Genomic DNA, 56,536 nt, shown 5'->3' with positions numbered 1-56,536 from the left:
GAGGGGCAGGGCCGTGGCGGGGCTCATGACGGGCATCTCCTCGTGCGGCGCGGGTGCGAGACCGTGGCTTCTCGCACTCCGAGTGTCGGAAGGGTGGCGGTCCTCCCTCCCTACCCGCGTTGCCGCAGCTCAGACGCGGCAGATTCATTCCGCTCGGCCGATGGTCGCGTCGGCCACGCGTACGCGCCGCGGAACGCCGCGCCCGCCCGCGGCCAGGGGGTTCGACGTGGGCGAGGAGGCCGGGGACCGCGAGCGGGTCGGTCATCACCGGCGTCCGCGGCCCTTTCCTGGCCGGTCGTGTGCTCACCGCGAGCGTCGGGCACCACGACGGTGCGCGGCACCCACTGCCGTGGATGAGTCCCGACCACCGGGGAGTGCGGAAGATCCGGACGCACCAGGGCTTCACCGGGCGCCTCGTCGACCGGACGACACGGATCCCCACCGCGACCACGAGCGGCGGCCCGCACGCTCCGGGACCATGACCTGTCGGGCGGTGATCGACGTCATGTCCGTCGACCCACCCGTCGCCGACCGGCGTCCCGACCGCTCCCGCGTGTCGATCGGCGAGGTCCGGGACGCGGTCTCATGCCGTCGGAGAGCGCCGTTCGGACCTCGGGCCCGTTCCGTCCACCGGCCCGTCCCGCGCGACCGGGCCGCCCGGACGAACCTCACGCGCCGCGTGGAGAGGTGCTCTGCCGGGTGCGGCCCCTACGCCGTTCCGGCTCGGACGCGAGTGCCAAAGGTGAATCCGCAGGGTACGCCGTCCGCGCGGGGCCGGGCGCTGCCAACCTGTCGTCAGTGAGCGTCGTACGGCGGCGGCCCCGTGGGGCGGATCCTCCTCCGCCGTGGGGGAGCGTCCGTCCCGGATGCTGAAAGGGCGGGCGTGACAGCAGAACGGTCCATGAACGAGGAGCCCTTCTCCCTCCCTGCTCCGCGGGGCGCCGGCCCGTCCGGGGAGCCGGGTGGGATGCCGCGGCACGTCGCGTGCGTGATGGACGGGAACGGCCGGTGGGCGGCGCAACGCTCCCTGCCTCGCACGGCGGGTCATCGTGCCGCGGAGACGACGGTCATCGACGTCATCGAGGCGGCGCGTGCGGCCGGGGTGGGCTGGCTGAGCCTGTTCGCGTTCTCCACCGAGAACTGGCGTCGTCCGGACACCGAGATCGAATTCCTGATGCACCTGGTGCGCCGGGTGGTGCGCAAGCACGCCCCGCTGCTGCACGCCCGGGGCATCCGCTGCCGCTTCCTCGGCATGACCGATCCCCGCATCCCTCCCGGCCTGGCAGGGGACATCGCCGACTTGACGACGCTCACCGACCGGAACCGGCGGATGACGCTGACCGTCGCCTTCGACCACGGCGGCCGCAGGGACGTCGTCGAGGCCGCACGGTCACTGATCCGCAGCGGAGCGCCGGCCGAGTCCGTGACCGAGGAGAGCTTCGCCGCGCACCTGCCCTTTCCCGACACCCCGGACGTGGACCTGGTCATCCGCACCTCCGGCGAACAACGCATCTCCAACTTCATGCTCTGGCAGGTCGCCTACGCCGAATGGGTCTTTCCACAGGCCCTGTGGCCCGACTTCCGCGCACCGGACTTCCTTCGGTGCCTGCACGCCTACAGGCAGCGTGAGCGCCGCTTCGGCGCCACATCACCATCCCGGAACGGAGAAATCTGAATCATGACCATCCCGGAGGACCACCGCTCCACTACGGCCACCGGCACCGACGCCGGTGCTCGTCGTGGCGGAGGAGGCAGCGCCGAAGAAGAATCCCCGTTCGGTCCCGACTCGCAGTTCCGCGGGTTCCTCAACGACCCGCGCTGGGCCCTGGCCGTGATCCGGGCCACCGTACTGGAGGCCGCGCACCCGCAGGTCGGCGCGGCCCTGATCGACAGCTCCACCTTCGTCGCCCACCCCTGGCGGCGGCTGCGCAACACCCTCACGAGCCTGCAGCGCATGTTCGGGGCCGACGACCACGTCCGGCAAAGGGAAGCGGCACGCCTCAACCGGCTGCACACCCGACTGCACGGCACCGACCCGCACGACCGGCCCTACGACGCCATGGACCCCGGCGTCCGTGCCTGGGTGGTGGCGACCCTCTTCGAAAGCACCGTCACCATGTGCCGGCTCAGCGGACAACCGCTCGAGCAGAAGGTCATGGAACAGCTGTACCGCGAGTTCCAGGCCTTCCTGGCCGCCATCGAAGGCCATGCCGACCAGCTGCCCCGCACCCTCGACGAGTTCTGGCCCTACTACGACCGGGTGGTCGCCGGGGAACTGGAGAACACCGAGGCGATGCGGATCATCCTCTACAAGCTCTTCGACCACCTCCCCGCCCCACCGCTGCTGAACGGTTTTCCCGCTCTGTGGGCGACCGGCCGCGCCGTCGCCGGCCCGGTCGTCGGAGCGATCACCGTGGCGTCCCTGCCGGAACCGTTCCGCCGCCGGGCCGGCCTGCCCGAGATCGCAGGGGTGCAGACCCTGATGCAGAGCGCCTACCTGGCCGCAGGCCTGGCCCGGTTCCTGCCCGAAGGCTGGATCAAGGCCGAGAACATCCTCGACATGCTGACGCTCTCTCCCGACAGCGACGACCCCCGCGCGCGGACGATCACCGCCCTGCGCGACCGGATGAAGCGGGCCGGCGCCCTCGTCCGGCTCATCACCCCGCTTCCCCCGGAGCCAGAACCCACCTCCGGAGGCGAGGCGCAGCGCAGCGCGCAGGAGTTCTTCGCCGAGGTCCTCGACCAGACCGGGGACGGCTACCTGGACTGGCCCGACCTCGCCGCCATGGCACGTGAGCTTTCCAGCCGCCTCGATCTGGACGAGCCCGAGGAGACCAGGCTCTACGCCGCCTGCGCCGACTGGTGGCGGGAACTGCAGAGCGCCCTCGACGCCGACGGCGACGGGCGGGTCAGCGCCCACGAGTACGCCACCGCCGTCCCCTCCCTGGCGGGGCCCGCACTGATCAGGGTCGCCGAAGTCCTCTTCGACGTCACCGACAAGAACGGCGATCAGACCATCGACGCGGACGAGTACCGGGCCCTGTTCCGGACCGCCTTCCACCGCGACACCACCGACGCGGGCGGGACCTACAGCCGCGGCGCCTTCGTCAACGACTTCCTGTCCTTCATGTCCGGCCGCAGGCGCACCACGCCCTACGACCCCCTCCTCGCCGACGCGTGACCATCTGGAGCCGATGGAAGACCGACGGCATCCTCCTGTCCGGGCTGCCGGCCGGACGAGCGAGCGGAACGACGGCGGCGTCGCCCCGGTCGCCGGGTCCAGCTCCTTCGGGCCGGGTGGGCATGCCGTGTACGATCCGCGCCCCGATGCCCCCGACCGCGTGGGGCCGGGACGGCGACCCGCCTTCACCGGCCCCGGAAATTCAGGGGGTGTGAGCGGCAGATTAGGGGGCAGGCGGGGGTGGAGCGCATGGGACCGCTTCGAAAAGGACGGGGCCTGCCGGTCTTTCCCCCCTCCGGCAGGCCCTTGGGCGAACGAACGGCTCGCACCACCAGGTGGCGGTGCGAGCCGTTCGGCACGTTCCGACCCGCGGAGCGCGTACCGTGGTCCCGACCCGTCCTCCGACCGGCAGTCCCGGCCGTTCGCCAAGTGATCTCGACCGATGTCGGGTTCCCACCACCAGATCTCGAGCTGTGGCTCGTCGCCACCCGGTCCGTCTTGGGTCCGTGGCGGGGATTCTCGCCTGCGGCAGCAGTCACGGCGGGGCTAACGTGACGGTTCTGCGGAGTGCGGGAGGGATACGCGGTGCTGGTCATGCCCGGGCGGTGGACGTCGACGATGGAACTGCTGGCCGTCGAGGCCATGGGCCGGGGGATGCCGGTCAGAGCGGCGGAGGAGCCCGGCCTGGAAGGTCCCGCGTACTGGTACGGCGGACCGGTCGCGGGTGCGCGGCTGGCCGGTCGGCTTGGATGCGCGTTGCTGGAGCCGGCGGACGGCTGGCTCGCCGAACTGCCGGAAGAGTTCACCGGTCGCCGGATACGGGCGGGGACCATTGCGGACGCACGGGCGATCGACCGGCCGACGTTCGTCAAGCCGCCCCGTGACAAGTCCTTCCCGGCCGACGTCTACACCGACGGCTCCCGGCTGTCCTCTGCCCTGGACCCGGCAACACCGGTGCTGTTGTCCGATGTAGTGACCTTCGCGGCCGAGTACCGGCTGTTTCTGCTGGACGGCCGGATCGCCACGGCGAGCCGGTACGCGGTGTTCGGCCGGCTCGACCCCCGCCCGCTCGGTGCGGACCGCGCGGACCGGGCCACCGCCGCGCAGATCACGGAGTTCGCCGACCGGCTGGCCGTCGCGACCGGGCGCACACTGCCGAGCGCCGTCGTCGTGGACGTCGGGCAACTGCTGGACCCGTACCGCCCGGGCCACCGCTGGGCCGTGGTGGAGGCGAACATGGCGTGGTTCTCGCATTCCTACGCGGCCGACCCGGCGCGGGTGCTGGACGTGGTCCTGCGGTCGGCGGGGCCACGGGAGCACATGCGGCCGAGAGATCTGGCGTTCGAACGGCACTGACCCTCACCGCGCGAACGCGGCTTCCCGGCGGTCGGCCCGGCCGCACTCCAGGAACTGACGCCTTCGGTTCGGTCGAGGTCACCTGTTTCTTGGTCGGGAGCGCGGGGGCGGAGGACACGGCCGGGGTGGTCGGGGGCCGCCCGACAGCGGGTCGACCTCCGATCCTCACGGTGAAGCCCGTGTCCCTTGCGGGCGATGCGGACGCCGAGGCCGAGGGGCAGGCCGTGCGCGTCCGGCAGGACGCGCGTCCTGGAATCCGGTCCGTCCCGCTTCGCGGTCGCCCGCAACCCGTACGGAACAATCCGTCCCCATCCGTCGCGTCCCCGTGACGACCTCGACGACCGCCCCGCCCCGCCCCGCGGGGCGCGGCCTGAACCGACGACAGGCCCCATGCGCGTCCCGGGGCGGCGCCTGACGAACTCGTGCGTGGCAGGAGGTGAGGCGCCGACCCCCGGATGGTCGACCATGGTCGGGCGGTCGGGAGCGCGTCTCGTGCAGTGATCGTCGGAGACCGTCGCGTCACGGGCTCGTCGGTTGACGCGATCGCCGGACTCGCCTGCGGAGCAGATCCGTTGCGGTATCGGCCTCATCGGTGCGGACCCCGGTCGAGGCCGTCGCCCCCTCTGCATCGACGGTCTAATGATCTTCAGAGTGGTCACCGATCGGGTGACGCCCGTCCACGGATGGCAGGCGAGGCCTTCGGGCAGTGGTTCGAGATGGCTGACGTCTCAACCGCTGTGACCGGAGGCCTCGTTGGTCCCCTATCCTGCCGCACTCGATCTGCCGCACGCGCTCGTGGAGTGGGTGACGATGCTGATCGTCACCCGTGAAGGTGACCGCCGGTGCAAGCTGCCGCCCTCGCAACACGCCATCATCCCCCTGATCCATCTGTGCGAACACACGACCTACGCGAAACTCGCCGCGGGCTTTTGGATCAGCGAGGGCACCGCCCACGCCTATGTACAGAGTGTGATCAGACTTCTCGCCTCGAGGACACCGTCTCTGACGCAGGCCCTGCGCCGGGTACGTCCCGAGTACGTCCTGGTGGACGGCACCACTGCCGAGCGCGACCGAGTCGGTGACCGTGAACGGGACTACTCCGGCAAGGCCCGACGGCACGGAGTGAACATCCAGGCTGTCACCGGACCTGCCGGCGAACTGATCTGGTACTCGCCGGCACTACCCGGCCGCACGGTCGACATCACCGCCGCCCGCACCCACCGCATCATCACCGTCTGTGAACGACTGCGGATTCCCGTCCTCACCGACAAGGCCCACGTCGGAGCCGGCGGAACGTTCCGGGTTCCGTTCAAACGCCACCTCGGACGCCCCCTCACCACCAGACAGGCAGCCGTCAACCGCGCACACGCACGACTCCGCTTCCCCGTCGAGCGGGCCTTCGCCCGGCTCAAGACCTGGCGGATCTTCCGCAAAGCACGGATCAGCCCCAACCGACTCACGTCAATCACCAAGGCCGACCTCACCCTCGAGAGGCGACGCTGAAGATCCTTACTGATCGTCATCGGCTACGACGAACCAGTTCAAGCGGCTCAGGCCTACCGGCGGATTCAAGGGCTGCAGGGCGATCTCGGCGTCGACCTCGTGGGTCTCGCCGTCGTCCACGTCGACGACAAGGGCGAGGTGCACGCCGACACGGCCTCCCGCCCCGTCGGGCTCTCCGTCGGCTGGGGTGTGCTGTGGGGCGCCGTACTCGGACTGCTCTTCCTCGTACCGGAACTGGGCCCGCTCCTGGGCGGGACGATGGGCGGACTGATCGGCAAGCTCAACAGGAGCGGTCTCGACGCCCGCTTCCGAAGCCAGATCAGGAGCCTGCTCGCCCCGGGAAGGTCCGTCGTCGTGATCATGGCGTCGAAGACCACGGAGAACGGGCTCGCCGCCGCCGTGCAGCCCCGCGGAGGGACCCTCTTCAAGACCTCGCTCGACGACGAGGACGAGCGCGTACTCGCCCACCACCTCTGCCACAGCGACTGAACCACGCGAAGGGAACCACCTCCCGGCTCCTCCTCCGCCGGAGTGTCGGAGCCGAAGAGGCTCGGATTCGAACACCGCTGTCGGCCGTTCCCCCGGAACCGTAGGCGGAGGAGGCGATCGAGGGCCGCGGGGGCACGGCGCCCTGCCCGGCGCGCCGGATCCGGTGCGTGCCGAGAAGGGGTCTGCCCACCGCCCTCGAAGATCACGTCCGGGTCCCTCCCGGAGTCCACGCGCGTCGCGACCCGCGGTGTCCGTCCCGGCACCCTCGTCCTCGCGCCGGGGAGCCCAGAGGCACGACCGGGCCGGGAGGCCGACGCTCTCCGGGCGTCGCGCGGCGCCCCGAGGGCTCCGGAGCCGTCTCCCCGGACATCCACCAAAAGGAAGTAAAGATTTCAAGCGCCCCGTGAAACCGATCGGCCCACGATGAAGGAACCCCTTTCACACGAGGTTCGGAACCTTCTCGAATCTTTCGGAGGAGAGAATCGTCATGATCACTCGCACCGTAGGAACCACCCTGGCGGCCGGTGTCGCCGTCGCGCTCTCCGTCACCGCGGGCGCCCCCGCGTTCGCCCAGCAGCAGGCCGACGCCGAGGGACAGGCCACGGTGTCCGTCCTGCACGCCGTGCCGGGTCTGACCGTGGACGTGTTCGCGGGGGAGAAGGAACTGCTGCCGGACTTCAAGCCGGGCACCCTCACCGACCCGCTGAAACTGGACGCGGGTTCCTACGACATCAAGGTCTTCAAGGACGGGGAGGGCCCCGGGGGCGCCCCGGCGATCGAGAAGACCGTCGAGGTGCCGGCCGGAGCGAACGCGACGCTGGTCGCGCACCTGACGGCCGACGGGAAGCCGGCGCTCGACGCGTTCGTCAACGACACCTCCAAGGTGCCGGCGGGCAAGGCGCGACTCACCGTCCGGCACGTGGCGGCCGCTCCGGCGGTCGACGTCCGCGCGGGCGGCACCCCGGTGTTCAAGGGCCTGGAGAACCCCAAGGAGGCCACGGCCGAGGTGGCGGCCGGCACCGTGAACGCCGACGTCGTCCTGGCGGGCACCGACACGGTGGCGATCGGTCCCGCCGAGCTGGATCTGGCCGAGGGCAGCAACACGATCGTCTACGCGTGGGGCAGCGCGGCGGACAAGAACCTCGCGCTGAAGACCCAGACGATCACCGGTATGCACTCCGCGCCCGGTGGCGTCCCCGCCGGCGGAAGCGGCCAGGCCGCGGCCGGGAACGACGAAGCCGCCCTGGGCGCCCTGGCCGCGGGCGCGGTCCTCGCCCTCGGTGCCGGCGGATACCTCCTGCGCCGTCGCGACGACGCCGCCTGACAGCACGTACGACACCCAGACGGATCTCCGGGTGTGCCCGCCCCCTCTGCTCGGGCTGGGCGCACCCGGGGAATCCCCGTGCCGGAAGGGCCGACCGCGATGAGCCCGCAGGAGGCAGGCACCGCAGGATCCTCGGAGTCGCCGCAGTGCTCGTCGCGGCCCTCCTGTGCGGCGGATTCGCCGTCCTCGCTCCGCGTGGGCAACCCACGCGAGCCGTCGACTTCGGAACGGCGCCGACGGCAACGACATCGCCGTCCTTTCCCGCTACTCCGGCGACGGCGCAGGACGCACCGCCGTCCCGGCAGACCGACGCACGGACCGACTCCTCCTCCGGCGGCTCCGGTCCGGCAGACGCCCGGCCACCGCGGGAACTGTCCATCCCCCGGCTGGGCCTGCGAGCTCCCGTCGATCCGGTGGGAGTGACCGACGACGGACAGACGGAGGTCCCACCGAACCCCGACCGGGTCGGTTGGTACCGCTTCTCGCCGGCTCCCGGCTCCTCCGCGGGCTCTTCCGCCGTCGTCGGCCACGTCGACGCCGAAGGGCGCGGCCTGGGCGTCCTGAACGGCCTGACCGGAGTGCGCCGGGGCGATCGCGTCCTGGTCCGGCGCGAAGGCGGGAGCACCATCCCCTACGAGATCGTGGCCCGTCGGACCGTGAGCAAGGCGGATCTGGCCGAATCGGGCGCCTTCCGCCGTGACGGCCCCCGGTGCTGACGCTGATCACCTGCGCCGGTCCTTACCTACCCGAAAAAGGTGGATACCAGAACAATCTGGTCGTCACGGCAGTGGAGACATCCAAGTGACAGCTGTTCGGGGAGGCACGAGAGGCCCGGCGGCCGGTGTGGCCGCCGCGGTGCCCGACGGAGACCTGGGCGAGGGATTCACGAAGGGGGACGATGCCTGCCTGAACGAGGCCTGCCGTCGTGGGGGCACACTCGTCCACTCCGTCGCCGCCCGCAGACCCGGCGACCCCGAAGAGGCGAAGGACGTCACCCAGCAGGTCTTCGTGGGCGTCTGGAAGAACCGCGGCACCTTCGACCCCCGCCGCGGCTCCCCGAAGACCTGGCTCGTGGGGATCACCCACAAGAAAGTCGCCGACGCCTTCGACAGGCGCTCCCGCCGTCTGCGCGACGTCGACGCCGTCACGACGGCCGCGGACAGATCGGCCCGGCCCACACCCGTGACCGATGCGCTGCTGGACCACATGGTGCTGACGAGGGAGAGGGAAGGCCTGCCCGATCAGCAGCGACTCGTACTCGAACTCGCCTTCTCCGAAGACCTGTCCCGGACGCAGATCGCCGAACGCACCGGACTGCCGCTCGGAACGGTCAAGAGTCGCGCCCGACGTGGCCTCACGCGGCTGAAGAAGCGGTTGGAGGCGGACGGTGAAGCACACCGATGAAGAGACCCTGGCGATGATGGCCCTCGGCGAGGAGATCGACCCTGCGGCCTCCCTCCACCTGCATGAATGCGACCACTGCCGCAGGGAGTACGACAGCCTGCGCCGCATCGTCACCGTCATGAGGGTGCCCGGCCCGGTGGAACACGAGCCGCTCCTGCCACCGGACGACGTCTGGAACTCGATCGCCGCAGAACTGCGGGTCCCCGATCGCGCCGTTCCCCTCCCGGCACACGACGGCACCACCGGTTCGACACGTCGGCCCGGTCCGAGCGCCCTGCGGCGCACGAAACGCTTCGCCCCGGTTCTCGCCGCCTGCGCGGCACTGCTCGGAGCAACCTCCGGCAGGGCCCTCATCTGGTGGCTCACACGACGCGCCCTGGCAGGACTTCCTGAAGGGCGATCGCAAGACCGCCGCGGCGGACGCCCGGATCCTCGGGGTGGTCAAGACCATCGACACGAGGGGAGAGGCTGAACGTCCTTCTCCGCGGCAAGGACCCCTCCGACTCGATCAGGCCGGTCGCGTTCATGCCCGACGAGTCCGAGATGTACTTCCAGGTCTCGTTCTCCAACGGCTTCTTCGCGCACGATGTCGCCGCCGACAAGGTCACCCGCATGAAGACCCCGCCGCCGGCGACGACCGCACCACCTTCCAGGAAGGTCCGCTGACGCCCGCCGCCACGTCCTGATGGGCCACCGTCGGCGGCGACGGCGAAGTCCGCGCCGTCTCCGAGAGCGGCGCCGGCCGGATGACCGCCATCAGCTTCACCACCGGTCGGAAGATCGTGCCCGTGCCCGCCGTCGACCATCCGCAACGGGTACGTCTCGCCCGCATCCCCGCCGACCGGACGGGCCCGACCGGCTGGTCCGTGAACACACCCGGGGCGGGGCGCCACGAGCCCGGTCCTTCCTCCGGGGCCTCTTCCGGAGCCGGCGACCTCGTGCTCGGGATCACCGGTCTCCGGTGGACGTCGGCCTCGGAGACCGGACCCACCGCGGACGTGCCACGGCCCGGTCGCCGACGAGGGTCGGGGCCGGGCCGAGAGACGTGCGGGGTCAGAAGGGCATGTGGCCCCGAACGCGTCGGCCGGCGGAGCCGCTCTTGCCGACCGCCTTCGAGCTGCTGCGGAACGGCTTGCTGAAGAGACGGCCCAGCGGTCCGGGGGCTTTGCCGCCTGCGCGGGAACCCATGCCGAGGGTCTTCTGGGTGCCGCGCTCGGGGTGCTTGGAGAGGCGAGGCAGGAAGAACGCCAGAACGGCGAGTACCACGCAGACGGCGATGATTCCAGCGATCATCATGTTGGACCTCACTTCCTCGGTGCTGAGGTGACGCTTCGTCGTGTACGACCGCGCGTACCCGACGAGCCTCCGTTCACGCCCTGGCCGTCGAGTGCTCCACGGCGCGGGTGGCGTCTCCGGACGCGCCGGTTCACGGACGGTTTCGGAACTCCTTCGGCGCCCGCACCGCCCGGGAGCGGAGGACCACGGCAGGCGGTGAGCCCGCCGTCGACATGGCGGCGAAGGCCGCGAAGCCTGTGGCGACGGTGTCGAGTGCGGCCGCGGCTCCGGAGGCGGGAAGGAAGGCCGGGCCCACGGAGAGGGCCGCGGCCGGAACGAGGAAGCAACGATCGGCAAGCCGGCGGGCGATCATGGCGGAGACCGTGGCTGCGGCGCCCCGACCGAGGAGGGCGGCCCGCGGGCGGCCGGGGCTGTCGGCGATCGCGTACGACGCGGAGGCTGCGGACAAGGCGGTCGGGTCTCGCAGGAGAACGGGCTTGCCGCCGATTCGGTCGGCGGACGGGCCGAGACGGGCTTCAGGAAGGCCTCGGTGCCGTCGTGGAGGACGGGCGGGGCCGCCCGGGACGAGCAGCGGGGCGACGGCGCCCTCGGAGAACCCGCCGTGGACATGGTGACGGCCGAAAGCCCCCTGATCTCGAACAGGACATGCGGCTTGCTGTCCCTCCTGCCGCGACCGGCCGAATTCGGCCGGTCGGCGTGTCCCCTTCCGCACGCGTCGAAACGGCATCGGCGATCGTCCGCGTCCAGTCCGGCTCGCCCCGGACACGCGATCGTCCAGGACTGCGTGATGCGACCGCCCCCGCGGCACGCCTCCGCGCCCCGCCGGGAAACGAGCCGCCCGCGACGGTGCTCACCAGTTGACGCGGGAAGACCCGATACGCCGGCCGAGGCTTCGACGCAACCCGATCGCTGCCGATCGGGTGGTCACGCGCCGGCCCGGCATCCGTCGACCCGGACCCTCGCGTATACGGCTCGACAGGATGTTCCCGGCCCCCCACGTCGGAGGCTTTCCATGCACATCGTGATCGGACTCGTCGTCGTCGCCGTCCTGCTCGGCGCTTTCGTCCTGGGAGCGCGTCTCCGTGAGACGGAGGGCCCCTGCCCGCTGCCGCAGGACCATCCCCGGCGGCCCGCCACCGGCCGACCGCCGGGGGAGTGGTCGGAACGCCTCCGCCCCGCAGCCGTCCCCCGGCGCGACCACGCGCACCGGCTGCGGCCCCACCAGATGCGCGGCCGTACGGAGCCGGTCCTCCCGAGCGACGACTGAACACGCCTTCACCACGGCCCCGCCGGCCCCGCACCGGCAGCGCGCACGCCACGGTGCTCCCCGCGCCAACGACGAGGGGGCACGGCTTCCGTGCCGTGCCGGCGGGCCGCGTGACCGATCGTTTCGGGACGAGGCTCGCAGGTCCTGCCGGCAGATGACGGGGGCGGGCACGGCCGGACACCGGTTTCCGTACGATCCCGAAGACGCCGCCGAGCCGTCACCCCGCCACGATCGCACGGCGACTCGCAAAAGGAACCCCGGACCGGGTGACGGCGGGTGAGCGGCCGTGTCTCCCGGCACCGGTGATCCGTTCACCACCCGTCAGCCTCCTCCTTCCCCCGGAGTCACATCCGTGCGCATCCACCCCGTCCCGGCAGCCACGGATCCGGACCCCCGGTCCGGAACAGAGGGCCTTCGAAGCGGGAGGCCGAGGTGAGCCGGGGCGTTCTGGTGGGACGCCCCTTGGCGGCGGGCCCCGTGGCGGACGCGTACGACGCGGTCGTGATCGGATCCGGGGCGGGCGGACTGACGACCGCGGTCTGCCTGGCACGGCAGGGACGGCGGGTGGCTGTGTTCGAACAGCACTACACCGCGGGCGGTTACACCCACGCCTACCGGCGACGCGGTTGGGAGTGGGACGTTGGCATCCACTACGTCGGCCAGCTCGGACGGCGCGAGCCGGTCAGGGTGGTGTCGGACTACCTCACCGGCGGTGCCCTGCGCTGGACCCCGGTGGGCGACCCTTACGACGAGTACCGGTTGGCGGACGAGGTGCACCGGGCTCCCGTCGGCTTCTCCGCCCGCCGGGCCGCTCTGATCGCGCGCTTCCCGGCCGAGCGGGCGGGGATCGAAGCGCTGTTCCGACTGATCGGACGGTGCCGTGCGGTGCTGCCCGCGCTCGCCCTGGGACGTCTTTCGGGCCCGGTGGTGCGCAGGCTGGCCCGTCTGCTGCGGGCGGCGGCCGTCCCGCCCGAAGCTCTGCGGCCGGCCCGCGACGTGGTGGCGGAACTGGTCCGCGACGAGCGGCTGAGACAGGCGGTGCTCACACAGAGCGCGCTGCTGCTGGCCGACTCCACGTCCCGACTGCCGTTCTTCCTCCTCGCGGTGCTGTTCGAGCACTTCCGGACCGGTGCCTGGTACCCGGTGGGCGGCAGCGCCGCCATCGCCCGCGCGATGCTCGACCCGATTCGTGCCGCGGGCGGCGAGGTCTTCGTACGGGCGCCGGTCGCCCGGATCACGCTGGACGGCACAAGGGCAACGGGCGTCGTGCTGGCGGACGGGACCCGTGTCCGCGCCCCCGTGGTGGTCAGCGCGGCAGGGGCCCACCACACCCATCGCACCCTGCTGCCCGACCCGTCCGGCGCCGGTGCGGACCGGCTGGAGGACATGCGGCGAGGATCCCCCTTCGTGGTGCTCTTCATCGGCCTGGACGGCGACCCGGAGGAACTGGGCCTGCCCCGGCACAACCTGATGGTCACCGACGGCGACTGCGACACCTTCTTCGACGGTGGCGACGCACGCACCAGCGGCCACTTCCTCTCCTTCTCCTGCGCCAAGGACCCGACCTGGACCACGCGGCACCCAGGTCGCTCGACCGGCGAGATCCTCACGTACGTGCGCCCGGAACTTTTCGCGCCCTTCCACGGCTCCGGCCCGCGCGACCGGGACCCGGCCTACCTCGCGCTGAAGGCCGAACTCACCGCGGAACTCCTCGAACAGCTTCACCGCCGGCTGCCGCGCACCAGGGGCAGGGTGGCGTACCACGAGCTCGGCACCCCCCTCACGGCCGAACACTTCACCCGCTGGCCGGGCGGCAGTCTCTACGGACTCGCTAAGGACGTCGTCGCCTTCGGCGACGGCCACCGGCCCGGTATCGCGGACTGGCTGCGCCCGCGCACCGAGATCGACGGCCTGTACCTCTCGGGCCAGGACTGTCTCGCCGGCGGCTTCCTCGGCGCGGTCACCGGCGGCCTGCTCGCCGCCCACGAAGCACTCGACCGTACCGGCCGGGCCCGCCTGTGGACAGGACTCCTGAAACAGGCCGTCCGGCCTGCCTCGTCCTGGTGACGCCCCCCCCGCCACGCCGGTCCAGCACCTCGGCCCCGGCCCGGTCGGCGATGGATCTCCCGAAGGCGAACCGTCCGCCGCCGGTTGGCGCACGGTCGTCCTCCAGGACACGCGGCGGGGCGGTGTCCCCGTCGTGTCGCCGTCGAATCCCGCACGCGGGTGCGGCCGCCCGACACGCACCCGGGGGCGCGGGGTGAAGACGGTACACGACAACGGCAGGCGGCTCGCCCGGCCGGATGACGACCGAAGAGGTGCTCGCAGGGCAAGCACTCCCGACGTGCGCGAAGGTGCGGTGCGGACTCGGGTTTCCGAGCGGCGCACTTTGCGCGCCCGGCCGGTTCCTCGGGCCACCGGGACGACCGGAGGAAGACCGTCGTGTCCCGGAACCCGGCGAGACGGAGTGCGTGGTCTCCTCGCAGCGAGTCACGATGCCGCGTCCTCTGCCGGGACGGCCGGCGCACCGTCCAACGGCGTTGTGCCGCCTGTGGACCCCGCGGCCGAAGGAGAGCCGGAGCCGCCCTCGCACAGAGACCGGTCGCCGCCCCGTCGCCGCACGGCGACCGGTGCCCGCGACCGCCGCGGAGACCTCGAATCCCGTCGGCGGCGCAGCGACACCACCCCGACCGGTCCGGCTGGGGAATCACCGAGGCGGACCGGAGGATCTGCTGTCGGCACGGTGTCCCCGTCCCGGCAGGCCGGTCGCGCGTCCGACGGAGGAAGCCGTGCTCCTCCGTGGATCGAGGCGCCGCCGTCATCCGGGGTCGCGCGCGGCACACCGTCCGGCCCGGCCGCCCGTTTCACGCGCGCGTGGTGAGCCGCGCGACCGCCGCGTCGTACCGCGCCCGGAGTTCCGCGTCCTCCGAGACCTTCAGCAGCGCGCCGAGTGCTCGTACCGCGCCGTCCTCGTACCCGGAGGACTCCGCCTCCCGGGCGGCGAGGTCGAGCTGCTCGATGCCCTCGGCCTCGTGTCCGAGGCCCAGCAGCGCCTCTCCCCTCACCACGAGCAGCAGGACCCGGGGGATGTCGGCCGTGCCGGACCGATCGTCGAAGGCCAGTGCCGCAGCCGCCGTGTCGAGGGCCTCACGCCACCTCCCCGCGTCGGCCCGATGACGGGCCAGGTGCTGCAGCGCCAGTCTTTCGATGGTCCGGTCACCGGCCTCGCGGGCCAGGTCCACCGCCCGCTCGCACCCGTGCGCGGCCTCGTCCGGACCGCCGAGCGCCGCCTGTGCCATGGCCAGGACGAGCAGGGCGTTCGCCTCGGCCACCGGGTCGCCCGCCCGGGAGGCGAGCGCGGAGGCCTCCTCCAGGTGGGTCAGCGCCTCCCCGACGCGCCCTTCCTCGATCAGCACCCAGCCGAGCACGTTCAGCACGCGTGACTCGCCGTGCTGATCGGCATCGATCCGTGCCGACTCGAGCCCGGTCTCCAGGAGCGGGACCCAGCCGTCCCGTACGCGCCACACGATCAACGGCCACAGCGTCATGACGATCCGCCAGGCCCTGTCGTGCAGTCCGGCGGCGTGCGCCGCGGCGACCGCCAGCGTGAGGTCGTCCCTCTCCGCCGCGTACCAGGCCACGGCGGCGGACCGGTCGCCGAACTCCCGCACGACGGCGGGCGGCAGGTGATCCGACGGCAGGGGGAAGCACTCCTCGTTGCCCGGCTCGGCCGCCGCCACGGCGGCGAGGCCCGTGGCGATGTAGCAGTCGAGCAGGCCGGTGAGCGTTTCGGGCGCGGCCTTCAGACTCCGCGCGTAGAGCCGTACCAGATCGTGCACGACCCACCGACCGGGCGCCGTCTCCGTGACGAGGTGCGCGGCGGCCAGCTTCTCCAGGGCGGCTTCGGCGGCCGGAGGAGCCGTGCCCGTCAGGGCCGCCGCCGTGTACCGGTCGATGTGCGTCCCGGGGTGGCGGCCGAGACGGGCGAACTGACGGGAGACGTCCCGCGGGAGCTGCTGCAGCGTCACGCGCAGTGCCGCCCGCACGCCGGTGTCCTCCACGTCCAGCAAGCTCAGCCTGCGCGTCTCGTCGGACAGCTCGGCGGCCATCGCCTCCAGGGACGAGCCGGGCCGTTGCGTCAGCCGGGCGGCCACCACCCGCAGCGCGAGGGGCAGTCCGTCGCACAGCTCGGCCAGTCGCAGCGCTGCCGCCGGCTCCGCGGCGACCCGTTCCGCGCCCAGCACCGCGGCGAGGAGCATCGTGCCGTCCTGCGGACCCAACACGTCCACCGTGACGGGCCGAGCGGTGTCGGTGACGATCAGTCCCGGCAGCCGGTGCCTGCTGGTGACGACGGTCACGCAGCGGCTGCCGCCCGGAAGGAGCGGCCTGACCTGCTCGGAGTTCCGCGCGTTGTCGAGCACGACGAGGAGTCGGCGGTCGGCGGCGAGCGACCGGAACAGCGCGGCCGCGCCGTTCAGCGACTCCGGTACCCGGTCGAGCGGCACACCGAGCGCCGGTAGGAACTCCCGCAGCACCTCCATCAGCGAGGGCTCGGCCGTGTCGCCGAAGCCGCGCAGGTCGGCATAGAGCCGCCCGTCGGGGAATCCGGCGGGGCCGCGACGGGCCCAGTGCAGTACGAGGGTCGTCTTCCCGACCCCGGCGGGTCCGACGACCAGACATACGGGCGCCTCGCCTTCGGCGGCCCGGGACAAGGCGTCGAGTTCCGCCTCCCGCCCGTGGAAGCCACGCGGTGCGCGCGGCAGCAGGTCGGGCGCGGCGGTCTGACCGGCGGCGTCCGGCGCGAACGCGGACGACGGCACCTCCGCGGTGCGGGCCTTCCGGGGACGGCCCAGGCTCGCGAGGCGTTCCAACTTCCGCGCACCGGCCCCGTCCAGGCCGAGGGCTCCGATCAGTGCCTGCACGGTGCGGCGTTGCGGCCCCCGCGAGTGCCCGCGCTCCATGTACGACAGCGCCCGCACGCTCACCCCCGCGGCGTGTGCCAACTCCTCCTGGCTCAGCCCGGCCTCCGTCCGCAGACGGCGCAGAAGCGTACCGAAGCCACCGTCGACCGGTGTACCGCTGTCCATACCCGCATATCCCCTGGTCAGTACGGCCGGGCCGACATGCCGTACCCCGCCCGCAAAAGTATGCGCGAACTACTTTTGCGGGCGGAGCACGCCGTCCCCTCCCCGGCCCGGGAGCCGCCCGCGCGGCGCGGCGGGGCACCCCGCTTCTGCCCGGGGTTTCCACGGGCGGAACGACGAGGACCGGTGCCCGCGACGAGATCCGTGCGGCACGGCCACGACCGGGAGGGGCGAAGCACGGAAGTCCTGACCGCATCGCGAAACGCCGATCACCGGCTGACCCGGCACACGGCTGCCCGGGATTCGGTCCGGGCCCGCCGACTGCCGTCGCCGGTGGAGGAAACGGCCGAGCACACCAAGCTGTGGTGGGTGGCAGCCGCGGTGACAGTGGCCGCCGGAGGCCTGTGGGGCCGCGTCACACGGCCGTGCCCGCCGCGGTCGTCACCCCGTCCCCTCTTCGTGACGCGCCGTTGATCAGTCGCGCAGGGCGTCTTCGAGGGTGGGACGGCAGTCGATGACGGTGTCGACGCCGACCAGGGTCAGGACACGCCGCACGGCTTGCCGGGCGGCGGCGATGCGCAGTCGGCCTCCTGCCTCGCCGACCTGCCGGTTGACGGAGATGAGGACGTTGAGACCGCTGGAGTCGAGGAAGGTCACGCCTTCCAGGTCCGCCACGACCCGCAGCGGTTCCGCGGTGCCGTTCCGCTCCAGCAGGGCGTGTTCCAGGACGTCCCTGGTGGTGTGGTCGATCTCGCCCCGCAGGGTCACGACACGCACACCGCCGACCGTACGGGGCGTCGCGGAGAGACGGTCGGACCGGGCGGATTCTTCGTTGCTGGTCATGGTCTCCTCGACTGCGCCTAGGCTTGTCCCGGGGCCGGGGCGAGCGTGGACGACTCCGCCCACCCCTCCGGAGTGGACCGCACCCTGACGGCGGCACGGTCAGCTTCTGCCGGGTAAGGATCATACGGGCGGGTAGTCGCGCCGCGTGAACGGAACGAGGACGGAACCGATGGGCTCCCATGCCGATTCTGACGGCGATACCCGGTTTCCGCCGGACGGATACCTGGTGCGCGTCGGCTACGCGCTCGACGGCGACGGCGGACGCATCGCCGCCGCTCGCCACCACACCACCGCCTTCCTGGACAGGGCGCGCGCCGAACACCGTCTGCCGGTGTCACGGCGAGCACGGGACCTGGCCGAACTGGTGGTCAGCGAGCTGGTCACCAACGCCCACAAGTACGCTCCGGGCCCCGTCCTGATGGAGTTGCGCATCAGCGCCGTCTGCGTGGACATCGTGGTGTGGGACAGCGACCCGGTCGTTCCGGCAGCCCGCGCCGCCGATCCGGGGCGGGTCGGGCAGCACGGCCTGGAGATCATCGAGGCGGTCGCCGAGGAGCTGTTCGTGGAGCAGCAACCGGTCGGCAAGCGCATCACCGTCCGCCTCGCCCTGGCCGACGCCGACGCCCCGGCCTAGGAGGTGTCTCGCCGGTCACGCCGGGCCCGCGGTGTCCGGTGCCGCGCCTGGCCGTGTTGTCGTCACCCGCCAGGGTCCCCCGTAGCCCTTCGGGGACGGGAGGTGCCCCCACCGCCCTGTCTCCCTCCTCCGCCACGCGCCGCACGGCGCCGGACACCGTTCCCCGGTCCGGCCCGACCGGCAAGACACTCCCGGGGACCTGCCCGGCGGATCGCGGCCGAGGCCGAGGCGTCCGGCACGGCACCCCGCCGCGTTGCCGAGTGAGAGTGGTCCACGCAGGCCGCCGGGGACCGGTCCTCGTCGTTCTCGTCCTCCTTACGAGTCGGGTGGTTCACGCGGCCCGGCACCGCGCGCCCCTCGACGCGGGGCGGTGTCCGCTCGTCGGAATCGACCGGGCTCTCCGGCAGGCCCGCGGTCGGACGGCCCGCTGCGCCGCCGTGACGTCTTCGTGCGCACACGGGTCGCCACAGGCGTCGTACGCGGGGGTCCGCACAGAAGGCCCGTCGAGATGCGGTGGGAGTCGGTGTCCCGGGCTTCCTCACGGCAGGAACGTAGCTCTGACCGCGCGCTCGGGGCACGAACGCCGAGAAGGCACCCGGGACGGCGGCGAGCGGGGCGGGCATCAGAACGGCCGGGTCGCCGTGACGACGAAGTAGTCGAGGATCCTCTCCTCGTACGCCCGCAGGAAGTTGCGCGGCCAGGTGCCCGGAGCCCACCAGCGGGAGAGCCAGGCGTCCCAACCCGGCCAGACCTCCGGACCGATGGACACGGTCCGCACCTCGGCCAGGCCCGCGGCCGTGAGGGCTCTCGCGAGGGCGGTCACGGGCCGGGCGATGTCCAGACCGCTCGCGTACGTGTCCAGGAGCCCCGCGAGCTGTCCGGGGCGGCCGGGGGCCTCGTCCGCGCTGAAGAAGCTGGTGACGGCCACGGCTCCGCCGGGCCGCAGCACCCGTGCCGTCTCGGTCGCGAAACCGTCGAGGTCGGGGAAGTGCTGCGCGGCCTCGACGCTGACCACGACGTCGAACGCCCCCTCCTGCCAGGGCATCCGTTCCGCGGCCCCCTCGGCGAACCGCAGCCGGCCCGGCGACTCGCCCAGCAGTACGGCCTGCTTCTCGCGCGCCCGGGCCAGTTGGTCGGGATGGACGTCCATGCCGGTGACGGTGTCCGGCCCGTACTCCGTGAGCGCGAGCGCGCAGCCCGTGCCCAGCCCGCACCCCACGTCCAGCACGTGTCGCCGCCGCAGCGGTCCGGCGGCTTCCAGAACGTACCGGTACAGGGCCTGCTGGCTGCGGGCCCGCTCGTCCTCGCCGAGCGGGCCGGCCAGGTCGATGTCCCGCCAGTAACCGAAGTTGATGAAGCCACCGCCGAACATCGGCTGGTGCCCGAGGTCCGAGGGCCCGTACGTCTCGCGCACCGCCGGCCGGATGCCGGGGCGCTCCTGCTCGGCGTCCGCGTCTTCGCTCATCACCGTCTGCGATCCTCCCCGGCACGACCCGACCGCTGTCACCGCCGCACATGTACGAATCCCACGGATACTGCCCGGGCACCGCACGATCATGCCGGACGGCCACCGGAGGCCGGCGAGGAAGACCGCGCGCGGCTGCACGCGGCCGGGGGTCAGACCGGCCGGCCCGGGAGAGACCGGGCCGCCGTCACCCGGTGCGGCGAACTCGCCGTCCCCCGGAGCGGGTCCCGGCGGTCACCTCCGGCACGCCCCGGGCCTTCGGTGCCGTCGTTCCGGCGGACCTCTTCCCGGCCGACCACGTACCCCTTCGTCTTTGTGCCGACCCGAGGGCGTGCCTTCGTTCGCAGGTCCCGCGCTTTCAGCGCGCGTCCAGCAGTTTCAGGCCGGCGTCGAGGTCGTGTGCCACGGTCAGGCCGTCGAAGCCCACGCCGAGCCGGACCATCGTCTGCGCGACGGCCGGGCGTACTCCTACCAGCACGGTGCGGGCACCGAGCATCCCGGCGACCGATCCGATCAGGGAGAGCCGACGCCCGACGAACGTGTCGACCACGTCGACGGCGGAGAGGTCGACGACGACACCGCGAGCCGCCTCGTCGACGACGCGGAGGGACAGGTCCTCCTGGAGGGAGACCATCGCCGCGTCGTCCAGAACCGCCGGGGCGACCACCACGAGCGCGTCTCCGATGCTCAGAACCGCTTTTCTCCGCCCGCTCATCGTCCCACACCCTCCACAGCGGTGACCCGCAGAACCGAACCCGTCGTCCATCAGGAGAGCCGCAGCCGTGTCCGGCACCCCTCACCGGGAACGGCCCGCCTCACCTCTGCTCCTTACGGTCCGACCGCGGCCCTCGGATGCACCGGCGGGAGGACGAGCCGGAGTTCGGATCCCGTACCCGGCCGCCCGGCCGCGTACGGCGGCGTTCCGCCGGGGTGACGGCGGCACGCGCGGTCCCCCCTCGCCCCCGGTCGGCCTCCTGGTGCTCACCACGGCTGCGCGCCCCGGGCCGACGGCCCCGTCGCGAGCGCCGGCAGAAGTACGGGAAGCGGTACTTCTGCCTGGGGAACTGCGTGGTCCGGTTCCCGTCGACCGTGTTGGCTTGCGGTGCCGGGAGCGGGTCGGGACCGCTCCGCCGCCCCGGCGACCGAATCGTCCTTCCGGTCCGGCGCGCACCCTCCCGCGTCGGGGACCGCCTCACCTCTGGAATCGACATTGCACATAACCGATCACTTCAGAATGAGGTGCTTGACCAGAGAGTTGCGCGCTGCGAAGACGCGAACCCGACCCGGGGACGGGGAACGGGGACACCGGACGGCGCGGTGGCGGCTCCTGCGGGGGGACGTCCTGATCGGCGAGCTCAGCGAGTACGACCGTGACCAGCCGTACTTCCTGGCCCGCTTCACCCCCGGGCCGGGCTGGGAGGCCGTGAAGCCGTTGTTCGAGGCACGGGCGGCCCGCAAAGGCCCTGACCCGGACGGGCTCGGGTTCGCCGGCCCGGACGGACCACTGCGGGATCTGGGCCTCACGCTCGCTCCGGACGACGGCCGTCGGCCTCCGTTGCGACTCTTCGCGGACTGCACGGTGCGCATCGACGGGCACGAGGCCCGCCTCCGTTACGGGCACGGCGGGTGAACGCCGTCCGGAATCGTGGACGGTGCCGTGTCGGGCGGCCACGGGTTCGGCCCCGCGCTTTCACGACGGCGGGCGGCCGGGTGCGGGAGCCTTCCGCCGGTGACGGGCGGGTGGGTGATGTCACCGGACCGGGCCCGCGTTCGTCACCGACGGTGCGCGGGAGCCCGTCCGCCCGCCCGTGACGGGGGCGCACGCGTGGTCGCACACGCCCGGGACGGCGCGTGGCGCGGCCACCGTGCTCCCGGGCCGTCCCGGTGCCGGTCGCGACTGCGGGGCGGCTACGTGGCCCGCGTCCGGCCCGCCGGTTCGCCGGGCGCGTCCGGGCGCCGGCTCGCGGCCTCCGCCGCGATCCGCGCCGCGAGCCCGTCCAGGAGGGTCTCCAGCGCGGCGAGGAACACCGTGGTCCCGTCCAGCCGTGCCATGTGGGCCACGCTTCGCGCGATGGCGGGGAAGGCGATCGGGTCGGCCGCGGGGTAGTCGCGGGTCCACGCCTGCTCGTCGCCCGTACGGGCCGCCCCGTCGAGCGTCTCGAACGCCGCGTCCATCCCGGCCCAGGCCAGGGAGAAGTCGCCGTAGACCCGGTGCAGTACAGCGGCCAGCGCGGGGGAGCAGCCGGCCCGGCCGAAGGCGGCCAGGATGTGCTCCACGATCCGCATCTCGGCGGGGCGCCGGGTGGTGCGGTAGGTGGCCACGACCGCCGCGCCGGGGTGGCGCAGCGCCGTGTCGCGCGTGCGCAGCGCGAGGTCGCGCAGCGTGTCGCGCCAGTCCTCCGAGGGTTCGAACCCCGTCAGCGACTCCTCGAACAGGCGGTCGGCCAGGGCCAGATGGAGTTCGTCCTTGTCCCTGACGTGCCGGTACAGCGCGGAAGGATCGACGCCCAGTCTGGCGGCGAGCCGCCGCACGCTGAGCGCCGCCGCGCCCTCGTCGTCGGTCAGCGCGAGCGCGGCGTCCACGATGATCCGCAGGTCCAGCTCGACCTTGCGGGGACGACCTCTGCCTCGTACTGCCACGGGGTGATCAGACCAGGCCGGGCAGCGCCTTCGCAAGCCCTGCCGAGAGGTGTGGAATCTTTTACCCACGCCGTTGACAAAATGGTGCGGCGAGCGGTTGTCTGCGGGGCACCCCGAACCGAGGAGTGCTGCCCATGGACCACGGAAGCCCCGTCTCCGGCGAGGCGTCACCGCCCGCCGCCGCGTTCCGCAAGACCCTCGGCACCCGGCACGGCGTGGTCATCGCGCTGGCCAACATCAGCCCCACCGTCAGCGTCGGCATAGGCCTCGCCTTCCTCGCGGCACTCGCCGGCACCGCGATGCCCGCCGCCTTCCTGCTCGCGGCCCTGCCGATCCTGGCGGTCTCCGGGGGCTACGCCCGGCTCGCCGTCCGTGATCCCAACTGCGGGACGGCGTACGTCTGGGTGCGCCGGGCACTCGGCCCCTGGACCGGCTACCTCACCGGGTGGACCTCGGTCGCCACCAACATCCTGTTCCTGTCGTACGCCGGCCAGCTCACCGGGCAGTTCACCGTCGGGCTGCTCGCGGAGGCGGGCGTCACGGCGCCCTCCCCGGACGACGCCCTCGCGGTCACCGCCACCGGCCTGGTGTGGAGCTGCCTGATCGTCGTGAGCGCGCTGCGGGGGGTGCGGGGCGCCACCGCGGTGCAGAGCGTGCTGCTCGCCGCCTCCGCGGTCGTGGTCACCGTCCTCGTGGCCACCGCCTTCGTCCGGGGAGACGCGGCCCCCGTCTCCGCCTCGTGGTTCTCGCCGTTCGCCTTCCCCGACACGCTCACGCTGCTCGGAGCGACCGTGATGGCGGCGTACATGTTCTGGGGCTGGGAGAGCGCCTTCTCCGTGGTCGAGGAGTCGACCTCGGTCCGCTCGCCGGGCCGGGCCGGAATCATCGCGATCCTCGTCACCACCGGGTTCTTCCTCCTCTCGGCCACCGGTTTCCTGCACGCCCTCACGCCCGAACAGCTCGCGGACCCGCTGTCCGGCGTCACCGAACTGGCCCGCGCCTTCTACGGCACCGCGGGCGCGACCGCCGCCCTCGCCGCGATGCTCTTCGCCACCGTCGCCTGTATGCAGTCGAGCGTCATCGCGGGGGCCCGGCTCACGCTCGCCATGGGCCGCGACGGGGTCCTCGGGCCGAGCTGGACCCGGCTGCATCCCGCCTGGGGCACGCCCGCCACCTCCACCGTGCGCATCGCGGCCCTCGCCGTCGGGGTGTCGCTCGCGGGACTGGCCGCCGGGTCGCTGTCGGAGGTGGTCGTCGCCGTCGTCAACTCCGTCGGCATCCTGGTCTCGCTGATGTACGGGGTCGGCGGCATAGCCTGCGCTGTCACCTTCCGCCGCGAACTGCGGGGCCGGATGCGGGACACGCTCGTCGTGGGCCTGCTGCCGCTGCTCGGCGGGACCGCGCTGCTGCTGCTCGGCGGCCTCGTGGCCCACCAGCAGTGGAACTCGGTGGACCACCTGGCCTTCGACGCCGAGAACGGGCGCTTCCTCACCGTCCTGCCGCTCACCGTCGTCGCCGTCGGCGTACCCGCCGCCCTGTGGACCCGCTACCGGCGCAGGGCCGCCTACTTCACGCAGCCGCCGGCCCCTCTCGAACCCGCCCCGGCCGCCGCGGGGGGCTGACCGCGGCCCGGACCATCTCCTAACCTTCCCGTCCCACCCACCGGAGCCCGCACATGCGTCACGCAGACCACGTCCTCCTCAACGGCACCGTCTGGACGGCGTCCCCCGTACGCCACCGGACATCGGCACTGGCCGTCACCGGCGGCCGGATCGCCGTCCTCGGCACCGACCGGGAGGTCCGCGAGCACATCGGCCCGCGCACCGAGGTGACCGACCTCGGCGGCCGGTTCGTCCAGCCCGGGTTCACCGACGCCCATGTCCACCCGGTGATCGCCGGGATCGGCATGCTCGGATGCGACCTGAGCGCGGGCCGCACCCCCCACGACTACCGAGCCGCGATCGCCGCCCACGCCGCCGCCCACCCGGGGGCCGCCTGGATCCAGGGCAGCGGCTGGTCCTTCGACGCCTTTCCGGGCGGCCTGCCGCACCGCGACCGGCTCGACGACGTCCTCCCCGACCGGCCCGCCTACTTCCCCGTCCGTGACGGACACTCGGCATGGGTGAACTCCCGCGCCCTCGCGCTGGCCGGGATCGACCGGCACACCCCCGATCCCGCGGACGGCCGCATCGAGCGCGACGCCACGGGCGAACCCACCGGCGTACTGCACGAGGGCGCCATGACCCTCGTCGGCGCCCTCGTGCCCCCCGCCTCGGCGGCCGAGGCCCGAGCCGGACTCCTCGCCGCCCAGGAACTGCTGCACTCGCTCGGGATCACCGGCTGGCAGGACGCCCTCGTCGGCACGTACGCGGGCTTCCCCGACCCCTTCGACACCTACCTCGCCTGCGACGCCGACGGTTCACTGACCGCACGGGTGCGGGGAGCGCTCTGGTGGGAACGCGACCAGGACCTCGGCCAGATCGACTCACTGATGGCCCGCCGCGAGAAGGCGTCCGGGGGACGGCGCTTCACCGCCGGCAGCGTCAAGATCATGCAGGACGGGGTGGTGGAGAACTTCTCCGCCGCCATGCTGGAGCCCTACCTGGACTCCTGCGGCTGCCCGGGCGACAACGCCGGGATCTCCATGGTCGACCCGGCCGTGCTCCGCGACGCCGTGATCGCCCTCGACGGCCACGGGTTCCAGATCCACTTCCACGCCTTGGGCGACCGGGCGGTCCGCGAGGCGCTGGACTCGCTCGAAGCGGCCGTGGCCGCGCACGGCCACACCGGCCTGCGCCACCACCTGGCCCACCTCCAGGTGGTGCACCCCGACGACATCCCGCGATTCCGCACCCTGCGCGCCGCCGCGAACATGCAGCCGCTGTGGGCCGCGCACGAACCGGCGATGGACGAGCTGACGCTGCCGTTCCTCGGCGAGGAACGGGGACGGCGCCAGTACCCCTTCGGAGCCCTGCACGCGGCCGGTGCCGTCCTCGCGGCGGGCAGCGACTGGTTCGTCTCCAGCCCCGACCCCTGGCACGGCATCCACGTCGCCGTCAACCGCCAGGTGTGGGCGGAGGAGCTGGGCGAACCGGATCCGCGCCCCCCGTTCCTGCCCGAACAGCGCCTGGCCCTCGGCGACGCCCTCGCCGCCTACACGGCCGGTTCGGCATGGGTCAACCACCAGGACGACGCCGGTGTGATCGAGGTCGGCCGCCTCGCCGACCTCGCGGTCCTGGACCGCGACCCGTTCGCCGTCGCCCCCACCGACCTCCACGAGGTCCGCGCGGTCGAGACCTACGTGGACGGCGTGCGGGTCTACAGCGCGGACGGGCGTGCGACCCCCGGCGCGCACTGAGCGGGCCGCCGGCCCCGGCTTCGGCCGGGGCCCGGAACGACTTTCGGGCGCGCGTTCACCGCGTCGTTCCGACGCCGGCGGATCCGGGCCGGGGCCGGCACGTAGGCGTCCGCGTCGCACGAACCCGAGCCCACGCCGTTCCTCCCCCGTCGCCCGGGCTCGCCGCGCCACCCGGTCCGGGTCGCGTCGGCCACGGCCACCGGCTCCGGTGCCTTCGCCGTCGAGGCGAGCGCGATCCGCCGACCGGCGCGCGGCGCGGTGAGGAGGGGGCCGGGACCGGGAAGGCCCGGCCGCAGTGCCGCACCCGCCGCCCGGGCCCCCGTCCTGCCGCATGACCTCCCCGGCCGCCCCGGCAGATCCCCTCCCTCGTCCGGGTGCCGGTGGACGACGCGCACATGTGGCACCGGGGACGCCTTCCGCGTCCGCACGCAACGGCGCGCTCCTCCCGCGCGCCCACGCGCCCCCGTACAGGCATGGCCCGCCGCCTCGAACGACCTCATCATGAGCCCGGAAACCGGGATGCGGCCGATGCCGCGTCCCGGACGAGGGCCGGCAGCGATGCCGCACGTCACGGGGGGACGCATGGGAAGACGCTGGCTGGTGACCGGGTGCTCGTCGGGTCTGGGCCGGGCGCTGGCGGAGGCGGCGGCCGCCGCCGGACACCGGGTCGCGGTCACCGCCCGGAGCGCCGAGGCGCTGGAGGAGACGGCCGCCCGCCATCCGGGGCGGATCGTGCCGATCCCGCTCGAACTGCGCGACGCCGCCCAGTGCGAGGAGGCCGTCCGTCACGCCACCGCACGGCTGGGCGGCATCGACGTCCTGGTCAACAACGCCGGAGCCGGGCTGTTCGGCGCCGCCGAGGAGGTCTCCGACGGTGAGATCCGCGACCAGATGGAGACCCTGCTGATCGGCCCCTGGCGGCTTGTCCGGCTCGTCCTGCCGGGTATGCGTGCCCAGGGCCACGGCCACGTCGTCAACGTCTCCTCACTCGCCGGCCGGATGGCCTTCCCGGGCCTCGGCGCCTACGTGGCGGGGAAGTTCGCGCTGGAGGGGATGAGTCAGGCGCTTGCCGCCGAAGTCGCCGCCTTCGGCATCCGCGTCACCGTGGTCGAACCGGGCGGCTTCGCCACGGGCTACGGGGCCTCACTGGCCCGCTCCTCGCGGCGGATGCCCGAGTACGCCGCCGCGACCGCCGGGATGTGGGACGGACTGCGCGGCATGGCCGACGACGCGGCGATGGGCCGCCCCGAGGACTTCGCGGCCCGGGTGCTCGCCCTCGTCGCCTCGCCGGGCGCCACGCCGCTGCGGGTCCCGATCGGCGAGGACGCCTTTCTCTACCTCGAGGCCGTGGAGCGGGCGGCCCGTGACGAACTGGCCGCCGCCCGCCTCCTCACGGACATGGCGCCGCCCCCTGCGGTGGAGGGCGTCGCCCACGACCCGGTGTGAGACCCGCGCGGGACCCCGTCGAAGCGTTGTCGTTGTCGCCGAGCGGGGCGCGCGACCGCCGACGCGGGGGCGGTCCCCGTCGTGCCGCGGGGACCGGCCGGGGCGTCGGGAGCCGCTGCCGTCCGGCCGTCGCGCGTGGCCGCCCCGACGATCGGTCGCCTCGTCCGCTTCGACCCGCTCGCTGACCACGGCGGCGATCCGCCGCCCCGGCGGGAAGCCGGCGAGGGCCCCCGTCCACCTCTCGCCCCGCACCTCCTGACTCTCCTCCCCGGCCGGGAACCGGAAGGCGAACGGGAGGCGCGGGTCGTCGTGGAGTCGGCGGCGGAGGGAGGTGGCCCCGACGCCGTGCCGCCGGTGTTCGTGCCCGGGAGTGAGCACCCCGGCAGGCGGAGAGCAGGGGGCGGCCGACGGTCTCCAGCGGTCGGGGGCCGTCTCGGGGGAGGGGAACGCGGCGGCCGCGGCCCCCGGTCACAGCAGGCCGATTCGCCCGTGCGACCGGCGGCGTCCGCCTCCGTGGAGGCGCTGCCGGAGGAGGCGGAAGGCCCGCCGCCCCACCGGCGGGCTCGGGCGCCAGGACGGCCGATCACGTCGGTCGCCGGTTGGGCGAGGGCTGCCGCGGTCGCGGCGCCGAGGCGGACGCGGGCGCGTACGTCGCAGCGGGTGACCATGGGAGGGGGGAGACCTGTTCGACGCGCCGGAAGGCATGTGCGGCAGTCGTACCCGCGCAGCCTCACGTCCGGGACCTCAGGACGTCGACCTCGCAGCCCGGCGCGAAGGGGTCGAAGCCGTGCTCGATCAGCCAGCGCACCGCCAGCAGGCTGCGCAAGGACCACCACGCGCGGATCACGTCGAGGTCGACGCCGGTGCCGTAGCCGGCGAGGACGTCGTCGAGGCGTTCCTCGTGTCCGAGCGTGAAGGTGGCGAGGTCGTACAGGGCGTCGCCCCGGCCCGCCTCGGACCAGTCGATGATGCCCGTCACCTCGTCCCCGTCGAGGAAGACGTGCGCGATCTGCAGGTCGCCGTGCGTGAACGCCGGAGTCCACGGCCGGAACGCGGCCTCGGCGACCCGGCGGTTTCGGGTGACCAGGTCGGCGGGCAGGAGGCCGTTCGTCACGAGCAGCGCGCACTCGGTGTCGAGTTCCGCCGTCAGCGCGTCGGCGCTCCGCCCGGCCCGGCCGGAGCGGGGCGGCAACGGCGCGTCGTGCAGCTTCCGGATGGCGGCGCCCGCCGCGGCCCACGCCGCCGACGACCCGGTCGACGGCCCGCCGAGGCGCCCGAGCGTCGTCCCCGGGAGCGCGGCGATCGCGAGCACGGGCGGCTCGCGCCACAGGACCTCCGGGGTCGGGACCGGGGCGCGGGACATCGCCTCGACCTCGGCGTCGACCCGCGCCCGATCGGCGTCCACCTTCAAGAACACGTCGCCGACGCGCAGGGTCGCACGCTCGGAATGGGCGACGACGACCTCGACCTCATCCATGGGCGACCAGTGTTCCCGAGGCGATCGCCGATGTCTCCTGACCTGTCGTACGCGGTGACCCGGCCGACCGGTCCCACCGCCCGGCTTCTCGACCAGGCCGAGTCCACCACTCCTGCCAGGAGTCCTGAGCCGAACTCCACCGGTGCAGGGTCTGCACGGCACCGGTGCGGGCCGCCCGGTCGGAACGTGGCCGCCGGGACAGCCGCCGGCTTCTCCGGAGACGGGCTGTCGCAGGAGGACCGCGCCCCCGCCGGAACCGACACCGGCGGCGCTCTCCTCGTCCCGCACGCTGTCGACGCCGACCACGACGCCGTACCCCGGCCGATGGCCCGCTTCCGCTTCCTCCGTACCCGTCACGTCGTCCGATGGCTCGACGCGCCGTACGACCTCTCGCCCGACCGACCCCCTTGCTCACGGGTGCCCGGTTCGCCGTCGAGCCGGTCGGGGGGAGTCACGGGGCGCGTGATCCGGTGTCAGCGCACGCGCAGGCCGAGGATGGCGAAGTCGTCGGTGGGCGCTTGGCGGCCGTGCGCGACGATCTCCTGCTCCAGGAGGCGTACGGTCGCGTCGGCCGAGGCTCCCGGGGTGCGCGCGAGAACCGCCCGCACGCCCGCCTCGCCGAGCATGACGTCGTCCGAGCGGTGCTCGGTGACGCCGTCGGTGTAGAAGAGCAGCAGATCGCCGGGTTCCAGATCGTGGCGAACGGTTCGCAGACGGGGCTCGTCCACCACTCCGAGGAGGGTGCCCGGGTGCCCCACGGGAACGACGGTCCCGTCGTTCCGGCGCAGCAGTGGATGCGGGTGACCTCCCAGGGCCAGGGCGAGGCGCATCCCGGAGCCGTCCGCGCGCAGGGTCGCGCAGGCCGTGGTGCAGAAGCGGCGAGTGGGCGAGGGCTCGTCGAGGAGGGCGGCGTTGACGGCGTGCAGGAGGGCGGCGGGGTCGGTGGTGTCCCGTCCCGTCGCGCGGACGGTGTGGCGGACGAGACCGGTGAGTGCCGCGGCCTGCGGACCCTTGCCGGCCACGTCGCCGACGGTGACGGTCCAGATCCGCGGGCCACTGAGGAACACGTCGTAGAAGTCCCCGCCCACCAGGGTGTCCTTCTGGCCGGGACGGTGACGGGCGGACAATTCGAGGCCCGGTACGTCGGGCAGGACGCGGGGCAGCAGGCTCTCCTGGAGCCTGCGCGCCACCTCCGTCTGCTCGGCGTGGTGGTGGGCGTTCTCGATCGCCGGGGTCGCGCGGCGGGAGAGCTCGCGGGCGAGGCGGACGTCCTCCTCGGTGAAGGGAGAGCGCCCGGGGGCGGTCCTCACCAGGACCACGGCCCCGATCGCGGTGCCGGACCGGGCCACGGGGACGGTCAGCCACGAGTCCGCGGATGAGGGGCGGCGCCGGGTACGGCCGTCTTCGCCGATGTGCGGGGAGGGGTTCAGGGCGCGGGCGACGTCCGTGCCCCGTTCGTGGCGTCCGGTGCGGATGACGGCGCCGACTCCGCCCTTGGCGCGCGGGTGCGGGGGAGACGCCTCGGTCAGGTCGCGCAGTTCCCGCCGTCGGCCCGGGTCGCGATGGGCCAGAGCGGCCAGTACGGGATGGCCGGCGTCGTCTGCGAGGTAGAGGAGGCAGCCGTCGGCCAGGCCCGGCACGACGGAGTTCGTGATGGCGTCGAAGGTCGCCTCGCGGTCGAGCGAGGCCCCCAGTAGGGCACCCGCGTCCGCCAGGATCCGCAGCCGCTCCCGGGCGCTCCCGTCGCCGCCCGTGCCCTCGCCGTCGGACCGCGGCCCCGTGCGTTCCGGAGTCCGTGCGCACCGGTCGGTGCGCGACACCAGCATCAGGCGGTCGTTCCCCAGCCGGAAGGCCCGGTACTCGTGGTCCGTCCCGTGGTGGGCGCCCTTCCGGGCCGGCGTGAACACGCCGTGCTCCGGCAGGCCGGTGTTCAGCACGTCCAGGCAGGCGGCGAGCACCCCGTCGCCGACCGTCCGCGTCCGGGACCACAGGGTGCCGCACGGGTCTCCGGCCGACGCCGCTTCGGGCGCGTGGTCGGTCCGGGCGGCCGCGTTCGCGTATTCCAGACACAGGTCGACGGCCCGGCCGTCGGCGTCCCGTACCGCCAGCGAGATGGAGACGGCGTCCGGCAGTAACTCGAACGCCTCGGCCAGGAGCGCGTCCGCGGACCTGCCCCCAGGGGTGTCCGCGTGGCCGTCTTCGGCTCCGGACGCTGCCGTCGTCACGCTTTCGTCCCCAGTTCCCGCCCGCGGACCGCCAGGCAATAGTTGTCGTGCGACAAGTATTTCATGGACGGGGCCGAACGAGGCGGAAAGGAGAGATGTTCGTCCGCTTCCCCGTCTCCGCCCCGACGCGACCGAATCCGGCCGTGCGGAGGGCCGTGGCGGATGCCGGAAACGATCAGGACGCTTCGGGCGGGCATAGAGGGGGTCTTGCGGGGAAAGCGGGAGGGAATCGTCCTCGATCCCGCACCTGCCTATGAACGACGACCCGGACCAGGCCTCCGGCCTCTCGGCCGACGAAGAGGCTGCCGCCGCGATGCTGGAGTTGTGGGAGGAGCTGGAACTGCGGCGGGAGCCCGTGGGTCTCGCCTACCGGACACTGGTCCTGCTGGAACAACTCGGCCGACTGACCCCGGGGAGGCTGGCGCGGCTCCTCTCCGTACCGGCCGCCTCGCTGAGCCGCGTGACCGCCAAGCTCGCACAAGCAGGGCTGGTGGTCAGCGCCCCGGCGCCGGGTGACGGACGGGGCAAGATCGTCACCGCCACGCGTTCCGGCCGGCGGCTGCTCGCCGAGATGCGGGCCGAACGGCTGGCCGAGCCGTCACCCCTCCTGGCGGAGCACGCCGAGGACGAAGCCGTACGGGCCGGACTCGACGGCCTGCTCGCCGCCCTGCGGAGGTCGCTGCGCGACCGCGCCGGGGGCCACTGACCCCCAGGGCCCGGCTTCGCCCTCCGCGCGGACCTCCCACCACGTACCTGCCCGCCCGCCGCCGGTCGCACGGCCGCGATACTTGTCATTTGACAAGTATCTGCCCGAGGAACGAATCTGTCGCAGCATCACGAGGCCCGCGGACGGCCTCCGGCATCTCCTCGGAAGGAAGGAACCGTGTCCCGATCGGCACAGCCGTCGGCTTCAGGCCGACTCCGTGACGTCGGCGCCCCTCTCCTCGCGGGGGGACCCGGCAACGGCAGCGGTCCGGATCCCGGACAGCCCCCGCACCAGAACGGCCTGCTCGGTCGGGGTCATCTTCCCCAGCAATTCGCGCAGGACTTCTTCACGGCGGGAACGGAACGCCCTGAGGTAGCTCGCCCCCCTGCGTGAGAGGCGCAGCTCCAGCTCACGGCGATCGGACGGGTTGTGACCACGGTCGATGAAGCCCACCGCCCGCAGGCGGTCGCACATGCGGCTGACCGACGACGGCATGGAGTCCAGCTTCTCGGCCAGGGTGCGCAGATTCACCACGCCCTCGCGCTCCAGCACGTACAGCACGCGCACCTGAGAAGAGGACAACGGGGCCGTCGACACCGTCTCCCCCTGGGACCACAGCACTTCGAGCAGTTCCAGGACCTCGAGCGCCACGCCGGCGGCAGAACCCTCCGCACCGTTGCGCCGCGACGTTCCCTCCGGTCGCCAAGACACGAGAGATCCCCTTTCGCACCCGTTCTGAGACTAGGCGGTAACCGGACAATGGACAGATTCATCGCGGTCGAACGCGCCCTGCGGACCGCCACGCCCGACGCCCTCCTCCCGTCCCTGGAGGAAGGTCTGGTCACGCAATACGGTGCCGTGGGCGTCACCCTGCTCATGGCCGACTACGCGACGACCATACTGCAACCGGTCACGGCTCTCCCCCATACGAGGGAACCCGTCGCCGTCCACGACAGCGCCCCGGGCCGGGCCTTCAACTGGCAGTCGCCCCACGTCGAGGACGCCGAAGGGAACGGCCCGGTCACCGTGCACCTGCCGGTGAGCGTGCGAGGAGACCGCATCGGAGTCCTGAGCCTGCTCCTTCCCGAATGGCGTGAAGGTTCCGACACCGCCCGTGAGCTGACACAGATCGCCGAGGTGCTCGGACACGAGATCATCGTCGGCGAACGCGACACCGACCTCTACCTCCAGGCCCGGCGGGCCGACCGCCTCACGCTCGCCGCCGAAATGCAGTGGCAGCTCCTCCCCGGCCGTTCGTGCAGCCGTCCGGAATACGACATCGGCGCACAGCTCGAACCCGCCTACGCGATTTACGGCGACAACTTCGACTGGTCGACATCGACCCATGACCTCACCCTGACCGTGACCAACGGAATGGGCGAGGGCATCGACGCGGCCCTGCTGACCAACCTCGCGGTCAACGCCCTGCGCAACGCCCGGCGGGCCGGCCTCTCCCTGACCGACCAGGCCTACCTCGCCGACCAGGCGATCTACGGCCAGCACCGGGGCTCCCAGCACCTGGCGGCCCTGCTGCTGCGCTTCGACCTCGCCACCGGTGCGACGGAGATCGTGGACGCCGGATCGCCGAAGATGTGGCTCGTACGGCGCGGCAAGGTCAGGCAGATCGAGCTGGACGCCCAGCTGCCCCTCGGCATGTTCGAGGACACCGTCTACACGGCTGAGCACTTCCGGACCGAGCCGGGCGACCGCCTCGTCTTCGTCAGTGACGGCGTCTACGACGTCACCTCGCCGTCAGGGGAGCGGTACAGCGAACGAGCCCTGGCCCGGGCCCTGACCGGCACCCGGCTCCTGCCCGCCTCCCAGGTCCCCCGCGCCGTCCTCCAGGAACTCGCCGGCCACCGCGGCATGATCGACGCCGACGATGACGCCATGGTCGTCTGCCTCGACTGGCGCGGAAGACCGTCGGGCTGACTGATCGTTTCAGAATGAGGTTCGTAGGCGTCGCAGGCAGATGATGCTGCGAGCGAGTTGGAGTCGGCCGAGGGAAGGGTGCGTACGCCCGCCTTGATGGGGGCGTTGAGGGAGAAGACGGACTTCCTCGGCTGGTCGGGCAGGCTCTCCGCGTGCTCCCCCGATGTGCGACGAGGGTTCGGGAGGACAGTCCGCGCGAGGCGGGGTACGGTCGATAGGCGCGTATCGGATGCATCGGTAATCGCGTTCTCGAACTGCGCTGTAGAAACCCGTTGGCCGGGCGATATCGCACGGTGGGCGATCTGGTTCCCGGCTGCGGGTGGAACATCTCGTTTGCGCGGGATCTCCATGATCCGTACTTGGTGTGGACGTGGGAAATGCCGGAAGGGCACGTCGGTGAAAAGGCCGCTCCTCCGGTGCGGGAGGAGTGAGCGTGACCTCTCCGTTCGAAGGTGCGCCTCGTTCCGGTCGGGATTCCGGAACGGAGGCAGTCCTCTCTCTTTCCGGTTCCGAACCGGTGGACCGTCCCGTTCGGCCGGCCGCTTCTCGGGCCTGGTTCCTCGCGGGGGCGCTCACCGCATCAGCGTGGGGCGTCGTACCTCCTGTCTGGCCTGAATCGGCTTCCCACGTCCTGGACGCACTGACCGGCCCGTACCTCCCGGCCGCCGGAGGCTTCCGCGTCGTCACAGCCTTCGACCCCCGGGGCGCCGGCGAAACGATCGCCGCGCTCCTCCTCGTCATGGTCGCCGCCTGGCTGGCCCGCGGACCCATCGCCCGGTACGGCGCCCTCGCCGCGGAGGGTCCGCCGCGCCGGGGCCCGGTCGCCGCGGCCGCCGTCCTCGGTGTCATCGCCGGCATCGTGGTGCTCGTTCTCCGCCGACTCCACCCGGGTCCTCACCCGGCTGATCGGCCTCCGGCTCGTCTTCCTGGGCCTGGCCAGGACCGCCCCCGACCCGGCAGGGCGCTCGGGCCCACACGAGAAAACCGACGCCACCCGACCCGGAGGGCCCGGTGATCCGACCCCAGGGCCGTACCCCCACGCGCACGACCGGCCCCGTCAGATGTCCGGGCCCCGCCCGGCGGCCGCCCCGGTTCCGAAACGGAGAGCGAACATGCACCTGGCCTACGACTTTCCGCTGCTCAGCGTCTTCTGGAGCATGTTCTGGTTCTTCCTGTGGATCCTGTGGTTCGTGCTGCTCTTCAGGATCATCACGGACATCTTCCGCGACCACGACATGAACGGATGGGCCAAGGCCGGCTGGCTGGCCTTCGTCGTTCTCCTCCCGTTCCTCGGGATCCTGGTGTACGTGATCGCCCGCGGCAGGGACATGGGCCGCCGCGAGATCGCCCAGGCACGCGCCCAGCAGCAGGAATTCGACTCCTACATCCGCGAGACCGCCTCCGGCTCCGCCCGTTCCGGCAGCGTCGACGAACTGGCCCGGCTGTCCGAGCTGCGATCGAAGGGAGACATCACGGATGAGGAGTTCCGCCGCGCGAAGACCCTGATCCTGGCCAACGGCCCGCCCGCCGCGGCCTCGCAGTCGTCACGGCCCACCGCCGGCCGCTGAACCCACTACAGACCGCTCACCGCGGTGAACGGTCTTCGGAAAGGGACCGTCCCACCGTACCGGCGTTCGCCTCCTTCCCGCAGCCGCAGCGACCACTGCCGGGAAGGAGGCCCGAGGAGGAGCGACGCCCCCGTTCTCACTTCACGAAGCGAGGTATCCCCATGACCACCACGCACTCCACCGGCTCCGCCCGCCAGACGTGGGCGGGAGGACTCACCGTCTTCGCCGCCGTCATGCTCGGCATCACCGGCCTCGTCGGCGTCTTCCGGGGGATCATGGCGATCGCCGAGGACGACGTCTTCCTCACGACGCCGAACTACGTCTTCGAGTTCGACCTGACGTCGTGGGGCTGGATCCACCTCGTCCTCGGCATCGTCGCCCTCCTGGTGAGCTTCGGGCTGTACGCGACGGCCACGTGGGCACGCGTCGCCGGAGTGGGCATCGCGGCACTCGTCATCATCGCGAACTTCCTGTCGATGCCCTACTATCCCGCCTGGTCGATCCTCATGATCGCCATGTCCGCGGTCGTCATCTGGGCCCTGTGCACGGTCAGGCGGGACGGCACCGCCCTGCGCTGACTCCAAGCACCCGCCTTGCCGCCCCGGCCCCGTGGCGGGCTGCGGCCGCTACGGCCGGGGCTCTTCCCGGACGTTCTGCAGGAAGGTCTCCACACCTGAAAATCAGTTCTCGTTCGCGGTGGTCCCGACGTGAGTCGAGTCGCTGGACAAACCAGATGGAGGAGTGCGGGGATGGGTGGCGCCACGGAAAAGATCAAGGGAAAAATCAAGGAGATCACCGGAAAGGCCTTCGGTGATCGAAGACTGGAGACCGAAGGGAAGACCGACCAGGCGAGAGCGAAGGCTCAGGAAACCCTCGAAGAGGCCCGTGAGCGCGCCCGCGGTGTGAGGGATTCATTCAAGCGGAAGCGCTCCCGAGGGGGATCGGAACGGAGGGGATGATGCCGTCCGGCCTGCCGCCGAAGGGCGTGAGCGCGCACTTCGCCTCTGATCCGGTCAAACGGGGTGCCCCCAGCGGGACCGTTCGTGTCGCCTCCCGGGCGACGCGGATCGCCTGGCGGACGCGGAACGGAATCCGGCGGTTCCGGACAGTGCGAAGAGCCGGGCAGCCGTCGATCTCCGGAGCGGCGTGCCCTTCTTCTCCGAAACCCGGTCGCGCAGCGCCCTCGAAGGGGTCGGCACCAGCGAGAAGCTCGCACAAGAGGCACCGGACGCGAACGATTCGGTACGACCCGACGGACCGCGTGCGTCGAGGTCGCCGGACCCGGCAGAGAGGATCCGAGCCGGCCTGTGCGGGGAGACGCGGCTGCGGTCGGCCTCCGCGCGCCTTCGGCCCGTGTACGTGCGCAGGAGGCCGGAACGGCCCGTGAGGCCGAGAGCCTGATCTTCTGGAAGGACTGCCGGACGGGAACGGCGGGTTCACCGGTCCGGCGCCGGCGAAGGTGCTCGTACCGGTGGCGCCGCGCGCGGCGAAGCCGTCGGCACCGATCACCCGGGGCGTCCTCCCCGGTGACGGAACGGCACTCGGCGGGGCTCGCGGAGCCGTGTGACGGCACGGATCCACGGCTGGTGCTGCCTGCGAGGTCCTCCGGTCCGGTCCACCGGCTCCTCCACGCTGCTTCCACCTGGCCGGTCGGACGAGCGGTGCGCCGCCGATCCCCCCCAGCGCCCCTCAGGACCTGCTCGCGGAAGGGCCTGGCGGCACCCGCGCGCGGGACGCGCCGGACCTCGCATCCGCGTGCGGAGCGCCCCCATCGGCCGTGCCTGCTGCGGCACGACCGTTGGCTCTCCGTGCATCAGCGGCCGCGCAGCAGGAGCAGGGCGGTGTCGTCCGTGCGGATGTGCCGGAGGCCCGTGTGGTGAAGGAGGCTCTCGGCCAGGTCGTCCAGCGGCCGGCCGGCGTTCCGGGTGAGGTGGTGGGCGAGGGCGGCGATGGAGTCGGTGATGTCGGTGCCGGGGGTTTCCACGAGGCCGTCGGTGTAGAGGGCGAGGAGGGCTTTCGGCGGCAGCGGGACGGCGGTGACGGGGTAGTCGGCCTCGGTGCACGGGTGGATGCCGAGGAGGGGGCCGGGCTCCGCCTGGAGCGCGACGGTGTGCGGTACGGGGTCGTGGCTGTGGAGGAGCGGGGGCAGGTGTCCCGCGCTGGCCAGGTGGAGGCGCCGTCCGGCCAGGTCGATGTGGAGGTACAGGCAGGAGACGAACAGGTCGGTCTCGAGGTCCATCAAGACGCGGTTGGTACGGGCCAGGACGTCGCCGGGCGCCGCTCCTGCGGTGGCGTGGACGGCGGTGCGGACCTGGCCCATGAGGGCCGCGGCCTTGATGTTGTGGCCCTGTACGTCTCCGATGACGGCGGCGGCCGCGGTGTCGCCGAGACGGATCAGGTCGTAGAAGTCGCCGCCGACGTCGACGCCGTGGGCGGCCGGCAGGTAGCGGGCGGCGACGTCGAGGAGGGGGACGCGGGGCAGGGCGGCCGGCAGGAGGGCCTGTTGCAGCCCGTGGGCGAGGTCGTGCTTGGCGTCGTACAGCAGGGCACGGTCCATGGCCTGGGCGATGAGCCCGGCCAGTGACACCAGGACGGCGCGGTCGCCCGCGCCGAAGAGGCGGGGGCGGTCGTAGGACAGGATGCAGCAGCCGACGCGGCGGTCGGAGACGAGCAGGGGAAGGAACGCCCAGGCCTGTTTGCCGCTGAGCGCGGGCGCCCGCGGATGGGCGCGGGACATCTCGGCGGGGCTGGCGTAGAAGGCCGGGACGCCGCTGCGCAGGACGTGGCCGGCGGGGGTGACTTCGGTGTCCAGGGGCAGGCCGTCCAGGCGGGCGACGGTGCGCGGGTCGTAGCCGCGGTGCCCGGTGATCCTCAGGCGGCCGGCGTCGGCGGCGGAGACGACCATGCCCTGTGCCCCGAAGGCGGGCAGGATCTGGTCGGCCACCGTGTCGACGACGTCGGCCACGGTGACGGTCTGGCTCAGGGCGGCCGCCAGGTGGATCAGCTGGTGGATCCGCCCCGTACCGGCCCTCCCCGGCGGGTTCTCCTGCGCCGCGGTGACGCGGGGCGGCGAAGTGCCGGCCGCCGGCTCGCGGGTCCTGGGGGAGAGGAAGGCGCTGATGCCGCTCTCACCCGGGTAGAGCCGGATGTCGAGCCAGCGGTCGCCCGGGCCCGGCGCGGTGTAGGCGACGGGCTCGCGGCCGAAGACGGCGGCGCGGTAGTGGTCCTCGTGGACCGGGGCGTCGAGCCAGGGCACGGACTGCCACGGCAGGGTGCCGAGAAGATCGTCGGCGTTGCGTCCGAGCAGCCGGGCGGCGGCGTCGTTGAGGTAGGTGATGCGGCCCTGCAGGTCGAAGCCGAGGGCGCCTGCGGGCAACCGCTGCAACAGGTCGTCGGCGGCGAGTCCGGTCTGCGCCGGGTCCGGTTCCGGCCGGAGCGGAAGCACGGCGCGCGGCTCCTCCGGAACGCTCCAGGCGCCCGGCGCCCGGTCCAGCACCCGGGTGATCCGGTTGGCGCTGGACAGGACGTGACCACGTTCGCGACGGGTCAGCGAAGGCGGGTGGTCGTGGGTCCACACCAGCGCCAGGGCTCCCCACCGGCGGGCTCCCCGCAGGGGGGCGAAGCCCAGCGCGAACTGGTACGGCAGCCCGGCCGCCGCGTTCGGGTACAGGCGGGCCATGTCCTCCTGCCGCCCCACCCACACGAGGCGGTCCTCCCGCACCGCCTCGGACAACGGGCCCGCGGCCGAGACCGAGACCCTCCACCACGGTGCCACCGTCCTCGGGGGCAGGCCGCATATTGCCATCAGACCCAGCACCGGCTCGTCCGGGGACAACAGGTACACGCCCGCCGCCACCGCCCCCGTGCGCTGCACCGTGCCGCTGAGCATCTGCTCCATGGACGCCCAGCCGTCGAACGTGGTCCCTTCGACACCCACACCCATGACATTAAGACGTCGAAGGGCAAAGGGCCTGATGGCAGAGAAATGAGAACGTCCGGGGGATCGTCGTGAGTACGGGCGCGGCCCCGGCAAGCGGTGAACGCGTCGCACGGCCCCGCCTTCCTCGGGTGCCGACCGGCCATGCGCCTTTCCCCGCCGCACCACGCGGTCCCTGACGTCGGCGCCGCTCACGCCGGTGACGAAAGGGGCTGCGGACCCTGTCGTCCCGCCGGTCGGTACGCACGACTCATGGGAGCGGCCGGAAGGGGCCGTCTGAGCTTCGCCCGACGCGTGTCGTCGACTGATGAGCGGTACGCACGTCTCGACAGCGTCTCCGATGACGGCTTCCACCGCCCCCGGGAAGTCCCGCCCCGAGCCGCACCTGCAGCTCGTCCAAACGCACCCGGCGAGCTGCGGATACGAGTGGGCCGACAGGCGTCCGACCCGGCCGCCGCATGGTCGGCGCCTTCCGCGGGGGCGTCTCCAGCCTTCTCCGTCCGTGGCCCCGGACTCAGGGGCCGTCGGTGGTGACGGCGGCGGGATCGCACGTTCGCAATCCCGTGACGTGGTTGCCCTCCGTCCCGTAGCCGGAGAAGGCCGCCCGGCCGCCGGGTTCGATCACGCGGCACGGGGCCCACTGGCCGTTCGTGTACGTGACCGTGACGGAGACGGTGTCGCCGCACCCGTTGTGCACGTCGGTGTAGCGCCAGCCCTGGAAGTGCTCCACGCACTCCGGAGCCGGTGAGCCGGTGGCCGCCCCGGCGGCCGGGGCGGCGGCCGGGGACATCAGGAGACCCGCCGCGGTCACGGGGACGAGAAAGCGGGGACGCGCTCTGCGTGTCGTGTGGTGTGCCATGCCTCGCATCCTCGGTGCGCGGGGACCGTGATGCAATTTTCTGCAAAGCTTTTCAGTCAAGATCCCCTTCCGTGTGCATTCAACCAGCTCAACCGCGATTGACAGGATTGAAAGAGTTTTCATCCTCTTCCTGTGGGCGTTCGGCGACAGGGCGTGGAGGCCGGGGGAGACCGAATCGCTCCGCTCCCCGGCCGCACGGGTGCGGACGGGGGCCGAGGAGGTCGGTGACGTGCGGGGGAGGTGGGACGGCGGCGATGACGTGGACCATGTGACGTCCCGGCACCTGCAGGTGCCACCCGTCGAGTCGGACGGCTTCTTCCGGGTCGTCCCGCCGACCGGTGAAGATGGCGGAGACGTGGGGTCCGGTGAGGCGAAGGGGCGGTCGTCCGGACACCCTGGGCGACCGCCCCTGTCCCGCGTTTCACGACGTGCTGCCGTGTCAGCCGTTCGAGGCTTGTGCGACGGCGGGATGGTGGTCGACGCCGATCAGGCGCGGGACGCGTCGGGCGGTCTCCGGGTGCCGGTGATGCGCGGCCCGTCCTGCTCGGCGGTCGGGTACGGGTGGGCGAAGGCGTTGACGCCGCCGGAGTCCGTAGAGGTCACGCCCGCCAGGTCCGCCACGACCCATGACGGCGGTTCCGCATCGTCCTGGAGCGCCGTGACGTCGGTCGGGGCGTCCTCGGCGGTGTGGTCGATCTCCCCTCGCGGGGACACGACGCGGATGCCGCCGACTCCGCGGTGGGCCGCGGACGGCCGTTCGGCGCGGTCCTTCTCCTCGTTGCCGGTCGTGCGTCTCCTCGACCGCGCTCCGGCTTGCCCGCGTCCGGGCGTGCACGGGCGATCGGGCCCCGCCCGGCCGGGCCCGACCGGGCCCGGCCGCCCCCGGACGGCCCCACGGACGATCCCGGCGAAGCCGAGTGGGCATCAGCGGAGCGGGTAGGCGCGTCGCGTGAACGTGGAGGAGGACGGACACCGTGGAACTCGATGCCGGTTATGACGATGCTGCCAAGCTCCCTTCGGAAGGGCACCTGGCGCGGGCCGACTACACGCTGGAGGGCGGTGGCAACCGCATCGCGGCCGCCCGGCGCCATGCCGGGGTCTTCCTGGACCGGATGCGCACCGAGTACGGCCTGCCGATCTCGCAGCGGGTGCGGGACCTGACCGAACTGGTCGTCAGCGAACTGGTCACCAACGCCCACAAGTACGCCCTGGGGCCCCTCCTGATGCAGCTGCGCATCGGTGCCGACGGCGTGGACGTCGTGGTGTGGGACAGCGACCCGGCTGTTCCGACGGTACGCGCCGCGGACCCCGGAAGGGTGGGCCAGCACGGTCTGGAGATCATCAAGAGGGTCGCCGAGAGGTTGTTCGTCGAACGGGAGCCGGTCGGCAAGCGCATCACCGCGCGTATCGCCCTGACCCAGGTGCCCGACCCGGCGTAAGGGCCCGGCCCGGCGGCCCTCCTCGCGCGGGTCTCCGTCCCGGCCGTCCTCGAAGTCCTACGGATACGTGCGGGCGCCGCTCTCCCCGGTCCGGGTGTTGTTCCGGCGGACGTCCCGGTCCCCGGCGCCGGGACGGGCCCGGCGGGGATCCCGGCCACGCCCGGACGGTTGTTCGAAGGCTCCTACAGGCCGACGGCCAGGGGATCGTCGGTCAGGGCGATGGTGGCGGTGATCCTTTTGCCGAGGGGCGTGCGGTGGACGGCGAAGCCGTGGGCGAGCTTGATGACGATTTCCAGCCCGTGCCGACCGACGCGGGTGGGATCGGGCGGAAGGATCACCGGCGGGGTGGGATTGCCGTCCCACACGCTCACCTCTACCGCGCCCTTCTCGACGTCTAGGGCCAGCACGCTGGGGCCGGGGGCGTACTTGCTGGCGTTGGTCATCAGCTCGCTGACCACCAACTGCACGATGTCCATCGCCGTCTCGTCGACCGGCAGGCCGTGGACGGCCTGGACATCGGTGAGGAAGCGGCAGGCGAGGTCGCGGGCGGCCGCGGTGCCCGCACTGCCCTCGAACGCTCCGGACACCGAAACGGCCCCACCCCGATCCGGACGTCGGTCCGCGCGGTTACCGATGTGCTCCACTGCCAGCCCCATTCTCACGTCCCATAAGACCGAAGCCCCCTTACCCTCGATATCCGCTTCCACGCATACGGAACCCGTGGAGAACGGCGAACGGCCGTCCGTCGTGGCCGCACCCGGGCCCGCCGCGAACCAGCCCGCTCCTCCCACCGCTGTCGTACGCCGGGCGGCCGGGGACACCTGCCCGATCCGTCACCGTCCGCTCCGGCCGGCGAGAACGGGACCGCACGGGCCCCTCCCGGCCCGGGCCTTCGCAGCGTGACCGCCCCGTCGCGGTTGCCGCCCTGCACATCATCCCCCGGCCCTGGGCCGCTGCTGCCGAAGAGGGGGTGCTTCCAGCGGCGGGCGCTCGGGAGGCCGACCGCTTCGCGCCCCTGCCGCACGGGGCGAAGATCACGTTAGGATCGGTCGCATGCCGCCGACGACGACCGACGTGGAGCGCTTCGAGGCCGCCCGCCCCCGCCTGGAGGCGATCGCCTACCGGATGCTGGGTTCGTCGGCGGAGGCCGAGGACCTCGTGCAGGAGACGTACCTGCGCTGGCAGGCGGCCGACATCGGGCGGATCGAGGTCCTCGACGCCTGGCTGACCAAGGTGCTCACCAACCTCTGCCTCAACCAGCTCGCTTCGGCCCGCGTCCGCCGCGAGGCCTACGTCGGCCAGTGGCTGCCCGAGCCCCTGCTCGAAGGCGACCCGATGCTCGGCCCGGCCGACACGGCCGAACAGCGCGAATCGGTTTCGTACGCCGTGCTGACGCTGCTGGAGCGGCTGACGCCCAACGAGCGCGCGGTGTACGTCCTGAAGGAAGCCTTCGCGTACGGGCATCGCGAGATCGCCGAGGCCCTCGACATCAACGAGGCCGCGAGCCAGCAGATCCTCTCGCGGGCCAGGAAGCGCGTCGCCGGGGGCAAGGCGCGCACCGAGGTCGACGAGGCCGCGGCGAAACGGATCGTCGAGGAATTCCTGGCCGCCGCGACCAGCGGGCGGACCGAGCCGCTGGTGAGGCTGCTGACCTCCGATGCCGTCGCGGTCGGTGACGGCGGCGGGAAGGTTCCGGCGAAGGCCACGCCGTTCGAGGGCGCTCTCGCGGTGGCGAAGTTCCTGCGCGGACTGTTCAAGCCGGCCGAGAGCAAGCGCCGTATGCTCGGCGGCGCCGCCCCGGAGGTCTACGCGACGACGGCAAACGGCTCCCCGGCCCTCGTCTTCGTGGTCGAAGGGCGGGTCTTCGGGATCATGTGCCTGGAGTACGGCGAGGAGGGCATCGTCGCGGTCCGCAGTCAGGTCAACCCGGACAAGCTGGAGCGGGCCACTGCGCTCTGGGCGTCGACCGGGCGGGGAGAACCGCTGGTCATGACCGGCTGGTAGGCACCCGTCCGCCGGTGTGGCGCGGGTCACGTCCGGCTCTTGTCAGGAATCCGAAGGCTGTCCGGTTCAAGGGGCGTGACCGCGAAAGAGCGGACCCGGAAGGCGGCCGGACCGCCTGAGAGCAGGAGCATGACCATGACTGCTGGAATCACCCGCAAGCACCGCGTCCTCGTCCTCGGCGCCGGTTATGCCGGAGCCTCCGCGGCAGGCCGTCTCGCCAAGCGTCTGCACCGCGACGACGTCGAGATCACCCTTGTCGACGCCGAAGAGGACTTCGTCGAGCGGGTCCGCAACCACCAGCTGGCCACCGGCCAGGAACTCGGGCACCGGCCCTTCGACGTGATGTTCGAGGGCAGCGGTGTACGGCTGAAGGTCGCGAAGGTGACCGCCCTCGAGGCGGACCGCAGGTCCGTACGGGTCGAGAGCGCCGCGGGCGAGGAGGAACTCGTGTACGACACCCTCCTCTACGCACTCGGAAGCCGCTGGAACGACAACGGCGTCCAGAACGCCGCCGAGTACGCCCACGAGATCTCGAGCCGGGCCGGTGCGCTGCGTCTGCGCTCGCACCTGGACTCCCTCGCGCCGGGCCGGAAGGTCCTGGTCGTCGGCGGCGGGCTCACCGGCATCGAGGCCGTCACCGAGATCGCGGAGTCCCGCCCGGACCTCGACGTCGCCCTTGCCGCACGCGGTGGGCTCGGTGACTGGCTGAGCCGGAAGGGCGCGGCACACGTGCGCAAGGTCTTCGGCGACCTCGGCATCACGGCACACGAGCACACCACGGTCACCGCCGTCGAAGCGGACCGGGTGAGGACCGCGGACGGCGAGGACATCGCGACCGATGCGACCGTGTGGACCACGGGCTTCGCGACCCATCCGATCGCCCGGGCCGGCGGCCTGCAGGTGACCGAGAGCGGTCAGATCGTGGTCGACGCCATGATGCGCTCGGTTTCGCACCCCGAGGTCTACGTGGGCGGCGACGCGGGCCGCGCGACGGGCGACGCCGGCAAGCCGCTGCGCATGAGCTGCGCCACGGGCACCCCGATGGCCTGGCAGGCCGTGGACGCCATCGCGGCGGAGCTGACGGGTCTGAAGCGGCCGAAGGTGCCGCTGCGTTACTTCAACCAGTGCATCTCGCTGGGCCGCAAGGACGGTCTGATCCAGTTCGTCACCGCCGACGACACCTCGAAGGAGCAGGTTCTGACCGGCCGGACGGCGGCGTTCTACAAGGAACTGGTCTGCAGGGCGGCGGCCTGGGCCGTGGCCAACCCGGGAGCCACCGTGCTCTCGCGCGGGCGGCGGGTGGTCGGCGAGCCGACCGCCACGACGGCCGCCTGACCCGAGGCGGAGACCGGGCGTTTCCCGCGCTCGTACGAAGTGGGGCGCTCCCTTCGCGTGCCGCCGGCCCGCGCCGTTGTCGACCTCGCGGGGAGCGACCGGCACGGAGCGGGCGGTCGAGGAGTGCCCCCAGGTCGCCGAGAAGGAGCGCGCTCGGGACGAGTAGGAGGTCCGCCGCCACGTCGGCCGGTACCGGCACGTCACCCTCGTCGTGCTCACCCGCGCTTTCCCGGCCGGGCTCGCCACCGCTGCGGTAAAGGCCGCGGAAACGACCCCGTGGGCATCGTCACCCCGCCGTGGCGGAGGTCCGAAGGCTCCCGGAACACCTCCCGCCCTCGACCAGGATCCGGCGCGGTCCCCGAGATCACGCACCGGACCCGTCCCACCGCGGCGACGACACCGGGCGCTCGCCCCGCACGGCGACCAGCGGCGGAGAACCGGCTCAGGACACCGTCCGCCGCCGGAGCACTAGAAGGCGTAGCGCACGCGCAGCCACGGCGTCCGTTCCGCGATCATGCCGGTCAGCGCCTCGACGGCCTCGTGCTTGACCGGGGTGCGGTAGCGGACGTTCAGGGCGCCGTTCTGCGACCTCTTGGGCTGCTGGAGATCCGGCTGCCACAGAACGTCCTCGGAGCGCGGGTGCCAGCCCAGGTTGACCCCGTGCAGGTCCTCGTTGTGGGTGAGCATGATGATCTCCGCCGCGGCCTGGTCCTTCACCCGCCGCGGGAGCACGTCGTCCATCATCCGCAACAGCTCGCTCCAGGCGTCCCGCCACCCGGGCCGGACGACCACCGGCGACAGGTTGAAGTGCACTTCGTACCCGGCGTCCAGGAAGTCGCCGGCGGCCTCCAGACGGTCGGGGACGGGGCTGGTGCGGATGTCGAGGAGCCGGGAGTCGTCCGGTGGCATGAGCGAGAAGCGGACCCGGGTGCGCCCGCGGGGGTCGAGCCGCAGCAGGTCGGGGTTGACGAACTTGGTCGCGAAGGACGCCTTGGCGGTGGGCCAGCGGCGGAAGGCTCGTACGAGGTCGGCGGTGTTGTCGCTGATCAGGTCGTCCACGGCGCAGTCGCCGTTCTCACCGACGTCGTACACCCACGCCCGTTCGTCGCACTGGTTGGGTTCCTTCTTCGGTCCGGTCGCGGCGATGTGCCGGCCGATCGCGGCCAGGACCCGTTCGACGTTGGTGAAGACGGTGATGGGGTTGGCGAACCCCTTGCGGCGCGGCACGTAGCAGTACGCGCAGGCCATGGCACAGCCGTTGGACAGTCCGGGAGCGATCCAATCGGCGGAGCGGCCGTTGGGGCGGACGGTGAGGGAGGAGCGCTCGCCGAGGACGAGCGTCTCCCGCTTCACCCGCACCCAGCGCTCGACGTTCCCCCCGTTGCCGTGCAGGTGCGGGATGCGCCAGTGCGAGTCCGTCTCGACGAGCCGGGCGCCGGGGAACCGCGCGATGATCTGCCGCCCCCGCCAGGACGCCGCGGCACCCGGCTCCGCGTGGATCTCCGTCACCCGCAGCAGCCGCGCCGCCCCGGGCCCGTCCCGGAACGCCCGCCCTTCGCCCGCCCCGGTCGGCGCGGACGCGGCGACGAGCTCCTCCACCCCGAACAGCCCCTCGGCCTGCCTGCCCGGTTCCCGAGGCCGCCGTCCCATACCCGCTCCGCTGCCGATTCCGATGCCTTTGCCCGATTCTACGTTCCCCCGCGCTCATCCCTCCCGGTCGGACGCCGGCCACACGTAGGGAAGATCGTCCGCCACGCCGGGAAAGAGGTCCCGGTAGTGCGCCGGGTCCTTGCGCACGAGCGCCGAACGGTGACTGCGGTGGAACGCCGGGTCGCCGAGCCACGGCGGCACCTCACCCGCCCGCGCGAGCTCGTCCTGCCCGCGCACCGTGCCCGACGGCCGCCAGGCGCGGTAGTCGTCCAGCAGGGTCACCGCGCAGGTGTCGGCCCGCCCCTGCCCGATCCACGCACCGCAGACGTCCAGGCCGTACCGCACCAGCGCCTCCTCGTATCCGGCCCACATCCGTACCGCGGGATGCCGCCGCCACCCGTACGTCGGCACGGTCAGTCCCCGGAACACCTGCAGCGCCTCGACGCGCTGCTTGCCCAGCCGCCTCGGGTCCAGCACGGCGGCGGAGTCGGAGAAACTCTCGTACGGAAGAAAGGTCTGCATACGTGCCTGTTCCCCGCTCCCGGCCCCGCTTCCCGACCCGGTGAGGGGAACTCACGCGTCTGCCCCAATTCGGAGAGGAACTCGAATCCGGTAAGGGAGCCGTCCCGCGGCGGACGAGGCCGGGGGCAGGACCGACCGGGTCAAGGGCGAGGCGCGCGAGGCCGCGGGCAAGGGGGAGGAGCGGGCCGAGAACGTCAAGGAATTCCTTCGAAGCCGACGGAAGCCCTGACTTCCCGCACCTCCCGCCGGGCCGTCGTCGCCCCCGCCTCCGTGGGGACGGGGCCTGTCCGGAGTGGTCGGTCCTGTGGTGATCGAGGTGGCCCCCGGTCCATCGACGTGCGGATTCTGCTGCGGGTGCCGGTCGGAGGCCTCGTCCTCCGGCGGCGAGGCCGCTGAGACGGTTCGGTGGATCAGCCGTGAGACGGCGACGCCCACTGCCAGGAGAGGAGGCGAGTGCGAGGAGGTTGCCGCGAACGAACCGCTGCCCCCGCACGGCAAGGGTCCGAAGGTACCGCCGACCCGACCTCCCCGCACCCCCTCGCAGAAGAAGCCCGTCGCTCCCCTCGCGCCGCGGTCGTCGAGGAAGCCCGTCATCACCGGGCTGCCCCTCCCGGCCCCGCCAGGCCCGCGCGCAGACCCGTCGGCCGCGCATGACCGCAAGGGCCCGACGGGCCGCGAACCGGACGCTCACCACCTGCCCGTGGACCGGGGCGCGGGCCGTCACCGAAGTCACCTGGACGGTCCGCGCCCAGGGCCACAGCCACCCGGACGACGGCCGGTTCGGGGTCGTCGTCCTTCTTCCCGTCGGCGACGCCGTCGCCGACGGGGGCCGCCGCGTAGGGGTCGTCCCGTTCACCGAAAGCCCCCGCGGCGCGGAACACGGCGGTCTGGTCCGTGAACCGCACCGGCAAGCACCGCGTCTTCCGCTTCGAGCGGTATCGGCCGCGTTCCGAGGGGGGCGGTCGGCCACGGGTCATGTGGCTCCCGCACCCGTGTCACGACGAGAACTTCGGGGGTCGCCCGCATGAGAGCCAGAAGGTTCGCCTTGGTCTACGGACTGCTGCTGTTCCTGCTGTGCTGCGTGGTGGGGTACGAGCTGAACGACTTCCGTCCCAGCGTGCCGTGGGCCGTCGGCGGCGCCGTGGCCGCTGCCGTGCTGGTCGTCGCCATCCGGCGGGGGACCACACCCGGACCCTGACACACTCCGCCGGGCCCGTCTGCGGGCCACCTCAGCCGGCCCGGCCCGGTCGGCCGTTGCCGACGTGGTCAGCAGGCGGCCGGAGGCCACGAGGAGCTCCACCCGGCGATCCATCGACGCGTCGCGCCCGGTACCGCGCCTGCGCCACGGTGCGTGGGGCGACGACAGCGCATACGGGGCGGCCGCGAGACGGACGCGGGCCACGACGGCGGTCGCATTGATCGTGACCTCGCTGGTGGTCGGGACCGTGGCTGTGGGCGTCCTCGGCGTATCGCTGTTCGTCGGCCTCGTGCAGGCTCTCGGTCGGTGGCCGTTCCACCGGACCGTTGTCCACGGCGAGAGCCGCCGGCTCCGCGATCCGGCACTCTCGTCCGTCGGCGGAGCCTGGCCGTCGGTCGGGTGCAGGACTCGCACCGGGTCGCGCCCGGACAAAGCCAGGGACGCAACTGCGCCACAGGGCTGGACGCCCCGGAAGCCGACCGCGCGCGGTCGGACGCCGTCCCGGGGCACTCACAGGCGCCGTCCGGGGCCATCCCACATCCGTACCGGATCGTACGGGGAACCACGGGGAACGAGTGCCGTTGTCGGGCTCTGCGGTGTCGATCGGGTCCCGCGGCGTCTGTGCGGGTCGGCCCCGGGCTCGTTCTCCCGGTCCCGTGAAGCGGGGGCCGTCGGTTCGAACCCGACAGAGGCTCCGGGCGGGATACTCGAAGAGCCCGGCCGCTCTCGGCCGGGGGTGGAAGAACCAGTGGGTTTCGGTGACGCGGCCAGTCCGATTCCCGGCCCGGAGGCCGCTGCCTCCGGCCTCTCGAAGCTCAAGAGGAACTCCGAACGTGGGCGAAGGCGCGTCGAAGCGGCGGTGTCGCCGCGATCATGCGGACGACGGCCGTCTGACGGAACGGTACGCGAGACGGAGGGGGACACGGAATGACACGGACGTTCCGGCGCGGAGGCACGGGCGGGGCCGGCGGGGACCTGGACCTGTACCAGTACGCCTACCTCGCCGGCGGTGGTCTGCGGGTCGCGGAGAGCGCTGTCGTGTCCCTCACGGAGCGCGGGACGCTGTCCCTGGGTGCAGCCCGCCTGCGCGTCACCGGCGAGGAGCGTCCCGAACATCCGGTGGAGCTCGCCGTCGTCGTCGCCTGCCCGCGCAGCAAGCCGGTCCGGGAGGTCATCGAGTCCGTCGGACACTCCTCCGAAGTCGACGTGATCGCCCGTCGCCTCGTTTCCCTGGGCCTCGTGCGCCGCTGGCGACGCAAGCCCACCCGGGCCGGACGACGGCGTCTCGCGGACGCGGCCTCGGCGGGACAGGTGCCCGCGTACGCGCTTCGCGGCCCCGCCGCACTCGTTCCCGGCTCCGCCCGACGCGGGCCGCTCGACGTCCACCCTGCCCTCGGCGACCTCGGGCGCGCCCTGACCCGCATGGGCAAAGCCCTTGACGACGACCGTGGTCACGGCACGGACAGCAGCGCGGATGCAGGTGGATTCGGCGGTGGCGGCGGTGACTGGTAGCCGTGACCGGCCCCACCCGGCCGCCACGCCGGAGCTTGTCAGAGCGGGGTGATCACTGTTCTGCCGCACTTCGGCGAGGACGCCGCCCTGCTACCGGTCACCCGGACGCCGGTGCACCGGAGGGCCCTGCACGTCCTCGCCCCGGGCCGCCACTCCCCGCTTGGCGAGCTCGACCCGGTCGCCCCGGCGTCCGTCCGCCATCTGTCGCCACCCACGCGGAACCGAACGCAAACCACGCGGAGCAACCCCACGGCTGCTTCGTCAATGACGACAGAAGGTGTCGGGTTTACGGCCGACGATGGACGCATGCGCGAAACCCCGGAAGAACTCGACAAGCTCCAGTCCCTCCTCGACTCCTCCCTCTCCGGCTCCACCGCACACCTCCGTTCGATCGTGGAGGGCCGCACCGTCACGGCGGCTCAGCTCACCGGGGTGCTCACCGGCATGTGCACGCTCGCCCTCTCCACGGTGACCGCAAAGGGCGAGCCGCGGATCAGCGGCGCCGACGGGCACTTCCTGCACGGCCGGTGGCACTTCGGCACGGCGCGCAACGCCGCCAAGGCCCGCCATCTCGCGGCTCGTCCGGCTGCCAGCGTCGCGCACATGCGCGGCGAGGACCTCGGTGTGTTCGCCCACGGCACGGTGGAGGAACTGAACCCCGAGGACGCCGGGGCCACGGCCGACTGGCAGGAACTCCTGGCCTACTTGAAGGACTTCTACGGCGACGATGCCTTCGACTGGAACCGCGAGGTCGTCTACTACCGGCTGAACCCGCACTGGATGACCGTCTACGCCCCCGACCCCGACCAGCTCACCGGTGCGTGACGACGGCCTTGCCCGGGGCCCGCTGGTACAGCAGCGACCCGGGGCCGCCCCCCGCCCGACTGTCGGTGGAGGCTGGGAGGCCGGCCGACATGAACGGTGACGAGCAGCTGCTGCGCGGCCGGGTCTACGGCCACGACCACGACGACCCCGACCCGGGCCCGAGGCCGGGCCGGACCTACGCCGAACTCGTCGGCGGCCCGCTGGACGGCCTCCTGCCGGACATCCATGACTGGCGGAGCGGGGAGGTGGATGGCGGTGTCGCTCTGGCCACCGAGCTCTGCCGGTGGCCCGGCGGCCGTTCGTTGTACGACCCGCGCCCCGGCGAGCTCCGCAAGCCGGGGCCGGGGATCGCCTGCCGGTTGCGCCACACCGGTGACACCCCCTGAACCGCCCGCCCCGCAGGCCGGAACGTCGGCGAGGAAATGGGCACGACATCGGGACAGCTGTCGTAGACGGTGTCCGTACGGCGCGAGGCGGACACCCGGGGTCTTCCGGGGCGGCCGCCTCGTGTTCGGTACGCGTCGTGGCCCGTGTCAGGTGTTCAGGGCGTCCTCGAGGGTGGGGTGGCAGCCGATGACGGTGTCGGTGCCGGTCAGGGCCAGGACGCGCCGGACGTTGTCGGTGGGAGCGGCGATACGCAGCCGGCCGTGTGTGTCGCCCATCTGCTGGTGAACGGTGAGGAGGGTGTTGATGCCGCTGGAGTCGAGGAACGTCACACCGCTCATGTCGGCCACGACCGATAGCACCGGCTCACCTTCGGGCAGCAGGGCCTGGTACAGGGCGTCCTTCTCGTCGTGGTCGATCTCGCCGCGCAGGGTGGTGATGCGGACGCCGTCGACCACGCGGTGCGCCGCGGACAGCCGGGCGGGCCGCTCCGCTTTGTCGTGGCTGGTCATGGTCTCCTCAACAGCATCTGAGCTGCCCCCTGTCAGGGACACGCGTGGATGATTCCGTCTCACTGGACTATGCCAGAGGCACCCGGATTCGCGCATGGGGCGGTCTGCGTCGCACGAGGATCAGGGGAATGGGCAAGCCGTCCCGCGTGAAGGAGGCGAGAAGAGGCCGCCGGGACCCGTGGCGACGGTGGCGAGAGCGGCCGACCCCTCGACGGCGGATCCCCGATGCGCACCGGCTGCGCGCTCGACGGCGGCAGTGCCCTCATCGCCCCGCACGGGGAACTCGACCTCGGCACCCTGCCCCCGCTGGTCGCCGCGATCGGTGCCGCACCGCCTGAGGCCGCCCGCGGCGCACCGCCCGGCGTCCGACGTCCACCGGTCGGCACGCCGTCTCCCGTACATGCCTCCTGCCGCGGGCGGCCTCAGGCGGTTTCCCGGGAGACCAGGGGTGTGAGTGACGGTTTCGGGGGCACTGGGGGGCTGGGCATGTGGTTCGCTCTGGACAGGAAAAGGCCTGCCGATTTCCCCCTTCCCGGAGGCCCTCGGGTGGTGGAACGGCCCGCACCGACGCGGTGCGGGCCGTTCCTGCGCGGGGGCCGGTGGTGCGGCGCGGATCAGGCGTTCTTGCGGTTGCCCCGGTCGTCGCAGGGCAGGTCGCTGCTTCGATGGTTGGCGAGGAAGTCGCGGGTGGCCTGGCGTTCGATTTCGGTGATGGCCGTGGGTTCGATGTTGATGATGCCGCCGAAGGGGCGGTCGACGTCGCGGATGATGCACAGCGTGGTGGTGAGCAGTGCGGTGATGACCACGAGGGTGATGATCTGGCCGCGGTTGTTGCGCCGGGGCAGGCAGATGCCGAGGGCCATGACGGTGATGACCAGGGTGGCGAGCAGGAACCAGAGGATGGCGCTGGGGATGCTGGCGGTGGCCTGGGTCAGGCGTTCCTCGCGTTCTTCGGAGCGCTTGTTGTCGGCGGCGATGAGCATGCCGAAGACCGGCTTGCCCTCCACCTCACGGAAGACGCGGCGCAGGTCGGTGGACCACACACTGGGGGCGGCCGAGCCGTTGCCGTCGGACATGGCGGGCCATTCCTGGGTGCGCACCGCGCGGGCGTAGCAGACGGCGTCGGCCTGGATCTCGGCCCGCTGGACGGCAGGGGCGTATTCGGCGGCCTCGACGAGCTGGTCGACGGCTTTCGCCTCACCGCGCGAGGCGACCTCGGCCTTGCCGTAGGAGCCGTTGGCGGTGACCAGGACGAAGGCGAGCAGCAGCACGGTCAGGGTCAGCAGGGGGCCGACGAGGTCCTTGACGGCCATGCCGGTGTCGTCGTCCTCGCTCAGGAGCTTGGGTCGTAGGAAGCGGTTGGCGGCCAGGCCGGCGAGCAGGGCCAGGACGGCGACGACGATGATGAGGGCCACGGACGGCCACCTCCGGGTGGAATCGACAAGCCCCGGGAAGAGGGGCACCGGAACCATGTCCCGGGTTGCACACGGCTTTGAACAGCGGAAATGTTTCTTCACCTTCGAATGAACGAGCCCTTTTCAGCCGTTGGGCTCTTCCCGCGGTGCGCGGGCGAGACCTGGGTGCGCACCGCGCGTCCGAAATCTCGCCGCCCAGGGGGCTGCATGGACGACTGGCCTCCGGCTGCCGCCGGAGGCCAGTGCGTCAGGGGTGTCGCCGGGGGCGCCGGGCGTGAAGCGCTTCGGCTGATGGCGTTCAGCATCGCCTCTTCGACGTGGTCGGCGGCGTTGCGGTGGCCGAAGGCGTCGGGATGAACGAAGGAGAGCTGGTCGGGGAGGGTGACGAAGCCTTCGACCCACTTGGAGTCGTCGCAGACGCTGTGGTTGCGTGAGGAGTCGTGGAGGTCGACGAAGCCGGCGGCTTCCTGGGTGCCCGTGGAGTCGTCGACGGCCCTGCCGAGGGGTTCCAGGACGTCCTCGCGCAGCCAGTCCAGGTCACCCGGGGTGATGGTGCCGAACCGCGTCAGGTCGCCGTAGTTGCAGCTGGAGGCGTCCCGGGGGACGGCGGCGGGGCAGCCGAAGGCCAGGATCTTGGCGTGCGGGCCCGCTTGTGGAGCACTTCGAGCATCCGGTCGTACTCGCGGCGCACCTTCTTCAGCCTGAGTGGCACGGCGGGGAAGGGGCGGTCCGGGTCTCCGGAGAACGGCGGGAGGTGACGGCCGATCGGCTCCTGGGCTTCATCGGTGACGTTCTCGATGGTCGCGGCGCCGCGGCCAGGAGATCATTTACGGAACGGCTCTCGGGTCGCGTCCGACACCTCGAGGCGCAACCGTTCGTACCGCCGTGAGACCACGTCAAGGGCTTCTCCCAGCCCGCTGGGTCGCAGCATGCCTGCTTCCCCGGGTCCGCCCGCCCAGCCCGGACCGGCCAACAGGACCACCGGCGCGGTCCGGGCTCCTCGCGGTCCGAAGGCGGTGCCCGCCACGTGCGCGGCCAAGGGACGGTCGGCCGTGGCACGGGTCTGGGCCCACAGGGCCACGACCGCGGGGCCGCACCGTCGCACCGTGGCGTCGAGCGCCTCGGCCGGGACCGCGCCGCCCAGGACGAGGACCGGCAGGGCCCGCTCGGCGAGCCCCGCGGCCAGCGCTTCCAGCGGAAGGGTGTGGTTCTCGGTGGGCGTGCACGCCAGGACGACGGGCGGCGCGGCCGAACGCGTTGCGGACCCCGCCACGATCCTCCGGCGCAGGGCCGTCGAAACGTGCCACGACAGCAGGTGCTCGACCTCGACGTAGCGCTCCTGCGTCGATTCCCACTTCTTGCCGACCGCGTGGAGAGCGGGCGCGACGACCTCCTCCCAGGCGACGACCAGTCCGTGCTCCCGGACGGCCCGCTCCAGCAGGTCGTCCATCGCCGGACCGTCCAGTCTCACCGCGGCGCGCGCCAGGCCCCGGCATTCCGCGCGCACCGTGTCCCGGGTCAGGTCGTCGCGTGAACCGGGATGACGGGCACCTTCCGGGACGGCCGCACTTTCGCTTCCCGGGGGAGGATCCGACAGCCGGGCGGGGCGGGAGGCACCACCGGTGGCCGTGTCGCGGCTCGCCAGGACCGTGCGCGCGGCCTCGGCGGGGGAGACCCCGGAGGCCGTCAGCCGGCACAGCTCTTCGAGCATCGAGAAGTCCTCGGCCGTCCAGCGCCGGTGCCTTCCCCGCTCGCGGACCGCCGGACGCAGACCGTACCGCTGTTCCCAGGAGCGCACGGTGGTCGGTGACACCCCCAGGCGCCTGGCGACGGCCCCGGTGGTCATTCCGTATCGGTTTCCGGCCATGCCTTCGTTCTCCATCGTGGAGCCGGTGGAGGACGAAACGTCCTCCTCTTCCCGGGCCTGGTGCACGCACAGGCCTTTGTGCCCGGGGGCACCGGGCCGCTGTCCTGCTTTTCCGGCGGGGAGGGCGCACGGATGCGCCCGGGTGCGAGGACGAGGGAAAGGGCCGGGGCGCCGGGCGCACGGACGAGACGCCGTGAGGAGGGCCGGCCGGACTGCATCCACGCAGCGAGCTTTGAAGAAGTATGTCCTGAATGTTCTTTAAGGGAGATCTCGAGGAGGACGGGTCGACACGGGATCCGGAGCCGCGGATCCCCGCCTGAACGGACAGGGAACCGGCTTCCGGAACCGGAGGTCCCATCACGCAGGAGGAGAGAATGATCGTCAGGAAGCTGCACGAGTCGGGTGTGCGCAGTGAGCACGCGTATCTGGCCGCCGTGGGGTCGATCGGGCTGTCGTTGGCCTCGTGGCTGACGTCCAACCGGCAGGAGAACCTGGAACGGGCCGACCGCTGGGGCATCTTCGTGGGGGAGTGGGCCCCGACCTTCTTCGCACTCGGCCTCGCACTCGCGAACTACGAACGCGACGAGACCGCGCGACCCGCCGGTTTCGGGGTGGACGCCTGACGGACGGTCGTCGACCCGGCGTCGTGAAGCGCCCGCGGCCCCGGCGGCCCGGTGAGAAGGAGCGGTCCCCTTCTCACCGGGCCGCCGGGGCCCTCACGCGTAGGGGCTGTCGGCGCCGGCGGCCGCGGGCCGCTCCGTCCGCGCCGGACAGCAGCCGGTCGGGCACAGGTCGTGGGAGGGCCCGAGCGCGCCCAGGGCGCACCGCTCCACCCGGGTCCCGCGCTCCCCGGCGGCCCGCTCCAGGACGAGGTCGCGGACGGCGGCGGCGAAGCGGGGGTCGGAGCCGACGGTGGCCGAGCGCCGGACGGGCAGGCCGAGCTCGGCCGCCTTGGCCGTGGCCTCGGTGTCGAGGTCGTAGAGGACCTCCATGTGGTCGGAGACGAAGCCGATGGGGACCATGACGGCGGCGGGCGCCCCGGCGGCGTGCAGCTCCTCCAGGTGGTCGCAGATGTCGGGCTCCAGCCACGGGATGTGGGGGGCGCCGCTGCGGGACTGGTAGACGAGCTTCCAGGGGTGGTCGGTGCCGGTCCGCTCGCGTACGGCGTCGGCGATCGTCCGCGCCACGTCGAGGTGCTGGCGCACGTAGGCCCCGCCCTCGCCGTGCTCGCGGGCCGGTCCCGAGGTGTCGGCGGCGGAGTCGGGGATGGAGTGGGTGGTGAAGGCGAGGTGGGCGCCGTCCCGTACGGCGGGGTCGAGGTCGGCGAGGGAGGCGAGGACTCCCTCGACCATGGGCTGGAGGAAGCCGGGGTGGTTGAAGTAGTGCCGGAGCTTGTCGACGCGGGGCAGCGGGAGGCCCTCCGCCTCCAGGGTCGCGAGCGCGTCGGCGAGGTTCTCGCGGTACTGGCGGCAGCCGGAGTAGGAGGCGTAGGCGCTGGTGGCGAGGACGGCGATGTGGCGCCGGCCGTCGGTGATCATCTCCCGGAGGGTGTCGGTGAGGTACGGCGCCCAGTTCCGGTTGCCCCAGTAGACCGGGAGGCCGAGTCCGGCCTGCGCGAAGTCCGTCCGCAGCGCGTCGAGGAGCGCGCGGTTCTGGTCGTTGATCGGGGAGACGCCGCCGAAGAGGAAGTAGTGCTGCCCCACCTCCTTGAGCCGTTCCTTCGGGATGCCGCGGCCGCGCGTCACGTTCTCCAGGAACGGGACCACGTCGTCCGGGCCCTCGGGGCCGCCGAAGGAGAGCAGCAGCAGGGCGTCGTACGGGGCGGGATCGTGCTGATCGGACATGGGGAAGGTGATCTCCGGAAACGTCGCGGTGTGGT

The 56,536-nt window shown here is 72.5% G+C and carries 50 protein-coding genes (1 of these 50 only partly in view); 28 read left to right on the top strand and 22 right to left on the bottom strand.

Features of this window, described 5'->3' with window-relative positions:
* Positions 1 to 27, bottom strand: partial view of a hypothetical protein gene (locus ACIQD7_RS06885; protein ID WP_402440152.1) — the 5' portion only. 261 nt of this gene lie to the left of the window's left edge; 27 of the gene's 288 nt are visible here — the first part of the coding sequence; it begins with the start codon at positions 25 to 27; its stop codon lies beyond the left edge, outside the window.
* A gap of 940 nt (positions 28 to 967) precedes the next feature.
* Here ACIQD7_RS06885 and uppS point away from each other — a divergent pair.
* The 8 genes from uppS (at position 968) to ACIQD7_RS06845 (ending at position 9,257) form a co-directional block, all read left to right on the top strand.
* Complete coding sequence (uppS, locus tag ACIQD7_RS06880) at positions 968 to 1,675, top strand: polyprenyl diphosphate synthase (RefSeq protein WP_402440149.1); 708 nt, start codon at positions 968 to 970, stop codon at positions 1,673 to 1,675.
* 3 nt (positions 1,676 to 1,678) lie between these two features.
* A complete protein-coding gene (locus tag ACIQD7_RS06875; RefSeq protein ID WP_402440145.1) occupies positions 1,679 to 3,181 on the top strand; it encodes an oxygenase MpaB family protein in 1,503 nt (500 codons plus the stop codon).
* A gap of 618 nt (positions 3,182 to 3,799) precedes the next feature.
* Positions 3,800 to 4,537, top strand: coding sequence for an ATP-grasp domain-containing protein (locus ACIQD7_RS06870; RefSeq protein WP_402441364.1), 738 nt, complete (start codon positions 3,800 to 3,802; stop codon positions 4,535 to 4,537).
* Between the two features lie 753 nt (positions 4,538 to 5,290).
* Positions 5,291 to 6,040, top strand: coding sequence for a transposase family protein (locus tag ACIQD7_RS06865; RefSeq protein WP_402440142.1), 750 nt, complete (start codon positions 5,291 to 5,293; stop codon positions 6,038 to 6,040).
* Positions 6,041 to 6,139: 99 nt separating this feature from the next.
* Positions 6,140 to 6,529, top strand: coding sequence for a DUF1269 domain-containing protein (locus tag ACIQD7_RS06860; RefSeq protein ID WP_402440139.1), 390 nt, complete (start codon positions 6,140 to 6,142; stop codon positions 6,527 to 6,529).
* A gap of 487 nt (positions 6,530 to 7,016) precedes the next feature.
* On the top strand, positions 7,017 to 7,853 hold the full coding sequence (locus ACIQD7_RS06855) for a DUF4397 domain-containing protein (protein ID WP_402440136.1): 837 nt from the start codon (positions 7,017 to 7,019) through the stop codon (positions 7,851 to 7,853).
* A gap of 419 nt (positions 7,854 to 8,272) precedes the next feature.
* Positions 8,273 to 8,569 (top strand): class F sortase, encoded by a 297-nt coding sequence (locus ACIQD7_RS06850; RefSeq protein WP_402440133.1) that lies wholly within the window; start codon positions 8,273 to 8,275, stop codon positions 8,567 to 8,569.
* Positions 8,570 to 8,708: 139 nt separating this feature from the next.
* Complete coding sequence (locus tag ACIQD7_RS06845; protein WP_402440132.1) at positions 8,709 to 9,257, top strand: sigma-70 family RNA polymerase sigma factor; 549 nt, start codon at positions 8,709 to 8,711, stop codon at positions 9,255 to 9,257.
* A 362-nt stretch (positions 9,258 to 9,619) separates the two neighbouring features.
* Here the strand turns inward: ACIQD7_RS06845 and ACIQD7_RS06840 are convergent, their stop codons facing one another.
* The 3 genes from ACIQD7_RS06840 to ACIQD7_RS06830 form a co-directional block, all read right to left on the bottom strand.
* Positions 9,620 to 10,063, bottom strand: a complete 444-nt coding sequence (locus ACIQD7_RS06840; protein ID WP_402440129.1) for a hypothetical protein — start codon at positions 10,061 to 10,063, stop codon at positions 9,620 to 9,622.
* 247 nt (positions 10,064 to 10,310) lie between these two features.
* Complete coding sequence (locus tag ACIQD7_RS06835) at positions 10,311 to 10,553, bottom strand: DUF6411 family protein (RefSeq protein WP_402440126.1); 243 nt, start codon at positions 10,551 to 10,553, stop codon at positions 10,311 to 10,313.
* A gap of 130 nt (positions 10,554 to 10,683) precedes the next feature.
* Positions 10,684 to 11,001, bottom strand: a complete 318-nt coding sequence (locus tag ACIQD7_RS06830; RefSeq protein WP_402440123.1) for a hypothetical protein — start codon at positions 10,999 to 11,001, stop codon at positions 10,684 to 10,686.
* A 564-nt stretch (positions 11,002 to 11,565) separates the two neighbouring features.
* Between ACIQD7_RS06830 and ACIQD7_RS06825 the strand changes: the two genes are divergently transcribed.
* Positions 11,566 to 11,820, top strand: a complete 255-nt coding sequence (locus ACIQD7_RS06825) for a DUF6479 family protein (protein WP_402440120.1) — start codon at positions 11,566 to 11,568, stop codon at positions 11,818 to 11,820.
* 432 nt (positions 11,821 to 12,252) lie between these two features.
* Positions 12,253 to 13,887, top strand: a complete 1,635-nt coding sequence (locus ACIQD7_RS06820; protein ID WP_402440117.1) for a phytoene desaturase family protein — start codon at positions 12,253 to 12,255, stop codon at positions 13,885 to 13,887.
* Positions 13,888 to 14,684: 797 nt separating this feature from the next.
* Here the strand turns inward: ACIQD7_RS06820 and ACIQD7_RS06815 are convergent.
* Together ACIQD7_RS06815 and ACIQD7_RS06810 are read right to left on the bottom strand one after the other, a co-directional pair.
* Positions 14,685 to 16,907: a helix-turn-helix domain-containing protein gene (locus ACIQD7_RS06815; RefSeq protein WP_402440114.1), complete on the bottom strand. Its 2,223-nt coding sequence runs from the start codon at positions 16,905 to 16,907 to the stop codon at positions 14,685 to 14,687.
* Between the two features lie 471 nt (positions 16,908 to 17,378).
* Positions 17,379 to 17,747: an STAS domain-containing protein gene (locus ACIQD7_RS06810; RefSeq protein ID WP_402440112.1), complete on the bottom strand. Its 369-nt coding sequence runs from the start codon at positions 17,745 to 17,747 to the stop codon at positions 17,379 to 17,381.
* A gap of 169 nt (positions 17,748 to 17,916) precedes the next feature.
* On the opposite strand from ACIQD7_RS06810, the gene ACIQD7_RS06805 reads away from it, so the two are divergent.
* Positions 17,917 to 18,381 (top strand): ATP-binding protein, encoded by a 465-nt coding sequence (locus tag ACIQD7_RS06805; RefSeq protein ID WP_402440110.1) that lies wholly within the window; start codon positions 17,917 to 17,919, stop codon positions 18,379 to 18,381.
* Between the two features lie 622 nt (positions 18,382 to 19,003).
* Here ACIQD7_RS06805 and ACIQD7_RS06800 read toward each other — a convergent pair.
* Entirely contained in the window at positions 19,004 to 19,846 is an 843-nt protein-coding gene (locus ACIQD7_RS06800) for a class I SAM-dependent methyltransferase (protein WP_402440107.1), read from the bottom strand.
* 358 nt (positions 19,847 to 20,204) lie between these two features.
* Positions 20,205 to 20,561, bottom strand: coding sequence for an STAS domain-containing protein (locus tag ACIQD7_RS06795; protein WP_402440106.1), 357 nt, complete (start codon positions 20,559 to 20,561; stop codon positions 20,205 to 20,207).
* Between the two features lie 519 nt (positions 20,562 to 21,080).
* Here ACIQD7_RS06795 and ACIQD7_RS06790 point away from each other — a divergent pair.
* Entirely contained in the window at positions 21,081 to 21,476 is a 396-nt protein-coding gene (locus ACIQD7_RS06790) for a hypothetical protein (protein WP_402440103.1), read from the top strand.
* A gap of 278 nt (positions 21,477 to 21,754) precedes the next feature.
* Here ACIQD7_RS06790 and ACIQD7_RS06785 read toward each other — a convergent pair whose 3' ends face one another.
* Positions 21,755 to 22,486, bottom strand: a complete 732-nt coding sequence (locus ACIQD7_RS06785) for a TetR/AcrR family transcriptional regulator C-terminal domain-containing protein (RefSeq protein WP_402440101.1) — start codon at positions 22,484 to 22,486, stop codon at positions 21,755 to 21,757.
* 134 nt (positions 22,487 to 22,620) lie between these two features.
* On the opposite strand from ACIQD7_RS06785, the gene ACIQD7_RS06780 reads away from it, so the two are divergent.
* The 3 genes from ACIQD7_RS06780 (at position 22,621) to ACIQD7_RS06770 (ending at position 27,290) form a co-directional block, all read left to right on the top strand.
* The gene (locus tag ACIQD7_RS06780; RefSeq protein ID WP_402440098.1) at positions 22,621 to 24,108 is read left to right on the top strand and encodes an APC family permease; all 1,488 of its coding nucleotides are present in this window, start codon (positions 22,621 to 22,623) and stop codon (positions 24,106 to 24,108) included.
* Between the two features lie 53 nt (positions 24,109 to 24,161).
* On the top strand, positions 24,162 to 25,844 hold the full coding sequence (locus ACIQD7_RS06775) for an amidohydrolase (RefSeq protein WP_402440095.1): 1,683 nt from the start codon (positions 24,162 to 24,164) through the stop codon (positions 25,842 to 25,844).
* 582 nt (positions 25,845 to 26,426) lie between these two features.
* Complete coding sequence (locus ACIQD7_RS06770; protein ID WP_402440092.1) at positions 26,427 to 27,290, top strand: SDR family oxidoreductase; 864 nt, start codon at positions 26,427 to 26,429, stop codon at positions 27,288 to 27,290.
* A gap of 730 nt (positions 27,291 to 28,020) precedes the next feature.
* Here ACIQD7_RS06770 and ACIQD7_RS06765 read toward each other — a convergent pair.
* A complete protein-coding gene (locus tag ACIQD7_RS06765; RefSeq protein ID WP_402440090.1) occupies positions 28,021 to 28,767 on the bottom strand; it encodes a phosphotransferase family protein in 747 nt (248 codons plus the stop codon).
* A gap of 473 nt (positions 28,768 to 29,240) precedes the next feature.
* A complete protein-coding gene (locus ACIQD7_RS06760; protein WP_402440088.1) occupies positions 29,241 to 30,992 on the bottom strand; it encodes a PP2C family protein-serine/threonine phosphatase in 1,752 nt (583 codons plus the stop codon).
* 253 nt (positions 30,993 to 31,245) lie between these two features.
* Here ACIQD7_RS06760 and ACIQD7_RS06755 point away from each other — a divergent pair, with 253 nt between their 5' ends.
* The gene (locus ACIQD7_RS06755) at positions 31,246 to 31,698 is read left to right on the top strand and encodes a MarR family transcriptional regulator (RefSeq protein WP_402440085.1); all 453 of its coding nucleotides are present in this window, start codon (positions 31,246 to 31,248) and stop codon (positions 31,696 to 31,698) included.
* Between the two features lie 204 nt (positions 31,699 to 31,902).
* On the opposite strand, the gene ACIQD7_RS06750 is transcribed toward ACIQD7_RS06755, so the two are convergent.
* The gene (locus ACIQD7_RS06750; RefSeq protein ID WP_402440082.1) at positions 31,903 to 32,349 is read right to left on the bottom strand and encodes a MarR family winged helix-turn-helix transcriptional regulator; all 447 of its coding nucleotides are present in this window, start codon (positions 32,347 to 32,349) and stop codon (positions 31,903 to 31,905) included.
* A gap of 108 nt (positions 32,350 to 32,457) precedes the next feature.
* Between ACIQD7_RS06750 and ACIQD7_RS06745 the strand changes: the two genes are divergently transcribed.
* From ACIQD7_RS06745 to ACIQD7_RS06730, 4 genes are all read left to right on the top strand, one after another.
* On the top strand, positions 32,458 to 33,630 hold the full coding sequence (locus ACIQD7_RS06745; RefSeq protein ID WP_402440079.1) for a PP2C family protein-serine/threonine phosphatase: 1,173 nt from the start codon (positions 32,458 to 32,460) through the stop codon (positions 33,628 to 33,630).
* 1,112 nt (positions 33,631 to 34,742) lie between these two features.
* Entirely contained in the window at positions 34,743 to 35,198 is a 456-nt protein-coding gene (locus ACIQD7_RS06740) for an SHOCT domain-containing protein (protein ID WP_402440077.1), read from the top strand.
* Positions 35,199 to 35,359: 161 nt separating this feature from the next.
* The gene (locus tag ACIQD7_RS06735; protein ID WP_402440074.1) at positions 35,360 to 35,776 is read left to right on the top strand and encodes a hypothetical protein; all 417 of its coding nucleotides are present in this window, start codon (positions 35,360 to 35,362) and stop codon (positions 35,774 to 35,776) included.
* 171 nt (positions 35,777 to 35,947) lie between these two features.
* Complete coding sequence (locus ACIQD7_RS06730; RefSeq protein WP_402440072.1) at positions 35,948 to 36,157, top strand: CsbD family protein; 210 nt, start codon at positions 35,948 to 35,950, stop codon at positions 36,155 to 36,157.
* Positions 36,158 to 37,011: 854 nt separating this feature from the next.
* Here the strand turns inward: ACIQD7_RS06730 and ACIQD7_RS06725 are convergent.
* The 3 genes from ACIQD7_RS06725 to ACIQD7_RS06715 all read right to left on the bottom strand — a co-directional run bounded on the left by ACIQD7_RS06725 (position 37,012) and on the right by ACIQD7_RS06715 (position 40,708).
* Entirely contained in the window at positions 37,012 to 39,141 is a 2,130-nt protein-coding gene (locus tag ACIQD7_RS06725; protein ID WP_402440068.1) for a SpoIIE family protein phosphatase, read from the bottom strand.
* A gap of 508 nt (positions 39,142 to 39,649) precedes the next feature.
* Complete coding sequence (locus ACIQD7_RS06720; protein ID WP_402440065.1) at positions 39,650 to 39,946, bottom strand: alpha-amylase; 297 nt, start codon at positions 39,944 to 39,946, stop codon at positions 39,650 to 39,652.
* Positions 39,947 to 40,480: 534 nt separating this feature from the next.
* Positions 40,481 to 40,708, bottom strand: coding sequence for a hypothetical protein (locus ACIQD7_RS06715; RefSeq protein ID WP_402440063.1), 228 nt, complete (start codon positions 40,706 to 40,708; stop codon positions 40,481 to 40,483).
* Between the two features lie 260 nt (positions 40,709 to 40,968).
* On the opposite strand from ACIQD7_RS06715, the gene ACIQD7_RS06710 reads away from it, so the two are divergent.
* Positions 40,969 to 41,433 carry an ATP-binding protein gene (locus ACIQD7_RS06710; protein ID WP_402440060.1) on the top strand — a complete coding sequence of 155 codons (465 nt, stop codon included), beginning with the start codon at positions 40,969 to 40,971 and terminating at the stop codon, positions 41,431 to 41,433.
* 182 nt (positions 41,434 to 41,615) lie between these two features.
* Here ACIQD7_RS06710 and ACIQD7_RS06705 read toward each other — a convergent pair whose 3' ends face one another.
* A complete protein-coding gene (locus ACIQD7_RS06705) occupies positions 41,616 to 42,020 on the bottom strand; it encodes an ATP-binding protein (RefSeq protein ID WP_402440057.1) in 405 nt (134 codons plus the stop codon).
* Between the two features lie 466 nt (positions 42,021 to 42,486).
* On the opposite strand from ACIQD7_RS06705, the gene sigJ reads away from it, so the two are divergent.
* Both sigJ and ACIQD7_RS06695 read left to right on the top strand, forming a co-directional pair.
* Positions 42,487 to 43,437: an RNA polymerase sigma factor SigJ gene (gene sigJ, locus ACIQD7_RS06700; RefSeq protein WP_402440054.1), complete on the top strand. Its 951-nt coding sequence runs from the start codon at positions 42,487 to 42,489 to the stop codon at positions 43,435 to 43,437.
* Positions 43,438 to 43,572: 135 nt separating this feature from the next.
* Complete coding sequence (locus tag ACIQD7_RS06695; RefSeq protein WP_402440051.1) at positions 43,573 to 44,772, top strand: NAD(P)/FAD-dependent oxidoreductase; 1,200 nt, start codon at positions 43,573 to 43,575, stop codon at positions 44,770 to 44,772.
* Positions 44,773 to 45,240: 468 nt separating this feature from the next.
* On the opposite strand, the gene ACIQD7_RS06690 is transcribed toward ACIQD7_RS06695, so the two are convergent.
* A complete protein-coding gene (locus ACIQD7_RS06690; protein WP_402440049.1) occupies positions 45,241 to 46,422 on the bottom strand; it encodes a spore photoproduct lyase family protein in 1,182 nt (393 codons plus the stop codon).
* Between the two features lie 54 nt (positions 46,423 to 46,476).
* Entirely contained in the window at positions 46,477 to 46,944 is a 468-nt protein-coding gene (locus ACIQD7_RS06685) for an MSMEG_6728 family protein (RefSeq protein WP_402440046.1), read from the bottom strand.
* 1,024 nt (positions 46,945 to 47,968) lie between these two features.
* On the opposite strand from ACIQD7_RS06685, the gene ACIQD7_RS06680 reads away from it, so the two are divergent.
* From ACIQD7_RS06680 to ACIQD7_RS06665, 4 genes are all read left to right on the top strand, one after another.
* Positions 47,969 to 48,142: a hypothetical protein gene (locus ACIQD7_RS06680; protein WP_402440043.1), complete on the top strand. Its 174-nt coding sequence runs from the start codon at positions 47,969 to 47,971 to the stop codon at positions 48,140 to 48,142.
* 927 nt (positions 48,143 to 49,069) lie between these two features.
* A complete protein-coding gene (locus ACIQD7_RS06675; RefSeq protein WP_402440040.1) occupies positions 49,070 to 49,654 on the top strand; it encodes a TIGR04222 domain-containing membrane protein in 585 nt (194 codons plus the stop codon).
* 306 nt (positions 49,655 to 49,960) lie between these two features.
* Positions 49,961 to 50,479: a pyridoxamine 5'-phosphate oxidase family protein gene (locus ACIQD7_RS06670; RefSeq protein ID WP_402440037.1), complete on the top strand. Its 519-nt coding sequence runs from the start codon at positions 49,961 to 49,963 to the stop codon at positions 50,477 to 50,479.
* Positions 50,480 to 50,568: 89 nt separating this feature from the next.
* Positions 50,569 to 50,865 carry a hypothetical protein gene (locus tag ACIQD7_RS06665; protein WP_402440034.1) on the top strand — a complete coding sequence of 99 codons (297 nt, stop codon included), beginning with the start codon at positions 50,569 to 50,571 and terminating at the stop codon, positions 50,863 to 50,865.
* A gap of 147 nt (positions 50,866 to 51,012) precedes the next feature.
* Here the strand turns inward: ACIQD7_RS06665 and ACIQD7_RS06660 are convergent, their stop codons facing one another.
* The 3 genes from ACIQD7_RS06660 to ACIQD7_RS06650 form a co-directional block, all read right to left on the bottom strand.
* Positions 51,013 to 51,375 carry an STAS domain-containing protein gene (locus ACIQD7_RS06660; protein WP_402440031.1) on the bottom strand — a complete coding sequence of 121 codons (363 nt, stop codon included), beginning with the start codon at positions 51,373 to 51,375 and terminating at the stop codon, positions 51,013 to 51,015.
* Between the two features lie 614 nt (positions 51,376 to 51,989).
* On the bottom strand, positions 51,990 to 52,790 hold the full coding sequence (locus tag ACIQD7_RS06655) for a hypothetical protein (RefSeq protein WP_402440028.1): 801 nt from the start codon (positions 52,788 to 52,790) through the stop codon (positions 51,990 to 51,992).
* Positions 52,791 to 53,613: 823 nt separating this feature from the next.
* Positions 53,614 to 54,657, bottom strand: a complete 1,044-nt coding sequence (locus tag ACIQD7_RS06650; RefSeq protein WP_402440025.1) for a MerR family transcriptional regulator — start codon at positions 54,655 to 54,657, stop codon at positions 53,614 to 53,616.
* A 374-nt stretch (positions 54,658 to 55,031) separates the two neighbouring features.
* On the opposite strand from ACIQD7_RS06650, the gene ACIQD7_RS06645 reads away from it, so the two are divergent.
* Positions 55,032 to 55,280: a hypothetical protein gene (locus ACIQD7_RS06645; protein ID WP_402440023.1), complete on the top strand. Its 249-nt coding sequence runs from the start codon at positions 55,032 to 55,034 to the stop codon at positions 55,278 to 55,280.
* A 93-nt stretch (positions 55,281 to 55,373) separates the two neighbouring features.
* On the opposite strand, the gene ACIQD7_RS06640 is transcribed toward ACIQD7_RS06645, so the two are convergent.
* Positions 55,374 to 56,501, bottom strand: coding sequence for a ferrochelatase (locus ACIQD7_RS06640; RefSeq protein WP_402440020.1), 1,128 nt, complete (start codon positions 56,499 to 56,501; stop codon positions 55,374 to 55,376).
* Positions 56,502 to 56,536 lie beyond the last annotated feature (35 nt).

The organism is Streptomyces sp. NPDC093071, assembly GCF_044754545.1.
In the GTDB taxonomy this organism is placed as follows: domain Bacteria; phylum Actinomycetota; class Actinomycetes; order Streptomycetales; family Streptomycetaceae; genus Streptomyces.
The sequence above is the reverse complement of the archived record's forward strand: the minus strand, read 5'-3'. Positions and strand labels throughout refer to the sequence as shown.

Coding starts and splice junctions, on each gene's coding strand:
- ACIQD7_RS06805 (WP_402440110.1), top strand. CDS start 17,917: ATGGGCTCCCATGCCGATTCTGACGGCGATACCCGGTTTCCGCCGGAC.
- ACIQD7_RS06665 (WP_402440034.1), top strand. CDS start 50,569: ATGAACGGTGACGAGCAGCTGCTGCGCGGCCGGGTCTACGGCCACGAC.
- ACIQD7_RS06675 (WP_402440040.1), top strand. CDS start 49,070: ATGACACGGACGTTCCGGCGCGGAGGCACGGGCGGGGCCGGCGGGGAC.
- ACIQD7_RS06780 (WP_402440098.1), top strand. CDS start 22,621: ATGGACCACGGAAGCCCCGTCTCCGGCGAGGCGTCACCGCCCGCCGCC.
- uppS (WP_402440149.1), top strand. CDS start 968: ATGCCGCGGCACGTCGCGTGCGTGATGGACGGGAACGGCCGGTGGGCG.
- ACIQD7_RS06775 (WP_402440095.1), top strand. CDS start 24,162: ATGCGTCACGCAGACCACGTCCTCCTCAACGGCACCGTCTGGACGGCG.
- ACIQD7_RS06680 (WP_402440043.1), top strand. CDS start 47,969: ATGAGAGCCAGAAGGTTCGCCTTGGTCTACGGACTGCTGCTGTTCCTG.
- ACIQD7_RS06730 (WP_402440072.1), top strand. CDS start 35,948: ATGGGTGGCGCCACGGAAAAGATCAAGGGAAAAATCAAGGAGATCACC.
- ACIQD7_RS06645 (WP_402440023.1), top strand. CDS start 55,032: ATGATCGTCAGGAAGCTGCACGAGTCGGGTGTGCGCAGTGAGCACGCG.
- ACIQD7_RS06810 (WP_402440112.1), bottom strand. CDS start 17,747: ATGACCAGCAACGAAGAATCCGCCCGGTCCGACCGTCTCTCCGCGACG.
- ACIQD7_RS06835 (WP_402440126.1), bottom strand. CDS start 10,553: ATGATGATCGCTGGAATCATCGCCGTCTGCGTGGTACTCGCCGTTCTG.
- ACIQD7_RS06825 (WP_402440120.1), top strand. CDS start 11,566: ATGCACATCGTGATCGGACTCGTCGTCGTCGCCGTCCTGCTCGGCGCT.
- ACIQD7_RS06755 (WP_402440085.1), top strand. CDS start 31,246: ATGAACGACGACCCGGACCAGGCCTCCGGCCTCTCGGCCGACGAAGAG.
- ACIQD7_RS06870 (WP_402441364.1), top strand. CDS start 3,800: ATGGAACTGCTGGCCGTCGAGGCCATGGGCCGGGGGATGCCGGTCAGA.
- ACIQD7_RS06795 (WP_402440106.1), bottom strand. CDS start 20,561: ATGAGCGGGCGGAGAAAAGCGGTTCTGAGCATCGGAGACGCGCTCGTG.
- ACIQD7_RS06855 (WP_402440136.1), top strand. CDS start 7,017: ATGATCACTCGCACCGTAGGAACCACCCTGGCGGCCGGTGTCGCCGTC.
- ACIQD7_RS06650 (WP_402440025.1), bottom strand. CDS start 54,657: ATGGCCGGAAACCGATACGGAATGACCACCGGGGCCGTCGCCAGGCGC.
- sigJ (WP_402440054.1), top strand. CDS start 42,487: ATGCCGCCGACGACGACCGACGTGGAGCGCTTCGAGGCCGCCCGCCCC.
- ACIQD7_RS06790 (WP_402440103.1), top strand. CDS start 21,081: ATGAGGTGCTTGACCAGAGAGTTGCGCGCTGCGAAGACGCGAACCCGA.
- ACIQD7_RS06670 (WP_402440037.1), top strand. CDS start 49,961: ATGCGCGAAACCCCGGAAGAACTCGACAAGCTCCAGTCCCTCCTCGAC.
- ACIQD7_RS06745 (WP_402440079.1), top strand. CDS start 32,458: ATGGACAGATTCATCGCGGTCGAACGCGCCCTGCGGACCGCCACGCCC.
- ACIQD7_RS06770 (WP_402440092.1), top strand. CDS start 26,427: ATGGGAAGACGCTGGCTGGTGACCGGGTGCTCGTCGGGTCTGGGCCGG.
- ACIQD7_RS06690 (WP_402440049.1), bottom strand. CDS start 46,422: ATGGGACGGCGGCCTCGGGAACCGGGCAGGCAGGCCGAGGGGCTGTTC.
- ACIQD7_RS06740 (WP_402440077.1), top strand. CDS start 34,743: ATGCACCTGGCCTACGACTTTCCGCTGCTCAGCGTCTTCTGGAGCATG.
- ACIQD7_RS06765 (WP_402440090.1), bottom strand. CDS start 28,767: ATGGATGAGGTCGAGGTCGTCGTCGCCCATTCCGAGCGTGCGACCCTG.
- ACIQD7_RS06660 (WP_402440031.1), bottom strand. CDS start 51,375: ATGACCAGCCACGACAAAGCGGAGCGGCCCGCCCGGCTGTCCGCGGCG.
- ACIQD7_RS06840 (WP_402440129.1), bottom strand. CDS start 10,063: ATGGTCGACGGCGGGCACGGGCACGATCTTCCGACCGGTGGTGAAGCT.
- ACIQD7_RS06685 (WP_402440046.1), bottom strand. CDS start 46,944: ATGCAGACCTTTCTTCCGTACGAGAGTTTCTCCGACTCCGCCGCCGTG.
- ACIQD7_RS06640 (WP_402440020.1), bottom strand. CDS start 56,501: ATGTCCGATCAGCACGATCCCGCCCCGTACGACGCCCTGCTGCTGCTC.
- ACIQD7_RS06875 (WP_402440145.1), top strand. CDS start 1,679: ATGACCATCCCGGAGGACCACCGCTCCACTACGGCCACCGGCACCGAC.
- ACIQD7_RS06695 (WP_402440051.1), top strand. CDS start 43,573: ATGACTGCTGGAATCACCCGCAAGCACCGCGTCCTCGTCCTCGGCGCC.
- ACIQD7_RS06725 (WP_402440068.1), bottom strand. CDS start 39,141: ATGGGTGTGGGTGTCGAAGGGACCACGTTCGACGGCTGGGCGTCCATG.
- ACIQD7_RS06735 (WP_402440074.1), top strand. CDS start 35,360: ATGACCACCACGCACTCCACCGGCTCCGCCCGCCAGACGTGGGCGGGA.
- ACIQD7_RS06800 (WP_402440107.1), bottom strand. CDS start 19,846: ATGAGCGAAGACGCGGACGCCGAGCAGGAGCGCCCCGGCATCCGGCCG.
- ACIQD7_RS06815 (WP_402440114.1), bottom strand. CDS start 16,907: ATGGACAGCGGTACACCGGTCGACGGTGGCTTCGGTACGCTTCTGCGC.